This window comes from Pseudorhodoferax sp. LjRoot39, assembly GCF_964253035.1.
GTDB lineage: Bacteria > Pseudomonadota > Gammaproteobacteria > Burkholderiales > Burkholderiaceae_C > Pseudorhodoferax.
Genome location: NZ_CAXUQL020000001.1, coordinates 3222978 through 3279015 on the forward strand (window position 1 = coordinate 3222978; position 56038 = coordinate 3279015).

Annotated in this window: 53 protein-coding genes (2 of these 53 only partly in view); 34 read left to right on the plus strand and 19 right to left on the minus strand. The window is 69.3% G+C overall.

Annotation, left to right across the window (positions count from 1 at the left end; all coding sequences use genetic code 11):
* Window positions 1–352 carry the 5' portion of a hypothetical protein gene (locus tag ACSQ4M_RS15070; RefSeq protein WP_436190264.1) on the minus strand. Its footprint begins 194 nt before the window's first position, so only the first 352 of its 546 coding nucleotides appear in the window; its start codon is at window positions 350–352; its stop codon lies beyond the left edge, outside the window.
* 91 nt (window positions 353–443) lie between these two features.
* Between ACSQ4M_RS15070 and ACSQ4M_RS15075 the strand changes: the two genes are divergently transcribed.
* The 3 genes from ACSQ4M_RS15075 to ACSQ4M_RS15085 all read left to right on the plus strand — a co-directional run bounded on the left by ACSQ4M_RS15075 (window position 444) and on the right by ACSQ4M_RS15085 (window position 4378).
* Window positions 444–1457, plus strand: a complete 1014-nt coding sequence (locus tag ACSQ4M_RS15075) for an IS30 family transposase (protein WP_436194017.1) — start codon at window positions 444–446, stop codon at window positions 1455–1457.
* A 450-nt stretch (window positions 1458–1907) separates the two neighbouring features.
* On the plus strand, window positions 1908–2642 hold the full coding sequence (locus ACSQ4M_RS15080) for a response regulator (protein WP_056660636.1): 735 nt from the start codon (window positions 1908–1910) through the stop codon (window positions 2640–2642).
* Window positions 2643–2884: 242 nt separating this feature from the next.
* Window positions 2885–4378: a sensor histidine kinase gene (locus tag ACSQ4M_RS15085; protein WP_436190265.1), complete on the plus strand. Its 1494-nt coding sequence runs from the start codon at window positions 2885–2887 to the stop codon at window positions 4376–4378.
* Window position 4379: 1 nt separating this feature from the next.
* Here the strand turns inward: ACSQ4M_RS15085 and ACSQ4M_RS15090 are convergent, their stop codons facing one another.
* The 12 genes from ACSQ4M_RS15090 to ACSQ4M_RS15145 all read right to left on the minus strand — a co-directional run bounded on the left by ACSQ4M_RS15090 (window position 4380) and on the right by ACSQ4M_RS15145 (window position 16158).
* A complete protein-coding gene (locus ACSQ4M_RS15090; RefSeq protein ID WP_436190266.1) occupies window positions 4380–5411 on the minus strand; it encodes an ABC transporter substrate-binding protein in 1032 nt (343 codons plus the stop codon).
* An 80-nt stretch (window positions 5412–5491) separates the two neighbouring features.
* Window positions 5492–5866: a nuclear transport factor 2 family protein gene (locus ACSQ4M_RS15095; RefSeq protein WP_436190267.1), complete on the minus strand. Its 375-nt coding sequence runs from the start codon at window positions 5864–5866 to the stop codon at window positions 5492–5494.
* 104 nt (window positions 5867–5970) lie between these two features.
* Window positions 5971–6801 (minus strand): urease accessory protein UreD, encoded by an 831-nt coding sequence (locus tag ACSQ4M_RS15100; RefSeq protein ID WP_436190268.1) that lies wholly within the window; start codon window positions 6799–6801, stop codon window positions 5971–5973.
* Window positions 6802–6805: 4 nt separating this feature from the next.
* Window positions 6806–8398 carry a glucan biosynthesis protein gene (locus tag ACSQ4M_RS15105; RefSeq protein WP_436190269.1) on the minus strand — a complete coding sequence of 531 codons (1593 nt, stop codon included), beginning with the start codon at window positions 8396–8398 and terminating at the stop codon, window positions 6806–6808.
* 86 nt (window positions 8399–8484) lie between these two features.
* The gene (locus ACSQ4M_RS15110) at window positions 8485–9537 is read right to left on the minus strand and encodes a M48 family metalloprotease (protein WP_436190270.1); all 1053 of its coding nucleotides are present in this window, start codon (window positions 9535–9537) and stop codon (window positions 8485–8487) included.
* Between the two features lie 12 nt (window positions 9538–9549).
* Window positions 9550–10143 carry a LemA family protein gene (locus ACSQ4M_RS15115; RefSeq protein ID WP_436190271.1) on the minus strand — a complete coding sequence of 198 codons (594 nt, stop codon included), beginning with the start codon at window positions 10141–10143 and terminating at the stop codon, window positions 9550–9552.
* Between the two features lie 61 nt (window positions 10144–10204).
* A complete protein-coding gene (locus ACSQ4M_RS15120; protein ID WP_436190272.1) occupies window positions 10205–10492 on the minus strand; it encodes a hypothetical protein in 288 nt (95 codons plus the stop codon).
* Between the two features lie 108 nt (window positions 10493–10600).
* Window positions 10601–11077, minus strand: coding sequence for a nucleoside deaminase (locus ACSQ4M_RS15125; RefSeq protein ID WP_436190273.1), 477 nt, complete (start codon window positions 11075–11077; stop codon window positions 10601–10603).
* A complete protein-coding gene (locus ACSQ4M_RS15130; RefSeq protein WP_436190274.1) occupies window positions 11074–11841 on the minus strand; it encodes an ABC transporter permease in 768 nt (255 codons plus the stop codon). The genes ACSQ4M_RS15125 and ACSQ4M_RS15130 overlap by 4 nt, the downstream gene beginning before the upstream one ends.
* A complete protein-coding gene (locus ACSQ4M_RS15135) occupies window positions 11838–12674 on the minus strand; it encodes an ABC transporter ATP-binding protein (RefSeq protein WP_436190275.1) in 837 nt (278 codons plus the stop codon). Before ACSQ4M_RS15135 ends, ACSQ4M_RS15130 begins: the two co-directional genes overlap by 4 nt.
* Window positions 12675–12676: 2 nt before the next feature.
* A complete protein-coding gene (locus tag ACSQ4M_RS15140) occupies window positions 12677–13714 on the minus strand; it encodes an ABC transporter substrate-binding protein (RefSeq protein ID WP_436190276.1) in 1038 nt (345 codons plus the stop codon).
* A gap of 146 nt (window positions 13715–13860) precedes the next feature.
* Entirely contained in the window at window positions 13861–16158 is a 2298-nt protein-coding gene (locus ACSQ4M_RS15145) for an NADP-dependent malic enzyme (protein WP_436190277.1), read from the minus strand.
* 172 nt (window positions 16159–16330) lie between these two features.
* Between ACSQ4M_RS15145 and xdhC the strand changes: the two genes are divergently transcribed.
* Window positions 16331–17209: a xanthine dehydrogenase accessory protein XdhC gene (gene xdhC, locus ACSQ4M_RS15150; RefSeq protein ID WP_436190278.1), complete on the plus strand. Its 879-nt coding sequence runs from the start codon at window positions 16331–16333 to the stop codon at window positions 17207–17209.
* Here xdhC and ACSQ4M_RS15155 read toward each other — a convergent pair.
* Window positions 17188–18123 carry a class I SAM-dependent methyltransferase gene (locus tag ACSQ4M_RS15155; protein WP_436190279.1) on the minus strand — a complete coding sequence of 312 codons (936 nt, stop codon included), beginning with the start codon at window positions 18121–18123 and terminating at the stop codon, window positions 17188–17190. The two genes, xdhC and ACSQ4M_RS15155, sit on opposite strands and share 22 nt — an antisense overlap.
* A gap of 207 nt (window positions 18124–18330) precedes the next feature.
* Here ACSQ4M_RS15155 and xdhA point away from each other — a divergent pair, with 207 nt between their 5' ends.
* The 5 genes from xdhA to guaD are packed head-to-tail and all read left to right on the plus strand — an operon-like array spanning window position 18331 to window position 26013.
* Window positions 18331–19905, plus strand: coding sequence for a xanthine dehydrogenase small subunit (gene xdhA / locus ACSQ4M_RS15160; protein WP_436190280.1), 1575 nt, complete (start codon window positions 18331–18333; stop codon window positions 19903–19905).
* A 19-nt stretch (window positions 19906–19924) separates the two neighbouring features.
* Window positions 19925–22354: a xanthine dehydrogenase molybdopterin binding subunit gene (xdhB, locus tag ACSQ4M_RS15165; RefSeq protein ID WP_436190281.1), complete on the plus strand. Its 2430-nt coding sequence runs from the start codon at window positions 19925–19927 to the stop codon at window positions 22352–22354.
* Between the two features lie 23 nt (window positions 22355–22377).
* Complete coding sequence (locus ACSQ4M_RS15170; RefSeq protein ID WP_436190282.1) at window positions 22378–23382, plus strand: LysR family transcriptional regulator; 1005 nt, start codon at window positions 22378–22380, stop codon at window positions 23380–23382.
* 37 nt (window positions 23383–23419) lie between these two features.
* Window positions 23420–24721 carry an NCS2 family permease gene (locus ACSQ4M_RS15175; protein WP_436190283.1) on the plus strand — a complete coding sequence of 434 codons (1302 nt, stop codon included), beginning with the start codon at window positions 23420–23422 and terminating at the stop codon, window positions 24719–24721.
* 5 nt (window positions 24722–24726) lie between these two features.
* A complete protein-coding gene (guaD, locus tag ACSQ4M_RS15180; protein WP_436190284.1) occupies window positions 24727–26013 on the plus strand; it encodes a guanine deaminase in 1287 nt (428 codons plus the stop codon).
* 19 nt (window positions 26014–26032) lie between these two features.
* Here guaD and ACSQ4M_RS15185 read toward each other — a convergent pair whose 3' ends face one another.
* Together ACSQ4M_RS15185 and ACSQ4M_RS15190 are read right to left on the minus strand one after the other, a co-directional pair.
* Window positions 26033–26707: a GntR family transcriptional regulator gene (locus ACSQ4M_RS15185; RefSeq protein ID WP_436190285.1), complete on the minus strand. Its 675-nt coding sequence runs from the start codon at window positions 26705–26707 to the stop codon at window positions 26033–26035.
* Between the two features lie 63 nt (window positions 26708–26770).
* Entirely contained in the window at window positions 26771–27316 is a 546-nt protein-coding gene (locus ACSQ4M_RS15190; protein ID WP_436190286.1) for a hypothetical protein, read from the minus strand.
* Between the two features lie 277 nt (window positions 27317–27593).
* Here ACSQ4M_RS15190 and ACSQ4M_RS15195 point away from each other — a divergent pair, with 277 nt between their 5' ends.
* The 5 genes from ACSQ4M_RS15195 (at window position 27594) to ACSQ4M_RS15215 (ending at window position 33005) form a co-directional block, all read left to right on the plus strand.
* The gene (locus ACSQ4M_RS15195; protein WP_436190287.1) at window positions 27594–28796 is read left to right on the plus strand and encodes a urate hydroxylase PuuD; all 1203 of its coding nucleotides are present in this window, start codon (window positions 27594–27596) and stop codon (window positions 28794–28796) included.
* A gap of 65 nt (window positions 28797–28861) precedes the next feature.
* On the plus strand, window positions 28862–29368 hold the full coding sequence (locus tag ACSQ4M_RS15200; RefSeq protein WP_436190288.1) for a DUF1993 domain-containing protein: 507 nt from the start codon (window positions 28862–28864) through the stop codon (window positions 29366–29368).
* A 177-nt stretch (window positions 29369–29545) separates the two neighbouring features.
* Window positions 29546–30490, plus strand: a complete 945-nt coding sequence (locus tag ACSQ4M_RS15205) for a LysR substrate-binding domain-containing protein (RefSeq protein WP_436190289.1) — start codon at window positions 29546–29548, stop codon at window positions 30488–30490.
* Between the two features lie 55 nt (window positions 30491–30545).
* Entirely contained in the window at window positions 30546–31871 is a 1326-nt protein-coding gene (locus ACSQ4M_RS15210) for a glycerate kinase type-2 family protein (protein ID WP_436190290.1), read from the plus strand.
* 27 nt (window positions 31872–31898) lie between these two features.
* A complete protein-coding gene (locus tag ACSQ4M_RS15215) occupies window positions 31899–33005 on the plus strand; it encodes a response regulator (protein ID WP_436190291.1) in 1107 nt (368 codons plus the stop codon).
* A gap of 186 nt (window positions 33006–33191) precedes the next feature.
* Here ACSQ4M_RS15215 and ACSQ4M_RS15220 read toward each other — a convergent pair whose 3' ends face one another.
* Together ACSQ4M_RS15220 and ACSQ4M_RS15225 are read right to left on the minus strand one after the other, a co-directional pair.
* Complete coding sequence (locus ACSQ4M_RS15220; protein WP_436190292.1) at window positions 33192–34898, minus strand: EAL domain-containing protein; 1707 nt, start codon at window positions 34896–34898, stop codon at window positions 33192–33194.
* A 77-nt stretch (window positions 34899–34975) separates the two neighbouring features.
* On the minus strand, window positions 34976–35749 hold the full coding sequence (locus ACSQ4M_RS15225) for a PP2C family protein-serine/threonine phosphatase (RefSeq protein WP_436190293.1): 774 nt from the start codon (window positions 35747–35749) through the stop codon (window positions 34976–34978).
* 77 nt (window positions 35750–35826) lie between these two features.
* Here ACSQ4M_RS15225 and ACSQ4M_RS15230 point away from each other — a divergent pair, with 77 nt between their 5' ends.
* Window positions 35827–36030, plus strand: a complete 204-nt coding sequence (locus ACSQ4M_RS15230) for a YdcH family protein (protein ID WP_114465410.1) — start codon at window positions 35827–35829, stop codon at window positions 36028–36030.
* Complete coding sequence (locus tag ACSQ4M_RS15235; RefSeq protein WP_436190294.1) at window positions 36000–38051, plus strand: ATP-dependent DNA helicase; 2052 nt, start codon at window positions 36000–36002, stop codon at window positions 38049–38051. Before ACSQ4M_RS15230 ends, ACSQ4M_RS15235 begins: the two co-directional genes overlap by 31 nt.
* Here the strand turns inward: ACSQ4M_RS15235 and ACSQ4M_RS15240 are convergent.
* Window positions 38014–38781: an outer membrane protein assembly factor BamD gene (locus tag ACSQ4M_RS15240; protein WP_436194018.1), complete on the minus strand. Its 768-nt coding sequence runs from the start codon at window positions 38779–38781 to the stop codon at window positions 38014–38016. The two genes, ACSQ4M_RS15235 and ACSQ4M_RS15240, sit on opposite strands and share 38 nt — an antisense overlap.
* Window positions 38782–38876: 95 nt before the next feature.
* On the opposite strand from ACSQ4M_RS15240, the gene ACSQ4M_RS15245 reads away from it, so the two are divergent.
* The 18 genes from ACSQ4M_RS15245 to ACSQ4M_RS15330 all read left to right on the plus strand — a co-directional run.
* A complete protein-coding gene (locus tag ACSQ4M_RS15245) occupies window positions 38877–39848 on the plus strand; it encodes an RluA family pseudouridine synthase (RefSeq protein WP_436190295.1) in 972 nt (323 codons plus the stop codon).
* 138 nt (window positions 39849–39986) lie between these two features.
* On the plus strand, window positions 39987–40685 hold the full coding sequence (gene scpB / locus ACSQ4M_RS15250; RefSeq protein WP_436190296.1) for an SMC-Scp complex subunit ScpB: 699 nt from the start codon (window positions 39987–39989) through the stop codon (window positions 40683–40685).
* Window positions 40682–42127: a pseudouridine synthase gene (locus ACSQ4M_RS15255; RefSeq protein ID WP_436190297.1), complete on the plus strand. Its 1446-nt coding sequence runs from the start codon at window positions 40682–40684 to the stop codon at window positions 42125–42127. The genes scpB and ACSQ4M_RS15255 overlap by 4 nt, the downstream gene beginning before the upstream one ends.
* A 144-nt stretch (window positions 42128–42271) precedes the next feature.
* Complete coding sequence (gene ndk / locus ACSQ4M_RS15260; protein WP_056667110.1) at window positions 42272–42697, plus strand: nucleoside-diphosphate kinase; 426 nt, start codon at window positions 42272–42274, stop codon at window positions 42695–42697.
* 75 nt (window positions 42698–42772) lie between these two features.
* Window positions 42773–43921 carry a 23S rRNA (adenine(2503)-C(2))-methyltransferase RlmN gene (gene rlmN, locus ACSQ4M_RS15265; protein ID WP_436190298.1) on the plus strand — a complete coding sequence of 383 codons (1149 nt, stop codon included), beginning with the start codon at window positions 42773–42775 and terminating at the stop codon, window positions 43919–43921.
* Between the two features lie 4 nt (window positions 43922–43925).
* The gene (gene pilW / locus ACSQ4M_RS15270) at window positions 43926–44756 is read left to right on the plus strand and encodes a type IV pilus biogenesis/stability protein PilW (RefSeq protein WP_436190299.1); all 831 of its coding nucleotides are present in this window, start codon (window positions 43926–43928) and stop codon (window positions 44754–44756) included.
* A complete protein-coding gene (locus ACSQ4M_RS15275; RefSeq protein ID WP_436190300.1) occupies window positions 44749–45642 on the plus strand; it encodes a helix-turn-helix domain-containing protein in 894 nt (297 codons plus the stop codon). The genes pilW and ACSQ4M_RS15275 overlap by 8 nt, the downstream gene beginning before the upstream one ends.
* A gap of 2 nt (window positions 45643–45644) precedes the next feature.
* Window positions 45645–46934, plus strand: a complete 1290-nt coding sequence (gene ispG / locus ACSQ4M_RS15280; protein WP_436190301.1) for a flavodoxin-dependent (E)-4-hydroxy-3-methylbut-2-enyl-diphosphate synthase — start codon at window positions 45645–45647, stop codon at window positions 46932–46934.
* A 15-nt stretch (window positions 46935–46949) separates the two neighbouring features.
* Window positions 46950–48263 carry a histidine--tRNA ligase gene (gene hisS, locus ACSQ4M_RS15285; RefSeq protein WP_436190302.1) on the plus strand — a complete coding sequence of 438 codons (1314 nt, stop codon included), beginning with the start codon at window positions 46950–46952 and terminating at the stop codon, window positions 48261–48263.
* Between the two features lie 34 nt (window positions 48264–48297).
* Complete coding sequence (locus ACSQ4M_RS15290; RefSeq protein ID WP_436190303.1) at window positions 48298–48969, plus strand: YfgM family protein; 672 nt, start codon at window positions 48298–48300, stop codon at window positions 48967–48969.
* A complete protein-coding gene (bamB, locus tag ACSQ4M_RS15295) occupies window positions 48966–50105 on the plus strand; it encodes an outer membrane protein assembly factor BamB (RefSeq protein ID WP_436190304.1) in 1140 nt (379 codons plus the stop codon). The genes ACSQ4M_RS15290 and bamB overlap by 4 nt, the downstream gene beginning before the upstream one ends.
* 10 nt (window positions 50106–50115) lie before the next feature.
* Entirely contained in the window at window positions 50116–51459 is a 1344-nt protein-coding gene (gene der, locus ACSQ4M_RS15300) for a ribosome biogenesis GTPase Der (protein WP_436190305.1), read from the plus strand.
* A 150-nt stretch (window positions 51460–51609) separates the two neighbouring features.
* Window positions 51610–51861 (plus strand): RNA chaperone Hfq, encoded by a 252-nt coding sequence (hfq, locus tag ACSQ4M_RS15305; RefSeq protein ID WP_056900321.1) that lies wholly within the window; start codon window positions 51610–51612, stop codon window positions 51859–51861.
* A gap of 84 nt (window positions 51862–51945) precedes the next feature.
* Window positions 51946–53130 (plus strand): GTPase HflX, encoded by a 1185-nt coding sequence (gene hflX, locus ACSQ4M_RS15310; protein ID WP_436194019.1) that lies wholly within the window; start codon window positions 51946–51948, stop codon window positions 53128–53130.
* A 19-nt stretch (window positions 53131–53149) separates the two neighbouring features.
* Window positions 53150–54532, plus strand: coding sequence for an FtsH protease activity modulator HflK (gene hflK, locus ACSQ4M_RS15315; protein WP_436190306.1), 1383 nt, complete (start codon window positions 53150–53152; stop codon window positions 54530–54532).
* 12 nt (window positions 54533–54544) lie between these two features.
* A complete protein-coding gene (gene hflC / locus ACSQ4M_RS15320) occupies window positions 54545–55441 on the plus strand; it encodes a protease modulator HflC (RefSeq protein WP_436190307.1) in 897 nt (298 codons plus the stop codon).
* A gap of 16 nt (window positions 55442–55457) precedes the next feature.
* Window positions 55458–55640, plus strand: coding sequence for a DUF2065 domain-containing protein (locus tag ACSQ4M_RS15325; protein WP_436190308.1), 183 nt, complete (start codon window positions 55458–55460; stop codon window positions 55638–55640).
* A gap of 74 nt (window positions 55641–55714) precedes the next feature.
* A protein-coding gene (locus ACSQ4M_RS15330; RefSeq protein ID WP_436190309.1) for an ATP phosphoribosyltransferase regulatory subunit crosses the window boundary here: on the plus strand, window positions 55715–56038 show its start. 825 nt of this gene lie beyond the right edge of the window; the window shows 324 of its 1149 coding nt (coding positions 1–324); the start codon lies at window positions 55715–55717; its stop codon lies off the right edge, out of view.

Here is a 56038-nt window from a genome sequence, read left to right on the forward strand (position 1 = left end):
ACGATGCGACGCTGTCATAGGCGGCCACGCCCGCGTCGGCGACCGCTTCGATGGCGTCCTCGCCTGCGTCCCAGACGGATGCGAGTCCGTCCTGCACCGCCTGGACCACGGAGGTGCCGCCGTCGACCACGCTGGCGGCCGTGCTGGCCACACCGCGCACGGCGCTGGAGGCGGCGGTGCCCGCGTTCTGGACTTCCTTGCCCAGGCGTTCGAGCCCCTGCGCGCTCAGCGACACGACCGTGCTGGCAGCGGCTGCCGCCGGCTTGGCGCTGGCGAGCTGGCTGCCGACGCGCTGCACCGCCTGGGCCGCGGTCGCCAGGCCTGTCGCCGTGGCCGATGTGATGGGATTCATCCGGTACTCCTTGGGTCGGGTGGTTTGAAGTGGCGGCCTCAAATCGGAAGTGCAACACCCCTTGAAGTAAGGTGTTCACATGCAACCCGCGATCCGATATGACCAGCTCCAGCCCGAAGACCGCATGACGATTGCGAGCTTGCTCCAACGCAACTGCGGCGTACGGGCGATAGCCCGCATGCTGGGGCGCGCGCCATCGACCATCAGCCGCGAGTTGGGGCGCAACACGCCTGCCGACACCGCATACGGTTCGCACCACGCCCAGCTGGCTTGCCGGGCGCGCCGACTCCAGGCGCGCCCTGCTGCCAAACTGTCTGCGGACAGCTTGTCCTGGAGCCTGGTGATGACGTTGCTGGACTGGAAGTGGTCGCCCCAGCAGATCGCCGCTACGCTCAAGCGCACGTTCCCCAACGAGCCCGCCCGCCACGTGTCCCACGAAACCATCTACACGGCCATCTACGCGCTGCCCCGGGGCGAGCTGCGCCGCCAGCTCATCGCCTGCCTGCGTCATGGCCGCAGCACGCGGCTGCCGCGCAGCCGTGGTACCGACCGGCGTGGGCAGATCCCCGAGATGGTCAGCATCCACGTGCGTCCGCCCGAGATCGAGGACCGCGTGATGCCCGGCCACTGGGAGGGCGACTTCATCAAAGGCGCAGGCAACAAGTCCTCCGTGGGCGTTCTGGTGGAGCGCTCCAGCCGCCTGGTGCTGCTGGCCAAGATGGACGACGCCACGGCCAGCTCGGCGCTGGCCGGCTTCACGGCCAAGCTCAACGCGATTGCCGACCCGATGCGCAAGAGCTTCACGTACGACCAAGGCAAGGAGATGAGCTACCACCGGCAGCTGGCCGCCGCCACGGGCGTGCGGGTGTACTTCTGCGACCCGCACAGCCCCTGGCAGCGCGGCACCTGCGAGAACACCAACGGACTGCTGCGCCAGTACCTGCCCAAGGGCACCGATCTGAGCGTGCACAGCCAGGACGATCTGGATGCCATCGCCGACAGCTTGAACGGCAGGCCTCGCGCCACCCATGGCTTCAACACGCCGCTGGCGGTGTTCGCGCACTTGCTGGCCATGGCCCAGCAGGCCCCTGTTCTCGCTCAATAACCACGTGTTGCGCTTCGGTCTTGAAACCGCCAGTGGATGAATCCTAGGGGGCGGATCTGATTTTCTTTCTTGAATAAGGAGTGTGAATGCGCGCCAATAGGGGATTATCGTTTGACGTGATATTTCGTCATATTCCGTTGATTTCAATTATTTTGAAGATTATTGATTTAAAAAGACTTAACAATACTTTTCGTGACGCTGAATGACGGAGTCTTTTCGTTGGATCGGGCAGGGATTCAATCCATTGATAATGCGGGTGGCGCTGCTTTGGGTGCGGCAGAATGCGCCGCATTTGATCGCCGCGGGAGATTGGTGACGCCGTGTGATGCGGCGGTGCCGATGGCACGCGGCGTCACACAACGGCGGAGCCGCTTCACCGAGCGGACAAGCGGGGCGGCGAAGATGCGGGCTGCGCTGTCCGCTCGAACAACCACAACCCAGATCCAAGCCATGCCATCCGTGGAGTCCGCCAAGCCCTTCCATGCCTACATCGTCGAAGACGACGACGCGCTGCGCGACATGCTGTGCGCCTACCTGGGCCGCCACGGCCTGGAGGTGACCAGCATGCGCAGCGCCGAAGAGCTGCTGCAGCGCATGCACCGCCAGCGCCCCGACCTGATCGTGCTGGACGTGGGCCTGCCCGGCATGTCGGGCCTGCAGGCCTGCCAGCGCATGCGCGCCGAGGGCGACCGCGTGCCCATCATCCTGCTGACGGCCTTCAGCGAGGAGGTCGACCGCATCATCGGCCTGGAGATGGGCGCCGACGACTACCTGGGCAAGCCCTTCTCGGCGCGCGAGCTGCTCGCGCGCATCAACGCCGTGATGCGGCGCGCCTCGTTCATCCCCGGCGCGCCGATCGAGGCGCGCCGCACCGTGCGCGTGGGTCCCTTCCTGTTCGCGCTGGACTCGCGCAGCCTGCACCGCGGCGAGGAGGTGCGCGTGCTCAACACGGTGGAATACGCGCTGCTGGCCGAGCTCACGGCCAACCCCTCGGTGCCGGTCTCGCGCGAACGCCTGCTGGCCGTCTCGCACAGCCGCGGCGACGAGGTCATGCTGCGCGCAGTGGACGCCGCCATCATGCGGCTGCGCAAGCTGATCGAGCCCGAGCCGGCCTCGCCGCGCTTCATCCAGACCGTGCGCAGCCACGGCTACATGTTCGTGCCCATGGACGCATTGCTGGCCTGAGAAGCTGTGAACGAACCCCTCACGACCACGCGAGGCCTGATGACGGCCTGCCTGCATCGCCATCGTCGCGCCCAGGGCCGCGCCCTTCGGGCCGGGGCGCGCCGAGCCACATGCGCGCGTTGCAGTCCTTGCCCGGGCACCAGCCCGGGCGGCGGCCTGCGCCTTCGCCTGTGGCCCGGCGCACCCCGTCGTGGCCGCGATCGGTTCATTCACAGCTTCTGAACGCCGCGCGTTCGCCTGCCATGCGCCTCGCCTTGCGCCGCCGCCCGTTCTCCATCGTCCGGCGCCTGACCATCCTGGTGGTGGCGGTCAGCCTGGTGATGCTGTGCCTGAACGCCTACCTGTTCCTGCATGCCGTGCAACCTATGGCGGGGCAGCTCGCGAGCACGCTGGCGCGCAGCATCCTCGTTGTCCGCACGGCCCTGCAGCAGGCCCCCACGGCCCAGCGTGACGCCCTGGCCAAGGCCTTGCGCTTCGGCGGCCTGCCTGTGCACCGGGGCACGGCGGCACCGCCGTACACGCAGGCCCCGCCGCCGTTCGACCCGTTGCCCTTGCTGTCGCAACCGCAGCGCGGCATGCCACCCATGTTCGGGCCGCCACCGCGGCCGGGCATGTGGCCCGATGGCATGCGCCTGCCGCCACCGGAGGGCCGGCGCTGGCCCGGCCCGGACGGCGGGCCGGGTCCGTTCCACGAAGGTCCGCCACCCGGGCGCCAGGACTGGGCCGAGCAGTTGCGCAGCCAGCTCGACTTCCCCATCACGATGACCTGGCTGCACCCGGCGCGGCCGGGGCCGGCACTGCTGCGCGTGGGTTTCACCGTCGACCAGGACGCCTGGGTCATCGACCTGGCCGGTGGCGGGCGGCCACCGCTGGCGCCGCTGGTGCTGGCGATGTTGCTGCTGCTGGGCGTGGGCTTCGTCGCAGCCGCGGCCACGGTCGTCGGCGTGCGCTGGATCACGCGCCCGATGGCGCGCCTGGCCGACGAAGTCGTGGAGCGCCAGCGCGAGCTGCGCCCGATCGGCCAGGCCAGGTCCGTGGCGGCCGAACTGCAGCCGCTGGTCGAGGCCTTCAACGGCCTGGTCGGCGCGGTGACGGCCGCCGACGCCACGCGCCAGCAGCTGCTGGCCGGCCTGTCGCACGACCTGCGCACGCCGCTGGCGCGGCTGCGCCTGCGCATGGAGTGCATGTGCCCGGACGACCAGCTGGAAAGCATGGAACACGACTTCCAGGCGCTGGCCCACATCGTCGACCAGTTCCTGGCCTACGCCCAGGGCGAGGCCGACGTGGCGCCCGGCTCGCCCGAGCCGCTGGGCGTGCTGGCCCGGCGCGTCGCGCGCAGCCATGGCGAGGGCAAGGTGCAGGTCGAGATCGAAGACCCGGCGGCCGGCGAACTGCTGGTGCCCGACATCGCGCTGCACCGCGTGCTGAGCAACCTGATCGACAACGCCGCCGCCCACGGCGTGACGCCCATCGTGCTGCGCATCCGCAGCGTGGCGCGCGAGTGCCAGCTGCTGGTGCTCGACAGCGGCCCCGGCATCGGCGCCGAGCGCTTCGAGGAGGCGCAGCAGCCCTTCGTGCGGCTGCAGCCCGGGCGCGTGGGCATCGGCCACTGCGGCCTGGGCCTGGCCATCGTGGCGCAGATCGCGCGGCGCCTGCACGGCCGCGTGTTCCTGCACGCGTTCGACGGGCAGCAGTCCGGCGTGGGCATCGCCCTGCCGTACCCCGCGCACATCTGAACTACTTCGGCAGGGCTTCCACCTCCCTGGTCCAGCGGTCGATCAGCCGCTTGCGCTCGGCCGACTTGCCGTACTTCTCGAAGTCGTACTTGATGAGCTTGACGCTGTCGATGGACGGGATGCGCGGGTCGGGCTTGAACGTGCGGTTGGCGGGGGTCTGGTAGCTGCCCACCGTGGCACCGATGGCCTGGCCGGCCGGGCCCATGAGCCAGTCGTAGTACTTCTGCGCATTGGCCTTGTTGCGCGCGCCCTTCACGAGCGCGATGCCGCCGATCTCGTAGCTCGTGCCTTCGCAGGGCGCGGCCGTCTTCACGGGGTACTTGTCGTGCTTCCACTTCTCGAAGTTGAAGGCGAAGGTCACGCCGATGGCGACCTCGCCCTTGGCCACGTTGGGCGCCTGGGCCTGGCCGCTGCGCGTGTACTGGGTCACGTTGCGGTGCAGCTTCTTGAGGTAGTCGAAGGCGGCGTCCTCGCCCATCTGCTGCACCAGGCCGGCGATCACGGTGTAGGCCGTGCCGCTGGAGGCCGGGTGCGAGATCTCGATCTCGCCCTTGTATTCGGGCTTGACCAGGTCGGCCCAGCACTTGGGCTCGGGCAGGCCCTTCTTCTTGAGCAGCTCGGTGTTGTAGCCGAAGCCGATGGTGCTGGTGTAGAAGCCGCCGACCTGGTTGCCGCTCATGGCGTACTGGCGCACGGCCCATTCGTGCAGGTCGTTCATGTAGGCGGGGCGGTAGGCGTCGAGCAGGCCGGCCTCGGCGGCCTGCAGGAAAGGGTCGCCCGTGCCACCCCACCAGATGTCGGTCTTGGGGTTCTGCGCCTCGGCGCGCAGTTGGGCGCCGATCTCGCCCGTGCCCTTGTGGGCCTGGTTGACCTTGATGCCGGTCTGGCGTGTGAACGCGGCGGCCGCGGCTTCGCACCAGGGGGCGTCGGTGCTGCACAGCGCATTGACCACGCCCTGGGCCTGGGCCTCACCGGTGGTTGCGGCGAGCACGGCGATGGCCAGGGCGGGGAGGGAGCGGGTGAAGAGGGGCATGCGATCTCCTGTTGTTGTGTCGGTGCGGGCCATTGTGGGATGGCCCGGCCGCGCATGCCCTTCGGGTTTTCAGCCAGCCATCAGAGCGCCTGCGGCACCAGGTCGAGGAAGCCGCTGACCTCGGCCAGCCGGCCATCGCCCGCGAGCATCGCGAAGTCCGTGCCCTTGGCCACGGCGGTGGCCGCGTCGGGGCCCAGCGTCCAGCGAAAGCGCAGGCGCTCGCCGTGGCCGTCGGCCTGGCCGTCGAGGTGGAAGCGCAGGCCACCGAACTGCTGCTGCGCGGCGCCGATCATCTGGTCCAGCGCCGCGTGGCCCTGGGCCTGCATGAGCGGGTCGGTGTAGCGCGCATCGGGCGCGAAGGCCTGGGCGATGGCGTGGGCGCGCTCGGCGCCGCTGGCGTTCCAGGCGGCGATGTACTGCTGGGCGATGGCCTGGTAGTCGCGGGCGGTGTTCATGGACAAGTTCTCCTGCGTTGCAGCGCTCCCCCGTGGAACGCATGGCGCAAGAGTAGGCCGCGGCCTTCGCGCGGGCCATGACCTGGCAGGTCATGGCGGCGTGGCTACATCGCCCAGATGCGCGGCGGCGTGGCCGGCAGCTGCCAGCAGGCGCCGCGCCAGGCGGCCCAGATCTGCTGCAGGAGGTCCATGGCCGGCTCGACCACGGGTGCCAGCGCGCGCACCACCACGGCCTGCGTGTTGGGGCTGGTGGCGCCGGCCGTGGCGCGCAGTGCGTGGCCTTCGATGACGGCGCGCGCGGTGTCCAGCACCTGCTCGCGCCGGCCGCGCGCGAGCTTGTCGCCGCAGGCGAAGTACAGCGTGGCCAGGCAGCGCTGGCCGGCCAGGCCGAGCGGGCCGTCGAGCAGCAGCGCGTCGTCGGCCGCGATGCGCGCGCGCTCCAGCCATACGCCGGGCAGCTCCAGATGCTGGCGCAGTTCGCCCTGCGTGAAGGGCTTGCCGGCGTGCGGCAGGCCGAATGCCGTGATGTCCCAGCCGATCATCTCGGCGCCGGGCGCCAGCTGCAGGCTGAGCCGGTTCTCGGCCAGGCACTGGTCGTAGCAAATGGTCTCGGCCGGCAGCCATTCGAGCCGCGCGCCGCCCGCCAGCGCCAGTTGCGTGTGCTGCGCCGCGGTCTCGCCGGCGCTGCGGTAAAAGCGCGCGGCGCCGGGCGTGGTGACGAGGCCGTGCGCGCCTTCGCCCACGTCGACGCGGATGTCCAGCAGGTCGCCGCCCACCAGCCCGCCGGGCGGGTGCACGAGCACGTTGTGGCAGATGCTCTCGCGCTCGGGGTACAGGCTCTGCAGCACGCGCAGCGGGCCCTGGTGGCGGTGGCGCGCAACGCTGCGGCCCGCTTCGAGACGGTAGTCCAGCGCCAGGCTGGCATGCCAGGCCATCGTGCTAGGCGAGCAGTTGGTACAGCCAGGTCTCGGACAGGGTCTGGTCGCCGAGCTTGAGGAACAGGCGCAGGTCCACCGGTCCGTTGCCATCGGGCGTGTAGTCGAACTGGGCGCGCCAGTGGCCCGCCACGTTGTTCGGCACGGCCTCGGTGAACACGTACGAGAAGCTGCCGCGCGAGGCGCTCAGCACGGCCTCGGGCTTCACGCCGAAGGGCACGTTGGCCAGCGGCCCGCCCAGGAACTCGACCATGAACTTGCGCACGCCCTGCGGGCGCGGCTGGCCCGGCACGCCGCCGCGGCCGATGCGCGTGGCCACGCAGCGCGCCAGCGGCGAGGGGAAGGGCTCGCCCGCGACCCAGTGCAGGCGGTAGCGCAGCTCGTGGCTGCTGCCGGCCACGGCCTTGGCCTTGGGCACCCAGAAGGCACCGATGTTGTCGTGGATCTCGTCGTCGGTCGGGATCTCGACGAGCTCGACCGCGCCCTCGCCGAAGTCCGACAGCGGCTCCACCCACAGGCTGGGGCGCTTGTCGTAGTTCACGCCGTCCAGGTAGTGGTCGAAGTTGCGGTCGCGCTGCATCAGGCCGAAGCCCTTGGGCGAGCTGTCGCCGAAGGCCGAGATGCCGGTGGCGGCCGGGTTGTTGAGCGGGCGCCAGATGCGCTCGCCACCGCCGGTCCACAGCGCCAGGCCGTCGGAGTCGTGCACCTCGGGGCGCCAGTCGATGCCGGTGGGTTTGAGCTTGTCGGAGTACCAGTACATCGAGGTCAGCGGCACCAGGCCCAGGCGCGCGACGTCCTGGCGCAGGAACAGCTTGCTGTCGATGTCCATGGTCACGGCCTGGTCGCGCCGCATCTGGAAGCGGTAGACGCCGGCGATGCTGGGGCCTTCGAGCAGCGCATAGACCACGACCGTGTCGCTGCCATCGGCCGGCGGCTCGAACCAGACCTGCGTGAACGCGGGGAACTCCTCGTTCTTGCCGGGGACGGCCACGTCCAGCGCCACCCCGCGCGCCGACAGGCCGTACTGGTACAGGCCGCCGATGGCGCGGAAGTACGAGGCGCCCAGGAAGGCCACCCAGTCGTTGCCCTGCCAGGGCAGCTTGGCCTGGTCGCCGAGCCGGCTTTCCTGGAAGCGAAAGCCTGCGAAGCCTGCGCCGGGGGGCAGGGCCTTGGCCGGGCTGTCGGCCGGCATCTCGAAATAGGCCGGGTCGTAGAGGATCTCGCGGCCGCGTGCGCCGCTGCCGGCCTTGTCCAGCACATGCATGTGCACCGGCGTCTGGAAGTAGCGGCCCATGTGGAAGAAGGTCACCGGGAACGGGCCAGGCCCGTCCTTGAACAGCGCGAAGTCGGTCTTGTACTTGAGCTTGCCGTGGGCGTCGTAGTCGATGCGCTCGAGCACGTCGGCGGGCAGCGGTGGCGGCGGTGCGTAGGGCTTGGCGGCCAGTGCGCGGGCCTGGGCGACGAGGGCGTCGAAGTCGAAGGGCTTGGCCGGTCCGAGCTTGAGGCCGGCTTGCGCCAGCGCCTCTGGAGACAGTCCCAGGGCGGCCAGCGCCGCCACGGTGCCGCTTGCGGTCAGGAGGGTTCTGCGGTGCAACATCGGACCGAATGTACCGGAGCCCAAAGCCCCCGCCGAAGCGCCTGCCGCACTGGGGCCATTGGGCGACAGGCGGTGTCGGCGTCGGCCTACACCAGCGTGAACGGCCCCTGGACAGCGGGGGGCGCGCGGTCCGCCGTGCGGGCTTCGGGGCCGTCGTCGATGGCCGCCAATGGCAGCGCCGGCATGGGCCTGCCGTAGATGCGGCGCACGCGCTCGGCCAGCGGCGGGTGTGCGTCGAACCAGTTGGACCCGCGGCCACCATCGCTGACCAGCAGCAGGTGGTGCAGCGCCGGATGCAGCGGGCGCTGGAGCGCGCGCCGTTCGCGCGCCAGGCGCTGCTCGGTCATGGCCTTGCGCAGCACGCCGCCCAGGCCGTCGCGGCTGCGCGTCCACTGCACGGTGCGCGCGTCGGCCAGGAACTCGCGCTGGCGCGACACGGCCGCCTGCAGCATGCGCCCGGCCAGCCAGCCGAACGAGCCCATCATCCGCACGGGCCAGCCCACCAGCAGCGCGAATCCGCCGCGCTCGCCGAGCGTGATGCCGAAGTCGTGCACCAGCTCCAGCCCGCTGACCATGCCGGCCAGCTGCATGTTCAGGCGCGTGTCGCCCTCGTGGATGTGGCTGCACTCGTGCGCCACCATGCCCTGCAGCTCCTCGCGCGTGAGCTTCTCCAGCGCACCCTGGGTCACGGCGACCACGGCATTGCCCTCGTGCCAGCCCGTGGCGAAGGCGTTGATGCCTTGCACGCGCGGCAGCACCATGGCCTGAGGCCGCGGCATGGCAGCAGCAATCGCGATCTCGTCGACCACGTTGCACAGGCGCTGCTCCGCATGCGAGAGGCCCGGCCGGGCCTCGCGTGCACCGGCGCGGTGTGCCAGGCGCTGGGCTGCGCCGGCGTGCAGGGCCGAGGTTTCGATCCACCAGCCGCCCAGCACCAGCAGCAGCGTGACGCCCACGTTGACGCTGAAAAAGTAAGCCGGGAAGGGCAGGTCGCCGCCCAGCAGCAGGCGCAGCGCGAGCCAGCCCAGCGCCAGCGCGGTGTGCACGCCGGCCACGGTGGCCAGTACCGCGAGCACGAAGCCGGCGACCAGCTTGCGCGTGGCGCGCCGCGCCTGGTCCTGGTGCTCGAAGAAGCGCACGCGCGCAGAGGTTTAGAACGCCACCCTGGGCGCAGCGCGCTCGGCCGCCGACTGGGTGGACTGCAGCATGGCCGCTGGCGTGAAGCCCGCCAGCCGCGCCACCAGCAGGTCCGGAAAGTGCGTGGCCGCGTCGTTGAAGGCCAGTACCTGGTCGTTGTAGGCCTGGCGCGCGAAACCGATGCGGTTCTCGGTGCTGGTCAGTTCCTCGCTGAGCGAGCGCATGCTGGCGTCGGCCTTGAGTTCGGGGTAGTCCTCGGCCACCACGAGCAGCCGGCCCAGGCTGCCGCCCAGGGCCTGCTCGGCAGCCGTCAGCGCACCGATGGCTGCGGCACTGGTGGGCGCGGCGCGGGCCGCGTCGGCGGCGCCCAGCGCCGCGCCACGGGCCTGCGTGACGGCCTGCAGCGTGGCCGCTTCATGGGCCAGGTAGCGCCTGGCCACCTCGACCAGATTGGGCACGAGATCGTGGCGGCGCTTGAGCTGCACGTCGATCTGGCCGAAGGCGTTGGCGATGCGGTTGCGGTGCCGGACCAGCCGGTTGTAGACCCTGGCTGCCCACGCCGCCGCGACCACCAACAGGGCCACCACCACCCATCCTTGCACTGCCATGCATGCCTCCCGCGTTGGGCCGGCCACGCGGCCGGCGCCCGACTATGGCACAGGGGGTGGGTCAGTCGTCCAGGCTGTCGCGCCGGCCGCGCCGCAGTGGGGCCTCGGGCGGTGCCATCGCACCGCGCAAGGCCGACTCGCCGCGTTCGGTGAGGCCGAAGATCACGGCTTCGCCCTCTTCGCCGAAAGCGGTGTTCAAGGGCCCCAGCGGCACCGATGCGGTGATGTACTCGGCGGCCTTGAGCACGCGCACCTTGTCGACATCACTGGCCTTGCGCACCAGCAAAGGGAAGCGTGCCCGTTCGAGCCGGGCGAGATAGTCCAGCGGCATGGGTTCCTCCGTCAGCACGATGTCAGCTGATTGTGGCGAGGCAGTCCCCGCGCTGGGATTATTTTGTGTAACGACCCTGCCGGACACTTGGCTAAACCATGATGCAAATGCCGCAAGGTTCGGCTCTCAGCGCTGCTGCCAGAAACCCTGGTGCGTGGCCACCATCTCGGCCGCGACCTCGGGGACCGGCCCGGTCACCACGACCGGGCGCTGCCCGCGCGCGAAGACGTCGCGGCAGGGCAGGGCCAGCGTGGGGTTCTCGGGATGGTCGCCGGTCAGTGCGAGCAGGTCGGTTTCCTCGGCGCCGTAGACCACGCTGCCGATGCCGGCCCAGTAGACCGTGCCCGCGCACATGGCGCAGGGCTCGAAGGTGGTGACCAGCGTGCACTGCGCGAGGTAGGCGCCGGGGTAGTTGGCCGCCGCGTGCCGCGCGAGCGTGGACTCGGCATGGTTCACGGTGTCGATGTTGCCCTGCTCGGCCAGCACGGTCTCACCGTCGGGCGCGACCAGCAGCGCGCCGAACGGGTGCCGGCCCATGGCCATGGCGCGCCGCGCGACCTGGTCTGCGCGGCGCAGCTGGCGGACCACCTGGTCGTCGTTCATGCGTTCTGGCTGCCGCGGTGCGCCCAGCCCGTCGTGTGCTTCTCGATGGCACTGAAGAGCTCGTACATGAGCATGGCCATCGCGCCCACCACCAGCAGGCCGGCGAAGGCCAGGCCCATCTGCATGGACGAACCGGCCGAGATCAGCAGGTAGCCGATGCCCTCGTTGGCAGCCGTCATCTCCGACACCGTGGTACCGACGAAAGCCAGCGTGATCGCGACCTTGAGCGAGCCGTAGAAGTAAGGCATGGAGCGCGGCAGGCCGACCTTCATGAGCACGTCCCAGCGCTTGGCGCCCAGCACGCGCAGCACGTCTTCGAGCTCCGGCTCCAGCGTGGCCAGGCCCGTGGCGATGTTGACCATGATGGGGAAGAAGCTGATCAGGAAGGCCGTGAGGATGGCCGGGCCCACGCCGATGCCGAACCACACCACCAGGATCGGCACGAACGCCGCCTTGGGCAGCGCGTTGAAGGCCGTCATGAGCGGGTAGACCGCCGCATAGGCCAGCCGCGAGGAACCGATCACGAAGCCCAGCAGCACGCCGACCACGATGGCGATGCCAAAGCCCGCCATCGTCACCCAGAAGGTGCGCCAGGCGTGGCCCGCGATGATGGCCTTGAACTCCCAGAACTGCTCCCAGATCCGCAGCGGGCTCGGGAAGATGAACTCGGACACGTTGAACGCCGCGCACACGATCTGCCATAGCAGAACGACCACCAACAGCAGCAGCCAGGGCGACCAGGCTTCGACGACTTTCTTGTTCATTGCGGCAGTGCGTTCTCGAGGGGTTTGGCGGCGCCGCTGCGGATGGCACCGATGTGGCTGCGCAGTTCGAGCACGATGTCGGTGAACTCCTTGGTGTAGGTCACCTCGAGCTCGCGCGGGCGCGGCAGTTCGATCTCGCGCTTGACGACGAAGCGGCCCGGGCTCTTGCTCATCACGTAGACCGTGTCGGCCAGGAATACCGATTCGCGCAGGTCGTGCGTGACCAGGATCACGTTGAAGCCCTGTTCGGCATGCAGGTCGCGCAGGATGCACCAGAGCTCCTCGCGCGTGAACGCGTCGAGCGCGCCGAAGGGCTCGTCGAGCAGCAGCATCTTGGGCTCGTGGATCAGCGCGCGGCAGATGCTCGCGCGCTGCTGCATGCCGCCCGACAGCTGCCAGGGGAACTTGTCCTCGTAGCCCTTGAGGCCCACCTTTTGCAGCAGCCTGCGGGCGCGCTCTTCGTACTGCTTGCGGTTCTTCTTGAAGGTCGAGCGGTAGGGCTCGACGATCTCCAGCGGCAAGAGCACGTTGTCCACCGTGGTGCGCCAGGGCAGCAGCGAGGAGGCCTGGAAGGCCATGCCCGAGATCTTGAGCGGGCCCGTGACGGGCTGGCCATCGATGAAGATCTTGCCCATGGAGGGCATCTTCAGTCCGGTGGTCAGCTTCATGAAGGTCGACTTGCCGCAGCCCGAGGGCCCGACGATGGCGATGAACTCGCCCTTCTTGACCTTCAGGTCGATGGCTTCGACGGCGAAGTGGTTCTCGCGCAGCAGCTGTTCGTTGTAGGCCAGCCAGACATCTCTGAAGTCAACGAATGGGGTGTCTTCTGCCATCGTCACTTCTTGGCCGGCGGCAGCGCGTTGAGTTCGGCGGCGCTGGGCAGGAAGCTGGCGTTCCACACCGCGTCGGCGTTCACGCGCGTCTTGGTGCCGAAGGCATCCGACACCTGCGAGGCCATCAGCGACAACCGGCCCGGGTTGACCTGGCCGAAGCCCTCGGCGCGCGCGTTGGGGCTGGCGAGCACGGTGTCGATGGCCAGCTGCAGGCGGCGTGTTTCGAGTGCGGTGTTGACGATGCCGTCGCGCGCCTTCACGTACTCGATGGCGGCTGACGGGTTGGCCATGACCTCCTTGGCGCCCTTGGCGAAGGCCGCGAGGAAGGCCTTGATGGCCGCCGGGTTCTCCTTGACCAGCTTGGGCGAGGCGATGACGACGTTGCCATACAGCTTCACGCCGTACTGCGGGTAGGGCAGGACCACCACGTCTTCGGTCTTCACGCCGCGTGCTTCCAGGTTCAGGAGGGATGTAAAGGTGAAGCCCGTGATGGCGTCGATGTCGCCGCGCACCAGCATGGTCTCGCGCAGCGGCGGGTCCATGGCCGTCCACTGCACGTTGCCCACGTTGTTGGCCTTGGCGAAGATCGGGAAGGCGCGGCGGCCGGCGTCGAACACCGGGGCGCCGAGCTTCTTGCCGGTCAGGTCGGCAGGGCTCTTGATGCCGCTCTTCTTGAGCGCCATGACCGAGGCCGGCGTGTCGTTGTAGACCATCATGACCGCGACCGGCTTGTTCGGTGCGTCGGGGTTGTTGGCGTGGAACTCCATGAGCGCGGCCAGATCGGCGAAGCCCATGTCGTAGGCACCCGAGGCCACGCGCGTGACCGTGCCGCCCGAGCCGTTGCCGGCATCGATGGCGACGTCCAGGCCCGCGGCCTTGAAGTAGCCCTTGGCAGCGGGCTGCAGGAACAGCGCAGCCGGTCCTTCGAAACGCCAGTCGAGCTGGAACTTGATCGGCGTGGTCTGCGCATGGGCGGCCGGCAGGCCGAACGCGAGGGCAGAGGCGGCGAAGAAGGACTGGAGCAGGTGGCGCTTGTTCATCGGTGTCTCGGAGTGAAAAGTGCAGGATTTAAGCAAGTTGGGTGCCTGCACGCCATTGGTGCGATTCCCGAGCAATCAACGAAAACGCCCCACCATGGGGTCCCATGGTGGGGCGTGACGCGCGAAAGTGGTGCGTTATGCCGCGGTCATTTGGCGATGTTGGCGTCGGCCACCGCCAGCGCCGTCATGTTGACCACGCGGCGCACCGTGGCGGACGGCGTCAGCACATGGGCCGGCTTGGCGGCGCCCAGCAGGATGGGACCCACCGTCACGCCGTTGGCGCCCGTCATCTTGAGCACGTTGAACAGGATGTTGGCCGCGTCCAGGTTGGGGCAGATCAGGAGGTTGGCCTCGCCGGTCATCGTGCTGCCCGGCAGCGTGCTGCGGCGCACTTCCTCGGACAGGGCCGAGTCGCCGTGCATCTCGCCTTCGGCCTCGATGTCGGGTGCCAGCTTGGCGAAGATCTCGCGTGCCTCGCGCATCTTGCGGGCCGAGGCGCGCTCGGAGGTGCCGAAGTTCGAATGCGACAGGAAGGCCACCTTGGGCGGCAGGCCGAAGCGACGCACCTCCTCGGCCGCCATCAGCGCGATGTGGGCCAGTTGCTCGGCCGTGGGGTCGTCGTGCACGCTGGTGTCCGCCACGAAGAGGGTGTATTTGTCCAGCGTGAGCGCGTTGACGGTGGCAAAGCCCGGGCCGCCCTTCTGCGTGCCCAGCAGCTGGTCGAGGATCTTCAGGTGGCTGTCGAAGCGGCCGACCAGGCCGCACAGCATGGCGTCGGCATCGCCCAGGTGCACCATCAGCGCGGCGATGGTGGTATTGGAGCGGCGCACCATGGCCTTGGCCGCCTCGGGCGTGATGCCGCGCCGGCCCATCAGCTGGTGGTAGGCCTCCCAGTACTGGCGGAAGCGCGGGTCGTTCTCGGGGTCGACCACCTCGGCATCGATGCCGGGGCGCAGGTGCAGGCCGGCCTTCTTGACGCGCGCGGCGATGATGTCCGGGCGGCCGATCAGGATGGGTTGGGCCAGGCCTTCGTCCACGGCCAGCTGGGCGGCCCGCAACACGCGGTCGTCCTCGCCCTCGGCGTAGGCCACACGCTTCTTCGTGGCCAGCTTGGCGGCCGTGAACACCGGGCGCATGAACATGCCCGTGTGGTAGACGAAGCGCTGCAGGTGCTGGGCGTAGGCTTCCAGGTCCTCGATGGGTCGGGTGGCCACGCCGGAAGCGGCAGCGGCCTTGGCTACGGCCGGCGCGATGCGCAGGATCAGGCGCGAGTCGAACGGCGTGGGGATGATGTAGTCCGGGCCGAACGAGAGTTCCTTGCCGGCGTAGGCGGTGGCCACTTCCTCGCTGATGTCGGCCTTGGCCAGCTCGGCGATCTCGCGCACGCAGGCCAGCTTCATCTCCTCGGTGATCTTGGTCGCGCCGCAATCGAGCGCGCCGCGGAAGATGTAGGGGAAGCACAGCACGTTGTTGACCTGGTTCGGGTAGTCCGAACGGCCGGTGGCGATGATCACGTCGGGCCGCACGGCCTTGGCCAGCTCGGGCCGGATTTCGGGCTCGGGGTTGGCCAGCGCCAGGATGATGGGCTTGTCGGCCATGGTCTTGACCATGTCGGGCGTCAGCACTCCGGCGGCAGAGCAGCCCAGGAACACGTCGGCGCCGTTGACGACGTCGGCCAGGGTGCGGGCCGAGGTGTCCTGCGCGTAGGTGGCCTTGGAGGCATCGAAGCCGCCCGGGCGGCCCTGGTAGATCACGCCCTTGGAGTCCACGGCATAGACGTTCTCGCGCTTGACGCCCAGGCCCACCATCACGTCCAGGCAGGCGATGGCGGCGGCGCCGGCGCCCGACACGGCGATCTTGACCTTGCCGATGTCCTTGCCCACCAGCTCCAGGCCGTTGATGAGGGCGGCAGCCGAGATGATGGCCGTGCCGTGCTGGTCGTCGTGGAACACCGGGATGTTCATGCGCTCGCGCAGCTTCTTCTCGATGTAGAAGCACTCGGGCGCCTTGATGTCCTCCAGGTTCACGCCGCCCAGCGTGGGCTCCAGCGCGGCGACGATCTCGACGATCTTGTCGGGGTCGCGCTCGGCCAGCTCGATGTCGAACACGTCGACGCCGGCGAACTTCTTGAACAGACAGCCCTTGCCTTCCATGACCGGCTTGGAGGCCAGCGGGCCGATGTCGCCCAGGCCGAGCACGGCGGTGCCGTTGGTGATCACGCCGACCAGGTTGCCGCGCGAGGTGTACTCGGCCGCCAGTGAGGGATCGGCCTCGATATCCAGGCAGGGGTAGGCCACACCGGGCGAGTAGGCCAGCGAGAGGTCGCGCTGGTTCAGTAGCGGCTTGGTGGGCGTGACCGAGATCTTGCCCTTGCTCGGGAAACGGTGGTAGTCACGCGCGGCGTCGCGCAGGGCCTGCTCGGCAGGGGACAGTTCTTTGCTCACGGGGAACTCCTCGGTATGTAACGCTGGCCGGCGGCGGCAGGCCCTGTGTCCTGCCGCAACGCGGGGCGCTAGCCTACCCCAAGCGCGTGGTGCCTCCGGCGCGGCGTTATAGGGAATTACCAGTTGCCCCTATACGAAATGGATGATGTTGCGGCGTCGGCGTCGGCGCAGAATGGCCCGCATGATGCTGCTCTCCGCGCTCGACGACTGCCTGGACCGCCTCGCCCGCGAGGACGGCGTGCTCGTGCAGGTCGAGGCCACGCAGGGTTCGGCCCCGCGCGAGGCCGGCACCTGGATGGCGGTCTGGTGCAACGCGCTGACCGGCACCATCGGTGGCGGCCAGCTGGAGTACCAGGCCATCGCAGCCGCCCGCGCGCTGCTGCAGGGCCAGGCCGGCTCGGTCGCCCAGAACGCCGTGGTGCGCTATCCGCTCGGGCCCACGCTGGGCCAGTGCTGCGGTGGCGTGGTGTTCCTGCGCTACCGGCGCATCGCCAGGGCCGACGCGCCGGCGCTGCGCAGCACGCTGACCGAGCGGCTGGCGCCGGTGGCGCTGTTTGGCGGCGGACATGTGGGCGGCGCCATCGTGCGCCTGCTCGCGGGGCTGCCCTATGCCGTGCGCTGGATCGACAGCCGCGACGGGGTCTTCCCGCCCGCTCTGCCGACCCAGGTCGAGACCGAGCACAGCGAGCCCGTGCAGGACGCCGTCGCCACGCTGCCCGCCGGGTCGCGCGTGCTGATCATGAGCTTCAGCCACGCCGAGGACCTGGACATCGTGATCGCCTGCCTGCAGCGCCTGCGCACGCGCGGCGACCTGCCGTTCGTGGGCCTGATCGGCAGCAAGACCAAGTGGGCCACGTTCCGACACCGGCTCGAGGCGCGCGGCTTCACGCCCGAGGAGATCGCGCGCATCACCTGCCCGATCGGCGTGCCCGGCATCACGGGCAAGGAGCCCGAGGTGATCGCGGTGGCCGTGGCGGCGCAGCTGCTGCAGCTGGCACCGCCGCAGGCCGTGCCCGCCGCGGCCCCGTTTCAGGCGGCCGGCGCGCGGTAGGCCAGCACCTTGAGGCTGCGCTCTTCGTCGGCATCGGCGAAGGCCGGCGGGTTGGCCACACGCTCCACGAACTGCAGGTCCGGTGCCTGCTCGGCCATGTGGCCGGTCAGGAAGTCCACGCCCAGTTCCGGTGCGTTCAGGCACAGCAATGCATGGCCGCCGGGCATCAGCAGGTCCGGCAGCCGGCGCATCACGCGCGCGTAGTCCTTGGTCGCGACGAAGCTGCCCTTCTGGTAGCTGGGCGGGTCGACCACGATGAGTTCGTAGGCCCCGCCGCGCTTGATCTTGCCCCAGCTGCTGAACACGTCGTGCGCTGCGAAGCTGGCGCCGGCCGCCACGCCGTTGAGCTGGTGGTTCTGTTGGCCGATGGCCAGCGCGGCGCGGCTCATGTCCATGTTGAGCACCTGGCCGGCGCCGGCCAGCCGCGCCACGACCGAGAACGCGCAGGTGTAGGCGAACAGGTTCAGCACGCGCATGCGCTGCGGCTCGGGATGCGCCGCGACGGTGCGGCGCACCCAGGCGCGGCCCGCCGCCATGTCGGGAAACAGGCCGTGGTTCTGCCCGCGCAGCAGGTGCACGCCGTAGCGCGCGCCTTGCTCCGTCACCACATGCGGATCGGGCACGCTGCCGGCCATGAGCCGGGTCTCGGCCGGGCCGCTGGACGGCCGCGTCTGCAGCACCCAGTTGAGCGGCTGCCCGGGCGCGATGGCGCGCCAGCGCTGGGCCAGGGCCTCGCCGATGGCGACCACGTCGGACTCCGGCAGCGGCGCGAAACTGGTCAGCAGCAGCACGGGCGGAAAGGCGTCGAGCACCAGGTGCTCGCAGCCGGGCTGGCGCGCGCCGCGGCCGTGGAAGATGCGCTGCACATCGGTGCAGGGCGCCATCGCTGCGATGGCCTCGAGAAGTGCTTGCATGGTCGTGAAGTGGTGGGCGCCACGCCGGTGTCGGCGGTGGCACAAGTGTTGCTGCGGACGCTTGCGGGTTTACCCGGGGCGTTCATAACGCGCTGCGCATATGCACTATGGTGATGTTGGTATGCCACAAAGCGTATGAACCGTGACCATCCAGTACCGGGCGAGACCAGCGAGGATCGCCGCAGAAACCATCCCACGAACATGCACATGAACAGCCCCCACAGCGCGCAGGAAGCCGCCAGCCAGCCGATCCGCTTCTACCACCGCGGCGAGGTCGTCGCGGTCGAGGGCGTGCGCACCACGCGCTCGGTGCTGGACTGGCTGCGCGAGGACGCGCACTGTACAGGCACCAAGGAGGGCTGCAACGAGGGCGACTGCGGCGCCTGCACGGTGGTCGTCGGCGAACTCGATGCACAGGGCGTGCTGCAGCTGGAAAGCCGCAACGCCTGCATCCAGTTCCTGCCCACGCTGGACGGCAAGGCGCTGTTCACGGTGGAAGACCTGCAGCCCCAGTGTGCAGGGGCCTGCGCCGCGCCGGCACACGGCGAGGCCGAGCCGCTGCACCCCGTGCAGCAGGCCATGGTGGAGTGCCATGGCTCGCAGTGCGGCTTCTGCACGCCAGGCTTCGTGATGTCGCTGTGGCAAAGCTACGAGTTGCACCAGCAGGCCGGCACCCGGCCTTCGCGCCAGCAGCTGGCCGACGATCTCTCGGGCAACCTGTGCCGCTGCACCGGCTACCGGCCGATCCTGGACGCCGGCCAGCGCATGTTCGACCTGCCGGCCGTGCGGCTGGACCGCGCGGCCGTGGTGCAGGCGCTGCAGGGCCTGCGCCGTGACCAGGGCCTCACCTACACCGCGCCGCTGGCGCTGCCCGAGGGCCAGCGGCTGGACCAGTTTCATGCGCCCACCACGCTGGACGCCCTCGCGGCGCTGCGCGAGGCGAAGCCGCAGGCGCGCCTGCTGGCCGGCTCCACCGACATCGGGCTGTGGGTCAACAAGCAGTTCCGTGATGTCGGCGAATTGATCTACCTGGGCAACGTGGCCGAACTCCAGTGCGTGGAGCAGCGCGGCGACATGCTCTACATCGGCGCCGGCGCGTCGCTGGAGTCGGCCTGGCGCGCCCTTGTGCAGCGTGCGCCGACCTTGGCCGATGTCTGGCTGCGCTTCGCCTCGCCACCGATCCGCAACGCCGGCACCATGGGCGGCAACGTGGCCAACGGCTCGCCGATCGGCGATGCGCCGCCGATCCTGATGGCGCTGGACGCCGAGATCGAGCTGCGCCGTGGAGCCCGCGTGCGCCGCATGCCGCTCACCGACTTCTACCTCGACTACATGAAGAGCGCGCTGGAGCCTGGCGAATTCGTCCAGGGCCTGGCCGTGCCGCTGGCCGCCTTCGCGCGCCAGGTGCGTGGCTACAAGATCAGCAAGCGTTTCGACTGCGACATCTCGGCCTTGTGTGCCGGCATGGCCATCGCCCTGGACGGCGACACCGTGGCCAGCGTGCGCCTGGCGTACGGCGGCATGGCCGCCACCGTCAAGCGTGCCGCCCAGGCCGAGGCCGCGCTGCTGGGCAAGCCCTGGACCCAGGCCTCCGTGCGGGCTGCGCAGGCGGCGCTGGCGCTGGACTTCAAGCCGCTGTCGGACATGCGCGCGAGCGCGGCCTTCCGCCTGCAGGTCGCCCAGAACCTGCTGCAGCGCCTGTGGCTGGAAACCCGGCCCGGCGACCCGCTGCCGGCCAGTGCCACCAGCGTCTTCAGCGTGCTGCCGCACGCCATGGCTTGAGCGCGACCAGGAGTCCACGATGAACAAACCCATTGCCGAGCATCTGCTGGGACCGGCCACGGCCTTCGCCAGCTACCAGGACAACACCGCCGCGCGCATCGATCCGCAGGCCGAGGCGCGCGCGCAGGACGCCGGCGCCCGCGTGGGCATCAGCCGCGCGCACGAATCGGCTGCGCTGCATGTGGCGGGTGCCGCCACCTACATCGACGACATCCCCGAACTGGCCGGCACCTTGCACTGCGCGCTGGGCCTGTCGCCCGTGGCGGCCGGCCGGCTGCTGGGCATCGACCTGGCGGCCGTGCAGGCCATGCCGGGGGTGGTGCGCGTGCTGGTGGCGGCCGACATTCCGGGCACGAACGACTGCGGCTCCATCGTGCACGACGACCCCATCCTGTGCGATGGCGAGATCCGCTACCTGGGCCAGCCCGTGTTCGCCGTGGTGGCCAGCACGCGTGACGCCGCACGCCGTGCCGCGGCATTGGCCAAGAAGGTGCTGCAGGTCGAGCTGGCCAAGCCGGTGCTGACGCCGCGCGACGCCCATGCCGGCGGCCACTACGTGGTGCCGCCCATGCACCTGGTGCGCAGCACGAGCGGCCGCGATGCCGAGGGCATCCGCGCCGCCATCGCGGCCGCGCCGCACCGTCTCACCGACAGCCTGGACGTGGGCGGCCAGGAGCAGTTCTACCTGGAAGGCCAGATCAGCTACGCGATCCCGAAGGAGGGCGGGGCCGTGCACGTGCACTGCTCCACCCAGCACCCGAGCGAGATGCAGCACCTGGTGGCGCATGCGCTGCACCTGCCGGCCCATGCCGTGCACGTGGAGTGCCGGCGCATGGGCGGCGGCTTCGGCGGCAAGGAATCGCAGTCGGGGCTGTTCGCCTGCGTTGCGGCGGTGGCGGCGCGCGCGCTGCGCAAGCCGGTCAAGCTGCGGCTGGACCGCGACGACGACTTCATGGTCACGGGCCGGCGCCACTGCTTCTGGTACGAGTACGACATCGGCTACGACGACGAAGGCCGCATCCTGGGCGCGGAGATCAGCATGGTCTCGCGCGCCGGCCATTCGGCCGACCTGTCGGCGCCGGTGATGACGCGCGCGCTGTGCCACTTCGACAACGCCTACTGGCTGCCCGAGGTGGCCATGCACGGCTACTCGGGCCGCACCAACACGCAGAGCAACACGGCCTTCCGTGGCTTCGGCGGGCCACAGGGCGCCATCGCCGTCGAGAACATCCTGGACAGCATCGCGCGCCGGCTCGGCCGCGACCCGCTGGCCGTGCGCCGCGCCAACTTCTACGGCGTCAAGGAGCGCAATGTCACGCCCTACCAGCAGACCGTGCAGGACAACATCCTGGAGCCGCTGGTCGGCGAACTCGAGGCCAGCAGCGACTACGCCGCGCGCCGCGCCGCCGTGGCGGCCTTCAACGCCACGAGCCCGGTGCTCAAGCGCGGGCTGGCACTCACGCCGCTCAAATTCGGCATCAGCTTCAACGTCAAGCACTTCAACCAGGCCGGTGCGCTGGTCCATGTCTATACCGACGGCTCCATCCTCGTGAACCATGGCGGCACCGAGATGGGACAGGGGCTGAACACCAAGGTCTGCCAGGTCGTCGCGCACGAGCTGGGCGTGGCCTTCGACCGCGTGCGCGCCACCGCCACCGACACCACCAAGGTGGCCAACACCTCGGCCACCGCGGCATCGACCGGTGCCGACCTGAACGGCAAGGCTGCGCAGGACGCGGCGCGCCAGATCCGCGAGCGCCTGGCCGCCTGCGCCGCCGGGCGCCATGGCGGCACGGCCGAGCAAGTGCGCTTTGCCAACGACAAGGTCTTCGTCAACGGCCGCGAGCTCGGCTTCGACGTGGTGGTGGGCGAGGCCTACCTGGACCGCGTGCAGCTGTGGTCCGACGGCTTCTACGCCACGCCCGGACTGTCCTGGGACCGCGAGACCATGACCGGCCGGCCGTTCTACTACTTCGCCTACGGCGCGGCCGTCAGCGAGGTCGTCATCGACACGCTCACCGGCGAGTGGAAGCTGCTGCGCGCCGACATCCTGCAGGACGCCGGCAAGTCGCTGAACCCGGCCGTGGACATCGGCCAGGTCGAGGGCGCCTTCATCCAGGGCATGGGCTGGCTCACGACCGAGGAGCTGGTCTGGCACCCCGAGAGTGGCAAGCTGACCACGCACGCGCCCAGCACCTACAAGATCCCCACGGCCAACGACTGCCCGCCGGTGTTCAACGTGCGGCTGTTCGACCGCGCCAATGTGGAAGATTCCATCCACCGCAGCAAGGCCGTGGGCGAGCCGCCGCTGCTGCTGCCGTTCTCGGTGTTCTTCGCGATCCGCGACGCGGTGTCGGCCGCCGGTGGCCACCGCACAGATCCGCCTTTGAGCGCGCCCGCGACGGGCGAGTCCATCCTGCGCGCGCTCGGCGCCGTGCAGGCCGCCTGACGCGTGAGCCACCGGAGCAGGCCATGGCCAATGTCGTCCCGATCCAGAGGACTTCCGTCTCCCGCGCTGCGGCCAAAAGCGCGTCGACACCTGGCCAGGCGCTGTTCGACCGCATCGACCTGCACCTGATCCGGGTGCTGCATGTGGTGCTGACCGAGCGCAGCGTGTCGCGCGCGGCGATCCGCCTGGGCATGCACCAGCCCGCCGTGTCGGCGTCGCTCAAGCGGCTGCGCGCGTTGTCAGGCGACCCGCTGCTGGTGCGCACCGGCGGGCGCATGGTGCCCACCGATGCCGCGCTGCGCATGGTGGAGCCTGCGGCCAGCATCCTGCGCGCGGCCGAGATGCTGTTCGCCGACGCGCGCAGCTTCGACCCGCAGACCGCCACTGACACCTTCCGCATCGCTGCCAGCGACTACCTGGACCCGCTGTTCCTGCCCACGCTGGTGGCCGACATCAAGCGCCAGGCGCCCGGCGTGCAGATCGAGATCCACCCGCTGTCGGCCGACTCCGACTACCAGGCGCATCTGGCGCAAGGTCACGTCGACCTGGTGATCGGCAACTGGATGGAGCCGCCCGAGGACCTGCACATGGCCCGGCTGTTCGGCGACGAGGTGGTGTCCATGGTCAGCCAGGACCATCCGGCGGCGCGGCGCGGCTGGGACCTGGACACCTGGCTGGCGGCCGAGCACATTGCGCCCATGCCCACGCACCCGGGCGCGCGCGGGATCATCGACCAGATGCTGGACCGCCAGGGGCATCGGCGCAACGTGGTGGCACGCTGCGCCTATTTCGGCCTGATCCCCGACATGGTGGCCAACAGCCTGTTGGTGCTGACCACCGGCCGCCAGTACTGCGAGCGCGTGGCCGAGCGGCTGCCGCTGACCATCCTCGAATGTCCGGCCGCCCTGCCGCGCCTGCTGTACTACCAGCTGTGGCATGCGCGCAGCCACAGTTCGATCGCCGCGCGCTGGCTGCGCGAACGTACCAAGGACGTTGCCGCCGCGTTGCGCACGTCCAGCGACCGCTGAATTCCCAACACAACATTTCCAACGGAGCGGAGACCCCATGAACTGGACAGAACGCGTGTTCAAGCTGAAAGAACACGAAACCACGGTGCGCACCGAGCTGATGGCCGGGCTCACCACCTTCCTGACGATGGCCTACATCATCTTCGTCAACCCCTCGATCCTGGGCGATGCCGGCATGCCCAAGGACGCGGTGTTCGTCGCCACCTGCCTGATCGCGGCACTGGGCACCACCATCATGGGCCTGTACGCCAACTACCCGATCGCGCTGGCACCGGGCATGGGGCTGAACGCCTACTTCGCCTACGTCGTGGTACTCAAGATGGGCTTCACCTGGCAGGCGGCGCTGGGCGCGGTGTTCGTCTCGGGCTGCCTGTTCCTGCTGGTCACACTGTTCGGCCTGCGCGGGCTCATCATCCGCGGCATCCCGCTGTCGCTGCGCTATGCGATCACGGTGGGCATCGGGCTGTTCCTGGCGCTGATCGCGCTCAAGAGCGCGGGCATCGTGGCGGCTTCGCCGGCCACCTTCGTGACGCTGGGCGACCTGCACACGGCACCCGTGGTGCTGGCCGTGCTGGGTTTCGTGCTGATCGTGGTGCTGGACAAGCTCAAGGTGCCCGGCGCCATCCTGATCGGCATCGTGGCCGTGACCATCGCCTCGTTCTTCTTCGGCGGCAACCAGTTCCGCGGCATCTTCTCGGCGCCGCCCTCGATCGCGCCGACCTTCCTGCAGCTGGACATCAAGGGCGCGCTGACGGGTGGCCTGCTCAACGTGGTGATGGTGTTCTTCCTGGTCGAGCTGTTCGACGCCACCGGCACGCTGATGGGCGTGGCCAAGCGCGCCGGCCTCTTGGTGCCGGGCAAGATGGACCGCCTCAACAAGTCGCTGTTGGCCGACAGCGGCGCCATCTTCGCGGGCTCGCTGCTGGGCACCTCCAGCACCACAGCCTATGTGGAGAGCGCGGCCGGCGTGCAAGCAGGCGGCCGCACCGGCCTCACGGCGCTCACCGTGGCCGTGCTGTTCCTGGCCTGCTTGTTCATCGCGCCGCTGGCCGGCGTGGTGCCGGCCTACGCCACGGCGCCAGCGCTGTTCTTCGTCGCCTGCCTGATGCTGCGCGACCTCACCGAACTCGACTGGGACGACACCACCGAGGTGATCCCGGCCGCCGTGACGGCGCTGACCATGCCCTTCACCTATTCCATCGCCAACGGCCTGGCCTTCGGCTTCATCACCTATGCGGTGCTCAAGCTGTTCACGGGCAAGGCGCGCGAGGTGCACTGGATGGTCTGGGTCATCGGCGCCGTGTTCCTGTTCAAGTTCATCTACATCGGAGGCCACTGAGCCACATGACTGCGTCCACGAAAGCCTACCGCGCGCGCCTGCTGCGCTTCTCGCCCGAGGGCGAAGCCCTGTTCGAGGAGGACGGCCTGCTGGTCGTCGGCCTGGATGCCGACGGCGTGCAGCGCGTGCGCGATGCCGGCCCGTACCGCGAGCTCATCGCGCGCCATGCGCAGGTGCCGCTCACGTACTGGCCCGACCGCATCATCGCGCCCGGCTTTCTGGACATGCATGTGCACTTTCCGCAGACCGACATCATCGGCGCGCCGGCCGAGGGTCTGTTGCCCTGGCTGGAGAACTACACCTTCCCGGCCGAGACGCGCTTTGCCGATGCTGCGCATGCAGGCGAGGTCGCGGGCTTCTTCTTCGACGAGCTGCAGCGCAACGGCGTGACCACGGCGCTGACCTTCTGCACCTCGCACCCTACCTCCGTCGACGCCTTCTTCGGCGAGGCACAGCGCCGCGGCCTGCGCATGATGGGCGGCAAGGTGTTGCAGGACCGGCACTCGCCCGACGGCGTGCGCGACGAGACGGAGCAAAGCCTCGTCGACACCGAGGCGCTGATCCGCCGATGGCACAACAAGGGGCGGCTGGGCTATGCGATCACGCCGCGCTTTGCGCCGACCAGCACCGACGCCCAGCTGCGCGGTGCCGGCGAGCTGGCCGCCAGGTATCCGGACACCTGGATCCATTCGCACGTGGCCGAGAACAAGGACGAGGTGCAGTGGGCGCGCGAACTGTTTCCCAAGGCGCGCTCGTACCTGGACGTCTACACCGGCTTCGGCCTGATGCGCGAGCGCGCGGTCTATGCGCACTGCATCCACTTCGACGACGCCGACCGCGCGCTGATGCGCGAGACCGGGACGGCTGCGGCCGTGAGCCCCACCAGCAACCTGTTCCTGGGCAGCGGCTTCTTCGACTACCAGGGCGCGGACCGCATCGGCATGCGCCATGGCCTGGCCAGCGACGTCGGTGGCGGCACCAGCTTCAGCCCCTTCCACACCATGCTGGCGGCCTACTACGTGGGGCGCGAGGGCCAGACCAAGCCTGGCCTGAGCCTGGCGCCCTCGCGGCTGTGGTGGAACCACACTGGCGGCGCGGCGCAGGCCTTGGGGCTGCAGGGCGTGGTGGGCACGTTGCAGGTCGGCACCGAAGCGGATTTCGTGGTGCTCCATCCCGCGGCCACGCCACTGATGGCACGCAAGACCGCGCTGGCCGACAGCCTGGAGGAGTTGCTGTTCGCGCTGATCGTGCTGGGTGACGACCGGCTGGTGGAGCATGTCGTCACCGCCTGAGAGGCGGCCCCTCGGGCCGTCAGGCCAGCGCCATCGAGATGTCGTTGCTGGGGATCTTGCGGTCGAAGGTCAGCGAGGACTCCAGCCGCTGCAGGTGCTGGTCCATCAGCTGCACGGCACGGTCTTCCTCGCGTGCGGAGATCGCGTCGAGCAGCGCCTCGTGCTCGTCGTCGGCGAACTCCGGGCCGGTGTCCTTCTGGTACATCAGCGTGATCAGCGAGCAGCGCGACAGCAGCTCCACCATCATCTGCACCAGCACCTCGTTGTCGAGCAGGCGCGCCATCTGCAAATGGAAGTCGCCGGCCAGTTCGATGCGCTGCGCGGCATCCTTGCTGTCCTTGATCACGGCCTTCTGACGGGCCAGGTGCTCGCGCAGCGACTTGATGCGGGACGGCGTGGCCTCGCGCACGAAGGCGCGCGTCATCTCCGCCTCCAGCATGCGGCGCACCGCGAAGACCTGGCGCGCCTCGTTCACCGAGGGCGCGGCGACGAAGGCACCGCGCGCGGGCTCGAGCCGGATCAGTCGGTTCTGCGACAGCTGAAACAGCGCTTGGCGCACCAGCGTGCGCGAGACGCCGAAGTGGTCCGCCAGCTTCTGCTCCGCCAGCTTGGTGCCGGGATGCAGTCGGTGTTCGACGATGGCCTTGGTGAGCGCATCGACGATGGTGGTGGTGTTGGTGCCGGTATTGTCCATCCCGCGATCATAGCTGCATTCGTATTCGTATACACGAATGTTTCATTTGTAAGCGGGCTGCGGTCAATCCTGCCCTTCCGACAAGGTGTCGAGTTGAAAGCGGCCGCTGCGGTGCCACAGCCAGGTGTCCACATAGCGCACGCGGCCCATCCGGGACGGCAGCGGAAACGGCGCGGCGGCGCGCACGGTGCGCTCGATCTCGCGCACCACCTCGGGCGCATGGTTGGGCGCGCGCATCCAGTGCAGGCGTTGCACCTGTCCCTGACGGTCCAGTTCGACCTCCAGCACGCCGATGGCGTACAGGTTGGGTGGCAAGCGGCCGGCGTAGATGCGCTCGGCATTGGCCGCGTACAGGTGCGTGGCCGCGTCCTGGCGGTACTCGCGCGGCGTGCCGGCGCTGGACACACGCGGCGCGGCAGGCCGGCTGGCGGGGCCGGGCGCGCTGCCCGATGGGTCGGGGCGGCTGCCATCGGGCGCACCGGGCAACGCGGTCGGCGATGGCGCTGCACCCGGCGACTGCCCCAGCGGCGCGCAGCCGATCAACAGGGCGGCCGAACCGCCGACGAGGGCGCTCGTCCACAAACGGCGCTGCAGGGTGGACAAGGGCATAGGGGCTCGCGAAGCTGGAAACAGCGGCGGAGTCTACCGAAGCCCCCACCCGCCATTGCGGTGGCAGCGCCGCTGCTGTTTTCCGGGCGCGTGGCCACGCGACCACAACCACAAGAAAGCCATGACATGTTCGATTCTTTTTGCCTAAAATTCCGCCCGGTCGCAGCGGCGCGGTGCCCGGTTCACGGACACCTCAGCGCGGCCCCCCGCTTGCTCAGAGCGCCCGCAGTGGTGAGCAGCTTTCCCCACGGTGCCATCGCGCACCCCGAGGTTTGAGATGGAAAGCTACTACCTGGACTGGGCCAACCTGCTGCTGCGTTGGCTGCACGTCATCACCGCGATCGCCTGGATCGGCGCATCGTTCTACTTCGTGATGCTGGACAGCAGCCTCGAAAAACCCAAGGACCAGGAATCGCTGGACAAGGGCGTGGGCGGCGAACAGTGGGCCGTGCACGGCGGCGGCTTCTACAACGCGCAGAAGTACACGGTCTCGCCCAAGAAGCTGCCCGACCACCTGCATTGGTCGTACTGGGAAAGCTACTCCACCTGGCTCAGCGGCTTCGCGCTGTTCTCGGTCTCCTATCTCTGGAACGCCAGCACCTATTTGATCGACAAGTCCAAGATGGACTGGTCGCCGGGCGCTGCCATCGGCGTGGCGCTGGCCTTCTTCGTGGTGTTCTGGATGGTCTACGACACCATCTGCCAGGTGTTCGGCAAGCGCAAGAACGGTGACGGCATCGTCGGCTTCCTGCTGTTCGTGTTCATCTGCTTCGCGGCCTGGCTGGCCTGCCACTGGTTCGCCGGCCGTGCCGCGTTCCTGCTGGTCGGCGCCATGCTGGCCACCACGATGAGCGCCAACGTGTTCTTCTGGATCATCCCGGGCCAGCGCAAGAACGTCGCCAACCTGCGCGCCGGGCTGCCGGTCGACCCGGTCCATGGCATCCGCGGCAAGCAGCGCAGCGTGCACAACACCTACTTCACGCTGCCGGTGCTGTTCGCGATGCTGAGCGGGCACTACAGCTTCACCTACACGCATCCGCAGAACTGGCTGGTGCTGGTCGCGATCATGCTGGGCGGTGCGCTGATCCGCCAGTTCTTCGTCATGCGCCACCACTGGAAGCTGGGCCGGGCCTCGCATCCGCTGCCGTATGCGCTGGTCGGCGTGGCGATCCTGGTCGGTGTCATCGTGCTGCTCAAGCCGCAACCGGCCGCGCCCGTCGAGGCCGCCGCCGCGCCGGCCGTGAGCTTCGCGCAGGTGCAGCCGCTGGTGCAGCAGCACTGCCTGGCCTGCCATGGCGCGCAGGTGCAGATGAAGAACGTGCGGCTGGATTCGCCCGAGCTGATCGCCAAGAACGCCCAGGCGATCTACCAGCAGGTCACGGTGACCAAGATCATGCCCATGGGCAATGCGACCGGCATGACCGAGGCCGACCGCGCGTTGATCGGCCGCTGGTTCCAGGAAGGTGCCAAGACCCACTGAGCCGCCAGCGCGCTGGCGGGCTTTGGCGTATCGTCGCGCTCCCCCAATCCGGAGCGAGACGTCCCATGACTCTTTCGATGTACCAGGCCTCGGTCCCGGTGTTCCAGCGCCAGCTCGGCGTGCTGTCGCAGTTGCTGCACAAGGGCCTGGCCCATGTGCAGGCCCAGGGCGCCGACCCGGCCACGCTGGTGCAGGCGCGGCTGGCGCCCGACATGTACACGCTGGCCGGCCAGGTGCAGGGCGCCAGCGATGCGGCCAAGTTCGGCGCCGCACGGCTCGCCGGCATCGCGCCGCCGCGCTTCGAGGACAACGAGGCCACGTTCGAAGAACTGCAGGCCCGCATTGCCAGGACGCTGGAGTTCCTGGCCACGGTGCAACCCGCGCAGATCGATGGCAGCGAGGGCAGGTCCATCGTGCTCAAGGTCGGCGGCCGTGAAATGCCGTTCGAAGGCCAGCCCTATCTGCTGGGCTTCGTGCTGCCCAACTTCTTCTTCCATGTGACCACGGCCTACGCCATCCTGCGCCACCAGGGCGTGGAGATCGGCAAACGGGACTTTTTGGGCCAGGTCTGAAGCGGGGGAGCCGGTGGCGGCGTGGGCAGGGCGTCCGGCCGCCGACGCAGCGATAGCCCGGGCTGGCTCGCCAGGCTTCGGCAAGCGATGAGATTTTCTACAATTCCTTGGTTCAGCATGGGCTGGAATGCTAGGGAGACACCGCTTGCCTGACCATCGAGCTTTCTTGCCGAAACCATGAGTTCATCTCATGCATCGACGACACCGCGGCGGCTGCCGTCGCTGAACATGCTGCGTGCGTTCGAGGCCGCCGCCCGGCTGGCCAGCGTGACGCGCGCCGCTGACGAACTGCATGTCACGCAGAGCGCCGTGAGCCACCAGATCAAGCAGCTGGAGGCCTGGCTCGGCGTGCCCCTGGTCACGCGCGACGGCCGGCGGCTGGCACTCACGGCGCAGGGCGCGGCCTACCTGCCCAGCCTGAGCACGGCGTTCGACCTGCTCGCACAGGCCACCGCCGGCCTCGAGCGCCAGGCCCACCGCGCGCGCTTGACGGTGAACGCACTGCCGACGCTGACGGCGCAGTGGCTGATTCCGCGGCTGCCGCGCTTTTGCGCCCAGGTGCCGGCGGTCGACGTGCAACTCGTCACCACGGCGGGCGTGCTCGATTTCGACCCGGCCGCCTTCGATGTCTCGCTGCGCTGCCTTTCCGCCGCCGAACTCGCCGCGCTGCAGGCCCGGCCGGGCTGGCGCGGCGTGGCGGTCGGCCGCTTCCTCCCGGATGCCGTGACCCCGGTCTGCAGTGCGGACTGGCTGGCCCGTGCCGGCGCGCTGGCCAAGCCGGCGGACCTGCGCCGGCACACGCTGCTGCACAGCCGGTCGACGCCGCAGCTGTGGCGCCAGTGGCTGGCGCTGGCCGGTGCGGGCCGCATGCGGCCTGCGGGCGAGCTGGTGTTCGACCACGCCCACCTGGCCGTCCAGGCGGCCGCGCAGGGCCTGGGCGTGGCCTTGGGCAGCCCGCAACTGGTGGCCGATGTGCTGGCCAGCGGACTGCTGGTGGCGCCGTTTGCGGACCTGCTGTTGCACGACAAGGACTTCTACTGGATCCGGCCCGAGCGCGTGGCCGACGACGCTGCAGCCCTGGCCTTTTGTGCGTGGCTGGGCGACGGTGGCACCACGGCCTGAGCATGCGGCATGCCTGCCCGGGGGCGGCACAATGGGCGCCGGAGATTCATTGCCCATGACCGCCAGCACCCCCCCCGATCCTGCGCAGGCGCCGCGCGACTTCCTGCTGTACCTGTACCGTGCGGCGGTGGAGCGCGCCCTGCCGCTGCACAACATGGCTGCGCACCTGCCTGCGCCGCCGCGTGGCCGCACGCTGGTGCTGGGCGCCGGCAAGGCCGGCGGGGCCATGGCACAGGCGCTCGAGGCGCTGTGGCCGGCCGATGCACCGCTCGAGGGCCTGGTCGTCACGCGCTACCACCACATTCCGCCGCGGCCCGCGGGCCTGGCCCGGCGCATCGAGGTGGTGGAGGCCGCGCATCCCGTGCCGGATGCGGCAGGTCTCGCGGCCGCGCAACGCATGCTGGCGTTGACCGAAGGCCTCACGGCCGACGACCTCGTGCTGTGCCTGATGTCGGGCGGCGCCTCGGCGCTGCTGACCCTGCCGGCCGACGGGCTGACGCTGCAAGACAAGCAGCGCATCAACCGCGAACTGCTGGCCTCGGGCGCCGGCATCCACGAGATGAACTGCGTGCGCAAGCATCTCTCGCGCATCAAGGGCGGTCGGCTGGCTGCTGCCTGCGCACCGGCCCAGGTGCTCACGCTCACGATCAGCGATGTGCCGGGCGACGATCCTTCGGTCATCGGCAGCGGCCCGACGGTGCCCGACGCGACGACCTGTGCCGATGCGCTGGCGATCCTCGCGCGCTACGGCATCGCGGTGCCGGCGGTGATCGACGCAGCGCTGCGCTCTGGTGCACTGGAGACCCCCAAATCCGGCGACACGCGCTTCGAGGGCCACGCCGTGCGCATGATCGCCACGCCGCAGCAGTCGCTGGAGGCTGCGGCCGCAGCCGCGCGCGCGGCCGGCATCACACCGCACATCCTGTCCGACGAGATCGAGGGCGAGTCGCGCGAGGTCGGCAAGGTGCACGCGGCGCTGGCGCGCGCCGTGGCCCAGCGCGGCCAGCCGTTTGCGCGGCCCTGCGTGATCCTGTCGGGCGGCGAGACCACGGTCACCGTGCGGCGCCAGCCGGAGGGCACGCCGCGCGGCCGGGGCGGGCGCGCCGGCGAGTTCTGCCTGGGCCTGGCCCAGGCCTTGCAGGGGCAACCGGGGGTGTTCGCACTGGCGGCCGACACCGACGGCATCGACGGCGTGGAAGACAACGCCGGTGCCAGCGTGCAACCGGACACCTTGGCGCGCGCCGAGGCTGCCGGCCTCAAGGTGGCGGCTTACCTCGACCGCAACGACGCCTATGGCTACTTCGACGCGCTGGGTGACCTGGTCGTGACCGGGCCCACGCACACCAATGTCAACGACTTCCGCGCCTTGCTGGTTCTGTAGGCTCTGCAGGCGCTTTCTGGACGATCCATGGATGCTGCTTCCCCCGGGCTGACCAAGCCCACCGTGCTGGTGGTGGACGACACGCCGGACAACCTCTCGCTCATGAGCGCGCTGCTCAAGGACCTGTACAAGGTCAAGGTGGCCAACCACGGCGAGCGCGGCCTGCGCATCGCCAACGCCGACCCGCCGCCGGACCTGATCCTGTTGGACATCATGATGCCGGACATCGATGGCTACGAGGTCTGCGCCCGGCTCAAGGCCGAGCCGCGCACGCGCGACATTCCGGTGATCTTCCTGACCGCGCGCTCGGAGGTGGAGGACGAGACGCGCGGGCTGGAACTGGGCGCGGCCGACTACATCACCAAGCCCATCAGCCCGCCCATCGTGCTGGCGCGTGTGCATGCGCACCTGACGCTGAAGGCGCACGCGGACTTCCTGCGCGACAAGAGCGCCTACCTGCAGGCCGAGGTGGCCAAGCGCACGGCCGAGGTGCAGGCGATCCAGGACGTGACCATCATGGCCATGGCCTCGCTGGCGGAGACGCGCGACAACGAGACCGGCGCGCACATCCGGCGCACCCAGCTCTATGTGCGCCGGCTGGCCGAGCAGCTGAAGACGCACCCGCGCTTCTCCAACTACCTGACCGAGCGCACGATCGAGCTGCTGTACAAGTCCGCGCCGCTGCACGACATCGGCAAGGTCGGTATTCCCGATGAGATCCTGCTCAAGCCGGGCAAGCTCACGCCCGACGAGTTCGAAGTCATGAAGACCCACACCACGCTGGGCCATGCCGCGATCTCGGAGGCCGAGCAGCGCCTCGGCATGAAGGTGGACTTCCTGTCGCTGGCCAAGGAGATCGCGCTGTCGCACCAGGAGAAGTGGGATGGCTCGGGCTACCCGCAGGCACTGGCGGGCGATGCGATTGCGCTGTCGGCGCGGCTCATGGCGTTGGCCGACGTGTACGACGCGCTGATCAGCAAGCGCGTGTACAAGCCGGCCTTCCCGCACGAGGAAGCCGTGCGCATCGTGGTGGAAGGCCGTGGCAAGCATTTCGACCCCGATGTGGTCGACGCCTTCCTGGCCGTGGCCGAGGATTTCCGCCAGATCGCCGCGACGCACCGCGACGACGACTGACGGGGAGGGCGGAGCTTGGAGCGGCCGACAAAACGGTTCAAGACGACCGAACCGGATGTTTCGTGAAAGCCGTGCTGGTGCCGCTGCAGGGCGCGCACGGCGTGTGAAGCGCGTCGATGTGGGTGTACCGGCGATGTCTCGGCCGTACCAAGCCCAGCACCCAGATGCACAAGAAGACGCGCGGGATCAGGGCTGCTGCAGGTCGCGCACGAAGGCTTCGAGTTGTGCGGCCGACAGCGGCCGGCTGAACAGGTAGCCCTGGGCCTCGTCGCAGCCCTGCTGGCGCAGAAAGCGCAGCTGGGCTTCGGTCTCCACGCCTTCCGCGATGGTCTGCAGGCCCAGGCTGCTGGCCATGTGGATGATGGCGGCGACGATGGCGCGGTCGTCCGCGTCGACGCTGATGTCGCGCACGAAGGACTGGTCGATCTTGAGCTTGTAGGCGCGAAAGCGCTTGAGGTAACTCAGCGAGGAATGGCCGGTGCCGAAGTCGTCGATCGACACGCGCAGGCCGCGCTCGTGCAGCGCCTGCAGCACGGCGATGGCATGCTGCGGGTCCTGCATGGCGGCGCCTTCGGTCAGCTCCAGCTCCAGATCGGACGGTGCGAGGCCGGCCTCGCGCAGCACGTCGTCGATCAGCGCAGGCAGCTGTGTCTGCTGCAATTGCATGGCCGACAGGTTGACTGCCATGGTCAGGCCCGGCAGGCCGCGGTCGCGCCAGGCCTTGAGCTGGAAGGCGGCGTTGCGCAGCGCCCACTCGCCGAGCGTGTCGATGAGGCCGCAGGCCTCGGCCAGTGGAATGAATTCGGCCGGGGAGACATTGCCCAGTTCCGGATGGCGCCAGCGCAGCAGTGCCTCGACACCGGCCACATGGCCACTGCGCAGATCCACCATGGGCTGGAAGACCAGTGCGAACTGCTGGCGTTCCAGCGCGCGGCGCAGTGCATTCTCCATGGCCAGTGCGCGCGCCGCCTCGCTCTGCATGGCGGGCGTGAAGAAGCGGTAGGCGCTGCCGCCGCTGCGCTTGGCCTGGTGCACGGCCGCATCGGCGCGCTGCGTGAGCGTGTCGAAGTCCTCGCCGTCCTGCGGGTACATCGCGATGCCGATGGAGGAGGAGATGCTCAGTTCGCGTTGCGCGATGTCGTAGACGGGTGCGGTGCGCGCCATGAGCTTGTCGGCCACATGGGCTGCGCCATGCACATCGGTATCGGGCAGCACGAGCATGAATTCGTCGCCGCCCAGGCGGGCGACCAGGTCGCGTTCACGCACGGCCGAGCGCAGACGCGTTGCCAGCGCGGCCAGCAGTTGATCGCCGATGCGGTGCCCCAGCGAATCGTTGACGTACTTGAAGCGGTCCAGGTCCAGGTACAGCACGGCCAGCGGCTTGGTGCCCGCATGCGCCTGCGCGATCGCCTGCGTGGCAGCGCGCGCCAGCAGGGTGCGGTTGGGCAGGTTGGTCAGTTCATCGATGTCGGCCTGGCGCCAGGCGCGCGAAGCACTCTCCGCGTACTGCGCAACCTGCTCCTGCAGCAGCTGCACCTGGCGTTGCAATGCGTCGGCCGGGTCCGCGGCCAGGCCGGCATCCGTCAACAGCCAGACCGTGCCGGCTTCCGGCCGGCCGGCGTGCTGCGCCTGCACGCGCGCATGGCAGCGCAGCGCGCTGCCGTCCTGACGCTGCAACGTCAGCACCGTGCTGAACACCTGGCCGGCCTTCAGCGCGGCGGCGCAGCGGCGCTCCACCTCCACCCACTGCGCATCGTCCGCATGCCAGGCGCGCGAGGTCAGGCCCACAAGGTCCTGTGCAGCATGGCCCAGCATGTCGGCGAGCGGAGCGTTGCAGTACTGGATGCGCAGATCGCGCAGCCAGGCCACGCCGGCGGGCAGGGCGTCCAGCACAGTGCGCAGTCCGTCGGAGGGCGTGAGGAGCGATGGAGAGTCGTGTGACGCGTGCAGCGGGCCGGCCATTGGGAGGATCAGTCTTGCAGGGGCGAGATGCCGACCACCACCAGGGACAGGTTGTCGCCGCCGCCGCGCGCGCGCGAGCGGGCTTTGTCCACCAGCAGTTCGGCGGCATCGCGCGGCGACACCGCCGCCAGCAGAGCACCGAGCTCGGCGTCGTTGAAGTAGTGCCACACGCCGTCGCTGCAGGCCAGCAGCACGTCGCCGGGCGCGAGCTGCGCGATGCGGTGCTCGCCCAGCGGCGGCTCGGCCTCGCTGCCCAGGCAGCCGATCAGGATGTTGGAGTCGGGATGGACGCGTGCCTGCTCTTCGCTCAGTTCACCACGGTCCACCAGCGACTGCACATACGAATGGTCGCGCGTGCGGTGGATGAGCCGACCCTTGTGGAAGTGGTAGATGCGCGAGTCGCCCACATGGGCCCACTGGCAGTCGCCCCTGGGCAGCACCAGGAAGGCCGCGATCGTGCTGTGCGGTTCCTGCTCGGCCGAGATGGCCGTCAGCTTGATCACCATGTGCGCCTGTGCGACCACGCTGCGCAGCAATGCCACGCTGTCGTCGCCGACCGGGTCGAAGCGCTCGAACAGCTGGCGCGCCGTCAGCTGCACCTGGTCGGCGGCTTCGCGCCCGCCACTGCGCCCGCCCATGCCGTCGGCCACCACGCCGAGCAGGCAGCCCTTGGTGCGCGGATGCTGCAGCAGCGCCACCTGGTCCTGCTGGTACTGCCGATCACCCTTGTGGATGCCGGTCGCGGCGCTGATCCGGAATCCTTGGGGCGGCGGCAGGGGCATCGTCGGTGTTGGGCTTTTGTAACGAGCGCGTATTATCAAACGATCCAGCGCATGTCCTGTGCGCGCCGACGCCCATCTTGTCCGCCAATCTCCACTCTCCCGAACGCCAGCTGATCGAGCTGCGCATCGAGCATGCCGACCTCGACGCCCTGGTGGACCGCATGGTCCACGCCACCCCGGTCGACGAGTTGCTGGTGCAACGCCTGAAGAAGCGCCGCCTGGCGCTGCGCGACCGCATCGCGCGGCTGGAATGGCAGCTCGAACCCAAGGAGCCCGCGTGAACGCAGACGCTGGCGCCGCGGTGCCGGCGCTGGTGCAGCAGGTGCGCGCGGCCTTCGCCGAGGGCGGCGTGCTGGCCCGGGCCGACGAGCACTACCGTCCGCGCCAGGGCCAGATCGACATGGCCGAGGCCGTGGCCCGCACCATTGCGCAGGGCGGTGCCCTGGTCGTGGAGGCGGGCACCGGTGTCGGCAAGACCTTTTCCTACCTCGTGCCGGCCTTGCTGAGCGGCGAGCGCGTGCTGGTCTCCACCGCCACCAAGACCTTGCAGGACCAGCTGTTCGGGCGCGACCTGCCGCGCCTGCGCGACGCGCTGGGCCTGGCCCTGCGCGCGGCTCTGCTCAAGGGGCGCAGCAGCTACCTGTGCCTGCACCGCATGCGGCAGGCCGGCCAGACGCTGGCCCGCGAGGAGACCGCGGCCTGGCGCACGCTGACGGCGGTCCAGCATTGGGCGGTGGCCACGCGCACGGGCGACCTGGCCGAGTTGGCCGGTCTGGACGAGCGCTCGCCCGTCACGCCGCTGGTCAGCTCCACGCGCGAGAACTGCCTGGGCGGCGACTGCCCCGATTTCCAGGCCTGCCATGTCTACCGCGCGCGGCGCGAGGCCATGGCGGCCGATGTGGTGGTGGTCAACCACCACCTGTTCTTCGCCGACCTCGCGGTGCGCGAATCGGGCATGGCCGAACTGCTGCCCACGGTGCGCGTGGCGATCTTCGACGAGGCGCACCAGCTCAACGAGACCGGCGTGCAGTTCCTGGGCCGGCAGTTGGGCACCGGCCAGTTGCTGGATTTCGTGCGCGACGCGCTGGCCACCGTGCGGCCGCTGGCGGGTGGCCTGGTCGACTGGCAGGCCCAACTGGAGCCCGTGGAACGCAACGCGCGCGACCTGCGCATGCTGGCCGGGCCGGCGGCGCCCGGCACGCGCCTGCGCTGGCTGGGTGCGGCCCCCGAGGGGATCGATGCGACCGAGTGGGCCGAAGCCCTGCAGGCGCTGGCGGCGGCGCTGCAGCGCCTGTGCGGCTGGCTGGAGGGCGTGGCGGCCATGTCGCCCGATCTCGCGCGCCTGCACGCGCGGGCGCTGGTGCTGGCCGAGCGTGTCGCGCAGTTCGCGGCCGTGGGCGCCGAGGGTGTGGTGCGCTGGGTCGACGTGGGCCTGCAGCTGCGGCTGATCGAGGCACCGCTGTCCATTGGTGCCACCGTGCAGGCCCAGCTGCTGCAGCAGCCCGGCCGGGCCTATGTGTTAACCTCGGCCACGCTCGGCGACGACCCGGGCCTGCGCTGGTTCACCGAGCCCTGCGGGCTGGAGCAGGCCGAGATCCTGCGCGTGGACAGCCCGTTCGACTACGCGCGCCAGGCCGCCTTGTATGTACCGCGCAAGCTGCCCAAGCCGGGCGATGCCGACCACGGTCCGGCCGTGGCCGCGCTCGTCGCCGATGCCGCTGTGCGCTTGGGTGGCCGAACGCTGGTGCTGACCACCACCTTGCGCGCGCTGCGCGGCATCGGCCAGGTCCTACAGGCGCAGCTGCAAGGGCAGCTCGAGGTGCTGGTGCAAGGCCAGATGGCGCGCCAGCGCATCCTGGACCGCTTCCGCGAAGGCGGGCAGGGCGGCGCGGCAGGCTGCGTGCTCGTGGCCTCGGCCTCGTTCTGGGAGGGAGTGGACGTGCCGGGCGATGCGCTGCAGCTGGTGGTCATCGACAAGCTGCCGTTCCCGCCGCCGAACGATCCGCTGGTCGAGGCACGGGCCCAGCAAATCGAGCTGGCCGGGGGCAGCGCCTTCAAGGAGTACTTCCTGGCCGAGGCCGCGGTGGCGCTCAAGCAAGGGGCCGGGCGGCTGATCCGCCGCGAGAGTGACTGCGGGGTGCTCGTCGTGGGGGATGCCCGGCTGGTGCAGATGGGCTATGGCAAGCGGCTGCGGGCGGCGCTGCCGCCCATGCGTCAGCTGCAGGACGAAGCCGAATTCCTGCAGGTGCTGGACGCGCTGGCGGCTACCAGACCTTCCACCACGGATCGTCCTTGGGCTTGAAGCCGCCGCGCTGCACGAAGGCGCTCTGCGGGTAGTTGGTCTCCAGCACGCGGCGGGCATCGTCGCGCAGCTGGGTCATGCCCAGGGCTTCGTAGCTCTTGTAGATGATGTACAGCGCCTCTTCCAGGGCCGGCACTTCGCGGTAGTCGGCCAGCGCGATCTGGGCGCGGTTGATCGCAGCCACGTAGGCGCCGCGCGTGTAGTAGTAGCGCGCCACATGCACTTCGTACTGTGCCAGCGAGTTGACGATGTAGTTCATGCGCTGGCGCGCATCGGGTGCGTAGCGCGAGTCCGGGAAACGGGTCACCAGCTCCTTGAAGGCCTCGAACGAGTCCTTGGCGGCCTTCTGGTCGCGCTCGGACAGGTCCTGCCGGCTGATGAACGCGAACATGCCCATGTTCTCGTTGAAGTTGACGATGCCCTTCAGGTACAGCGCATAGTCCAGCGCCGGGCTGGCCGGGTGCAGCTTGATGAAGCGGTCCAGCGTGGCGATGGCCTGCGCCTGCTCGTTCGACTTGTGGTAGGCGTAGGCTTTTTCCAGCTGGGCCTGCTGGGCCAGCGGCGTGCCGGCGGCGCGGCCTTCGAGCTTCTCGAACAGCGTGATGGCGCGCTCGTAGCCGCCCGAGCTGAGCTCTTCCTTGGCCTCGCTGTAGATGCGGTTGGGGCTCCAGTTCGCGGTCTCGTCCACCGACTTGGTTGCGCAGCCCACCAAGGCCGCAGCCAGCAGCAGTGGCGCGAGCGCCGATAATTTGGAACGATGGAACACGGGCAGATCCCTTGAAAGAAGCGGCGGCAATTATATCGACCACCCCCCCTGGCGACCCGATGGCGGAAGGCCCCGAGGACGAGCAGGGCTTGGTCGCCGAGGTGGAGCTGCGCCAGGTCGTGGTCGATGCTGGCCTGCACGGCCAGCGGCTCGACCGGGCGCTGGCGACGCTGGTGTCGGAGTTCTCGCGCAGCTACCTGCAGCAGCTGATCGAGGCCGATGCCGTGCAGTTGAACGGCCGGCCGGCGCGCAAGAGCGCGGCGCGCGTGCATGTGGGCGATGCGCTGCAGGTGGAGTTGCGGCCGACGCAGCAGAGCCAGGCCTTCGTCGCCCAGGACATGGCGCTGGACACCGTGTACGAGGACGTCCACCTGCGCGTGCTGCACAAACCCGCGGGTTTGGTCGTGCATCCGGCGCCGGGCAACTGGAGCGGCACCCTGCTCAACGGCCTGCTGGCGCTGGATCCGGCCGCGGCCACGCTGCCGCGCGCCGGCATCGTGCACCGGCTCGACAAGGACACCAGCGGCCTGATGGTCGTGGCGCGCACGCGGGCCTGCATGGACGCGCTGGTGGCCCTGATCGCGCAGCGCGCCGTGAGCCGCCAGTACCTGGCACTCGCGCACCGGCCCTGGAGCGGCCCGGCGCACCGCACGGTGGATGCAGCCATCGGCCGCGATCCACGCAACCGCCTGCGCATGGCCGTGGTGGATCTCGCGCGCGAGGCAGGCAAGACCGCCCGCACGGACTTCGACTGCCTGGACCGGGCGGAGCAGGGCTGCTGGCTGCGCTGCACGCTGCACACCGGCCGCACCCACCAGATCCGTGTGCACGCGGCTGCGCTGGGCCACCCGCTGGTGGCCGACGCGTTGTATGGCGGCGCGCCGGCCGCGGGCCTGGCGCGCCAGGCCCTGCACGCCTTCCGGCTCGCGTTCGTGCACCCGATGACGGGCCAGGCCCTCGAGCTGTTCGCGCCCCTGCCTGGAGACATGCGCCAGGCGCTGGACGCCTGGGGGCTGCGTTACAATCCTTGACCAGCGCGCCTGGCCTGACCCAAGGTCGGCAGCGCGAATGCCAGATACGCCCGATGCGTTCGCCGAGGCGGCAACCAGTCCACCCAGACGCATCCGTGCCCGCACCGCCCTGGTGCTTTTCCCGGAACCGTAGCAGCCATGAATTCGGCAGAGGCCAAGCATGTCCTCGAGGCGGCCTTGATGTGTTCGCCGCAGCCCTTGCCTGTGCGCGAGCTGCGCGTGCTGTTCGACGACGTGCTCGGCGCCGACACCATCAAGACCCTGCTGGCCGAACTGCAACTGGAGTGGGCCCAGCGGGGGCTGGAGCTGGTCAGCGTGTCCTCGGGCTGGCGTTTCCAGAGCCGGCCCGCGATGCGCGCCTACCTGGACCGCCTGCACCCCGAGAAGCCGCCGCGCTACACGCGCGCGGCGCTGGAGACGCTGGCCATCATCGCCTACCGCCAGCCCGCGACGCGCGGCGACATGGAGGACATCCGTGGCGTCAGCATCAACGCCCAGGTGCTCAAGCAGCTCGAAGACCGCGGCTGGGTCGAGGTGATCGGCCACCGCGAGACCGTCGGCCGTCCGGCCCTGTTCGCGACCACGCGCCAGTTCCTGGACGACCTGGGACTGGAGTCGCTGGACCAACTGCCCGTGGCCGACGATCCGGCCCAGCGTGCGCAGTTGATGGCGGCATTGGCCTCGGCCGATCCGGCCCAGGTGGCTTTGCCCATCGACGAGGTGGAGCCGGCCATGGATGCCGACGAGCCACCCACTTCCCCCGAACCTTCCCCCGAAACGAACCCCGACGACGGCGCATCCCGCGCAGCGTCCGAACCAGCGGATCCCAGCCCATGAACGACATTCCCGGCACCGCGCCCGAAGGCGAAGACAACGGCGCACACGCGGCGGCGGCGCCGCCCGCCGAACAGGCCGAACCGGTTGCAGAACAGGCCGGGTCGGCGTCCGCACCCGAAGCGGCAGCCGGCCAGCCCGAGGTCGCGCCGGTCGAGAGCCGCTTTGCCGACGTGGTGTCCGGTCGCTTCGACGAGGACGAGGAAGCCGCTGACCTGGCTCCACCCAAGCGCGTGCTGGCGCCGCAGCCCGAGACGCCCAAGCTGCACAAGATCCTGGCCCAGGCCGGCCTCGGTTCGCGGCTGGAGATGGAGCAGCTCATCACCGAGGGCCGCATCTCCGTCAACAACGAGCCGGCCCACATCGGCCAGCGCATCCAGTACGGCGACCAGATCAAGGTCAACGGCAAGCCCATCCGCGTGCGCATCGACGCGCCGCCGCCGCGTGTGATCGCCTACCACAAGCCGACCGGGGAAGTCGTGACGCACGACGACCCGCAGAACCGGCCGACGGTGTTCCGCAAGCTGCCCAAGCTGTTCCAGGGCAAGTGGCAGTCGGTCGGGCGGCTGGACCTCAACACCGAAGGCCTGCTGCTGTTCACCAACTCGGGGGAGCTGGCCAACAAGCTCATGCACCCGCGCTTCGGTCTGGAGCGCGAGTACGCCGTGCGCGTGCTGGGTGCGCTCAGCAACGAAGAGAAGCAGCGCCTGCTCGACGGCGTGCGCCTGGACGATGGCCAGGCGCAGTTCGGCAGCATCGAGGACGGCGGCGGCGAGGGTTCCAACTGCTGGTACCGGGTCACGATCTCCGAAGGGCGCAACCGTGAAGTGAGGCGCATGTTCGAAGCCGTTGGCCATGCCGTCAGCCGGCTGATCCGCATCCGCTACGGTGCGATGCAGCTGCCGCGCGGGCTCAAGCGCGGCGCTTCGCTCGAACTGGACACGCGCGACATCCAGGCGCTGATGCATGCAGCGGGGGCGCAGGCGCCCCAGCCCCGTGCTGAGCGTGCGGCCGGTGGGCGCAACCAGGCGCCCGACCGCCGTGGTGGTGGCCGCAATGCACGCGGCGGCCAGGGCCCGCGCCAGGGCGCAGGCGGCGAAGGCGGCATGCCTGCGCAAGCGCGCGGCAATGGCGGTGGTCGCGGCAAGCGCGGCGGCCCCAATCCGGGCGGTGCTGGCAACGCCGGTGCGCGCCGCGACGCGGGCGGCCATTCCGAGGGCGCCATCCCCAATCCGCTGACGGTCAGCACCCCGGGCGGCCAGCGCCGCGCTCCGCGTGATGGTGGGGGCGGGGGCAACGGTGGCCAGCCCGACCCGATGAAGACGTCTTTCGGCTACATCGGTGCCGACAGCTTCACGCGCCAGCGCCAGGGCCAGCAACGCCGTGGCGGCGGAGGCGGCGGTGGCGGTGGCGGATCGCAGCGGCGCGGTGGCCGCGGCCGCTGAAGACCGGCATTTCCCTGGCGCGTGCGCAGCTTTCGAATACGGACATCTGCACGGGCTAAAATCACGGGCTTTGCGCGCTCTGGCGCATTCCCCGTTTCTCAAACGATCCAAGGCCTCGCGGCCCAACCCAAGGACACTCCAAAAATGGCACTCGAACGCACCCTCTCCATCATCAAGCCCGACGCCGTCGCCAAGAACGTCATCGGCCAGATCTACGCCCGCTTCGAAGCCGCCGGCCTGAAGATCGCCGCAGCCCGCCTGGTGCAGCTGTCGCGCGCCGAAGCCGAGCAGTTCTACGGCGTGCACAAGGAGCGCCCCTTCTTCAAGGACCTGGTCGAGTTCATGATCTCCGGCCCCGTCATGGTCCAGGTGCTGGAAGGCGAGAACGCCATCCTGAAGAACCGCGACCTGATGGGCGCCACGGACCCGAAGAAGGCCGCCGCCGGCACCATCCGCGCCGACTTCGCCGACAGCATCGACGCCAACGCCGTGCACGGCTCGGACGCTGCCGAAACCGCCCAGGTCGAAGTCGCCTTCTTCTTCCCGGGCCTCAACATCTACGCACGCTGAGATGCTGCATTCCGCGCCTTGCCACCCCGCCCGGGGTCGTCGCCGGCGCGGGCTGAGCGTGGCGGGGGCTCGTCCATGACCGCCGCCCCCGTCAACCTCCTGGAGTTCGACCTCGACGGCCTCGCGGCTTTCTGCGAGCGCCTGGGCGAAAAGCGCTTCCGCGCGACCCAGCTGTTCCGCTGGATCCACCAGCGCGGTGCCAGCGATTTCAGTCAGATGAGCGACCTGGCCAAGTCGCTGCGCGGCAAGCTCGAAGGCGCTGCGCAGATCACGGCGCTGCCCGTCATCACCCAGAACATCTCGCAGGACGGCACCGTCAAGTGGCTGTTCGACGTGGGTGCGGGCGATGCGGTCGAGGCTGTGTTCATCCCCGAGGACGACCGCGGCACGCTGTGCATCTCTTCGCAGGCGGGCTGCGCCGTCGGCTGCCGCTTCTGCTCCACCGGCCACCAGGGCTTTTCGCGCAACCTCACGACGGGCGAGATCCTCGCCCAGCTGTGGTTTGCCGAGCACTTCCTGCGCAAGCACCTGGGCGTGGCCGAGCGCGTCATCTCCAACGTGGTGATGATGGGTATGGGCGAGCCGCTGCAAAACTACTCGGCTCTGGTCCCGGCGCTGCGCGTGATGTTGGACGACCATGGCTATGGCATGTCGCGCCGGCGCGTGACGGTGTCGACCTCGGGCGTGGTGCCCATGATGGACCGGCTCGGCCAGGACTGTCCGGTGGCGCTGGCCGTCTCGCTGCACGCGCCCAACGACGCGCTGCGCGACAAGCTGGTGCCGCTGAACCGCAAGTACCCGCTCGACGAATTGATGGGCGCCTGCCAGCGTTATCTGGCGCATGCGCCGCGCGACTTCATCACCTTCGAATACTGCATGCTCGATGGCGTGAACGACCAGCCCGAGCATGCGCGCGAGCTCATCGCGCTCATCGAGCGCTACCGCACCGACGGCGTCTGGTGCAAGCTCAACCTCATTCCGTTCAACCCGTTCCCGGCCTCGGGTCTCAAGCGCTCGCCGGCACCGCAGGTCAGCGCCTTCGCCAAGCTGCTGCTCGACGCCGGCCTGGTCACCACCGTGCGCAAGACCCGCGGTGACGACATCGACGCCGCCTGTGGCCAGTTGGCCGGCGACGTGAAGGACCGCACGCGGGTGACCCAGCGCATCGCGCTGCAACGCCAGGTGCCGCTGCAGGTCGTCGCGGCACCGCCCGATGGGAGCTGACACGATGCGCATGACGACGCGCCTGCCCGGCCGCACCGTGGCCTTGTGCCTCGCCGGTCTGGCCCTGTTCGGCGCGGCGCTGCTGTCTGGCTGCGCGGTGCCCGCTGGTGGCGCGCGCGGCACGGATCCTTCGGGCGTCGTGATCCCCTCCGAGGAGACGGATGCGCGCAAGCGGGCGCGCGTGCGGCTCGAACTGGCGTCGCGCTACTTCGACCAGGGCCAGACCAATGTGGCGCTGGAAGAAGTCAAGCTGGCGCTGGCGACCGATCCCGGCTTCGCCGAGGCCTTCAATCTGCGAGCATTGGTCTACATGCGGCTCAACGACCTGGCGCTGGCCGAGGAGAGTTTCCGCCAGGCCCAGCGGCTGAGCCCGCGCGATCCAGGCACGGCCCACAACTACGGCTGGTTCCTGTGCCAGCAGAGCCGTTACGACCAGGCCGTGGCGCAGTTCGCCGTCGCACTGGAGCACCTGACCTATACCGACAAGGCCAAGACCTGGCTGGCGCAGGGCATGTGCCAGCAGCGGGCCGGTCAGGTGGCCGAGGCCGAGCGTAGCCTGATGCATTCGTACGAGCTCGATCCGGCCAACCCTATCACCGGCTACAACCTGGCGCAGTCGCTGTTCAAGCGCGGCGACCAGCAGCGCGCGCAGTTCTACATCCGCCGCATCAACAACAGCGAATTTGCCAACGCCGAGTCCCTGTGGCTGGGCATCAAGGTCGAGCGCAGCCTGGGCAACCGCCAGGCTGCCGAGCAACTGGGCACGCAATTGCGCAACCGTTTCGTGCAGTCCCGCGAGTACATGGCTCTGGAGCGCCAAGCTTTCGATGAGTGACAAGAACCTTTCCCCCGACGTGGCACCGCCGCCTTCCGATCAGGCTAGCAGCGGCGCACAGCGCGCCGGTGCCATGCTGCGCCAGGCACGCGAGGACGCAGGCCTGCATGTGGAGGCCTTGGCCGTTGCCCTGAAGGTGACGGTCAAGAAGCTGGAGGCCCTGGAGGCCGGCCGCATCGATCTGTTGCCTGATCCGACTTTCGCGCGCGGCCTGGCGGCCAGCATCTGCCGCGGTCTCAAGCTTGATCCGAAGCCCGTTCTCGATCTGATGCCGGGCATTGCAGGCGAGCGCAGGGCCGTCTCGCCGCCGGCCATCAACGCGCGTTTCGAACCCGGCGCTGCGGCGTCCGGCAGCGCCGTGCTGCGCGGCAGCCCGAGTCCAGCGATGTGGATCGTGGCCGTGCTGCTGCTGGGTGCGCTGGCCATCTACCTGTGGCCGGGCATGGGCAACAGACCGGCCGATGCAGACAACGGGTCGGCCGCCACGCCCATGGGCGCGCCGAGCGCCGTGACGGAAAGCGTGACGGTAGAGCCTGTGCCGGCCGCGGCTCCGGCCGTGACCGAGCCGGCACCCGCCGCCAGCGCTGCGTCGGCGCCGGCCGCGGTGGCCGCGGTGGCCGCGCCGGCCGCGCCGGCCGCGGTGGCTGCGCCCGCGCTACTGCAGTTCGTCGCCAAGAGCGAGACCTGGGTGCAGGTGACCGATGCCACCGGCGCCACGCCGCTGCGCCGCAGCCTCGTGGCCGGCGAGACCGTGACCGCCACCGGCACGCCGCCCTTGGCCGTGGTGGTGGGCCGCATCGATGCGGTCGAGGTGCAGGTGCGCGGCGAGCCACGCGACCTGCGCGCCATCGCCAAGAACAACGTCGCACGTTTCGAGGTGAAGTGACCATGCCCGACGCCGTCGATCCCAGCATCCCCTGCGCCATCGAGCCTGTGGCCCCGGCCGCGCGCCGCACCCTGCAGGCCGAGGTCCGCTGGAAGGACCATCTGCTCACGCTGGGCGGCGATGCGCCCGTGCGTGTGCAGTCCATGACCAATACCGACACGGCCGACGCCATCGGCACCGCGATCCAGGTCAAGGAACTCGCGCTGGCAGGCTCGGAGATGGTCCGCATCACGGTCAACACGCCCGAGGCGGCCGAGGCCGTGCCGCACATCCGCGAGCAGCTGGACCGCATGGGCATCCATGTACCGCTGATCGGCGACTTTCACTACAACGGCCATCGGCTGCTGACCGACTTCCCGGCCTGCGCCGAGGCCCTGTCCAAGTACCGCATCAACCCCGGCAACGTGGGCAAGGGCGACAAGCACGACAGGCAGTTCGGCCAGATGATCGAGGCCGCCATGCGCTGGAACAAGCCGGTGCGCATCGGCGTGAACTGGGGCAGTCTGGACCAGGAACTGCTCGCCAGCCTGATGGATGCGAACAGCGCGCGCGCCCAGCCGCTGGACGCCAAGCAGATCATGTACGAGGCGCTGATCACCTCGGCCATCTCCTCGGCCCAGTTGGCCGAAGGCATGGGCATGGCGGCGCAGCAGATCATCCTGTCGTGCAAGGTCAGCGGCGTGCAGGACCTGATCACGGTCTACGGTGAACTCGCGCGCCGCTGCCGCTACCCGCTGCACCTGGGCCTGACCGAGGCCGGCATGGGCACCAAGGGCACGGTGGCCTCGTCGGCCGCGCTGGCGGTGCTGCTGCAGCAGGGCATCGGCGACACCATCCGCGTGTCGCTCACGCCGCAGCCGGGCGAGGCCCGCACGCAGGAAGTGGTGGTGGCCTCCGAGATCCTGCAGGCCCTGGGCATGCGCAGCTTCGTGCCCAGCGTGACGGCCTGCCCGGGCTGCGGCCGCACCACCAGCACCACCTTCCAGGAACTGACCAAGCAGATCGACGACTTCCTGCGCCTGCAGATGCCGGTCTGGCGCAACCGCTATCCCGGCGTGGAGAAGCTCAAGGTCGCCGTGATGGGCTGCATCGTCAACGGCCCGGGCGAGAGCAGGCATGCCGACATCGGCATCAGCCTGCCCGGCACTGGCGAGGCCCCGGCCGCGCCCGTCTTCATCGACGGCGAGAAGGCCATGACGCTGCGCGGCGAAGGCATCGCGCAGGAGTTCCAGCAGGTCGTCGAGAACTACATCGAAAAGCGTTTCGGCCAAGGCTCTGCGGCCGTCGCCTGAACAAACCGGATTCCCATGGCTGACAAGATCAATGCCGTCAAAGGCATGAACGACATATTGCCGGCGAGCGTGCCGCGCACCGACAAGCTGCCCGATTCGGCGTTGTGGCACTGGTTCGACAGCACCGTGCGCGAGGTGATGGCGCGCTACGGCTACCAGTACATCGTGACGCCCGTGGTCGAGCCCACGGCGCTGTTCGTGCGCGGCCTGGGCGAGGTGACCGACATCGTCGAGAAGGAGATGTACTCCTTCACCGATTCCATGAACGGCGACAAGCTCACGCTGCGGCCCGAGGCCACGGCCGGCATCGTGCGCGCGATGGTCGAGCACAACGCGCTGTACAACGGCCCGCTGCGGCTGTGGACGGCGGGCCCGATGTTCCGCCATGAGCGGCCGCAGAAGGGCCGCTACCGCCAGTTCCACCAGCTCGACGTCGAGGCCCTGGGCTTCGCCGGCCCCGACGTGGACGCTGAACTGATCCTGCTGGTGCGCGCGCTGTGGAAGCAGCTCGGCCTCATCGAAGGCCGGCATGTACGGCTCGAGCTCAACAGCCTGGGCCAGCCCGCCGAGCGCCAGGCGCACCGCGATGCGTTGGTGCGCCACTTCGAGGCCCATGCTGAGCTGCTGGACGAGGACGCCAAACGCCGCCTGCACAGCAATCCGCTGCGCATCCTGGACACCAAGAACCCGGCCATGCAGGCCATGGTCGAGGCCGCGCCGCAGCTCATGGACTTCCTGGGCGAAGAGTCGCGCGCGCATTTCGACGCCGTGCGCGCCGTGCTCGACGCCGCCGGCCTGGCGTACCGCGTGAACCCGCGCCTGGTGCGCGGCATGGACTACTACAACCTCACGGTGTTCGAGTGGGTGACCGACCAACTGGGCTCGCAGGGCACGGTCTGCGGCGGTGGCCGCTACGACGGCCTGATCGCGCAGATGGGCGGCAAGAGCGCGCCGGCTGTGGGCTTCGGCCTGGGTATCGAGCGCCTGCTGCTGCTGATCCAGGGCCTGGGCCTGGCGGTACCCGACGCGGCGCCCGCGGCCTATGCCATCGTCACCGCGCCCGAGCTGTTGCCGCGGGCCATGGTCGTGCTGGAGCAGTTGCGCGAGACCGGCCTCAAGGTTGTGCTGCATGCCGGCGGCGGCAGCATGAAGTCGCAGTTCAAGAAGGCCGATGCCAGCGGCGCGCAGCACGCGCTGATCTTTGGCGCCGACGAAGCGGCTGCCGGCGAACTGACCATCAAGGCGCTGCGCGACGGGCAGGGTGCCCAGCAACGCCGCTCCCTTTCCGATGTAGCCGAATGGGCCGCATCCCTACAATCGCGCGCTTGATTTCGTGCGCTGACCGCGCCTTTCGCTCTTCCTCATGGCAAAACATCTCGATCTCGAAGAACAGGAACAGCTCGACCAGGTCAAGCACCTGTGGCAGCGCTACGGCAATGCCATCACCTGGCTGCTGATTCTGGTCCTCGCCGGTTTTGCCGGCTGGAACGGCTGGCAGTACTGGCAACGCAACCAGGCGGCCAAGGCCGCCGCGCTGTACGACGAAGTGGACCGCGCGGCCAGGGCCGGCGACACCGCCAGGCTGGAGCGGGCCTTCGGCGACATCCGCGACGGCTACGGCAGCACGACTTACGCGCAGCAGGCTGGCCTGCTGGCCGGCAAGGTGCTGCATGAGAAGGGCAATTCCGACGCCGCGAAGGCGGCGCTGGGCTGGGTGGCCGAGAAGTCTTCGGACCCGGCCTACCAGGCGCTCGCGAAGCTGCGTCTGGCCGGCCTGCTGTTCGATGCCAAGGCCTATGACGACGCGTTGAAGCAGCTCGGCGGCAATTTCGCCGGCGAGTTCGCCGCGCTGGCGGCCGACCGCCGGGGCGACATCCTGGCCGCGCAGGACAAGAAGGCGGAGGCACTGGCGGAGTACCGCAAGGCCTATGCCGGCCTGGATGCCCGCTCGGGCTACCGCCGCATGGTCGAAGTCAAGCTCAACGCGATGGGTGTCGACCCCACAACCACTGCCACCACCGGAGCCGCCAAATGATGGCGCGTCGCCTCACCCGCCGCCTGGCGTCCACCGCGACGCTGCTGGGCCTGACGGCCGCCCTGCTGGCCGGCTGCGGCAGCAGCGGCAAGCCCAAGCCGACCGAGCTCGGCCCCAATCCCGGCCTGCTCGGCGTGCGCCAGGTCTGGACCGCCAAGGTCGGCGAGATCGGCTACCCGCTGGACGTGCAGGTCACGGGCCAGCAGGTGGCGCTGGCCAGCAGCGACGGCACGGTGCTGGCGCTGGACGCGCGCACCGGCCGCGAACTGTGGCGCGCGGCCACCAAGGCCAAGCTGTCGGCCGGTGTCGGCAGCGACGGCCAGCGCACGGCCGTGGCCACGCAGAACAACGAGATCGTGGCCTTCGAGGCCGGGCGTGAACTGTGGCGCCAGAAGCTGGCGGCCCAGGTCGCCACGGCGCCTTTCGTGGCCGGTGGCCGCGTGTTCGTGCTGTCGGCCGACCGTTCGATCACGGCGCTGGACGGCGCCAGCGGCCGCCGCCTGTGGACCCAGCAACGCCCGGGTGATCCGCTGGTGCTGCGCCAGAGTGGCGTGATCCTGGCCGTCGGCGACACGCTGGTCGTCGGGCTGTCCGGCCGCCTGGTCGGCCTGAACCCGCTGAACGGCCAGGTGCGCTGGGATGTGCCCGTGGCCACGCCGCGCGGCACCAACGATGTGGAGCGCCTGGTCGACCTGGTCGGCCGCGTGAGCCGCGTTGGCGACTCCGTTTGCGTGCGTGCCTTCCAGATCGGCGTGGGCTGTGTGGATGCAGCCCGCGGCAACCTGGTCTGGACCAAGCCTTCGTCGGGCTATGTGGGCGTGCATGGCGACGACCGCATGGTCTATGGCCCCGAAAGCGACGGCAAGCTCGTGGCCTGGAACCGCAGCAACGGCGCGCAGGCCTGGGTGTCCGAACGCCTGCGCTACCGGCAGCTGACGGCCCCTCTGGCGCTGGGACGTTCGGTCATCGTCGGCGACGAGACTGGTCTCGTGCATTTCCTGTCGCGCGAGGACGGCTCGCCGCTCACACGCGTGAGCACCGATGGCTCGCCCATCGTGGCCGCCCCGGTCGTGGCTGGCGACACCCTGGTGGTCGTCACGCGCAACGGCAACGTGTACGGCTACGCGCCCGAGTGAACTGGACAAGATGAAACCCGTCATCGCCCTGGTGGGCCGGCCCAATGTCGGCAAGTCCACGCTGTTCAACCGGCTGACGCGCTCGCGCGACGCCATCGTGGCGGACTTCGCCGGCCTCACGCGCGACCGCCACTACGGCAACGGCAAGCAGGGCAAGCACGAGTACATCGTCATCGACACCGGCGGCTTCGAGCCCACAGCCGAGAGCGGCATCTACAAGGAGATGGCCAAGCAGACGCGCCAGGCCGTGGCCGAGGCGGATGTGGTGATCTTCGTGCTCGATGCGCGCGGTGGCCTGTCGGCCCAGGACCACGATATCGGCAACTACCTGCGCCGCCTGGGCAAGCCCTGCGTGCTGGCGGCCAACAAGGCCGAAGGCATGCACGACGGCCAGCAGTTGGTGGAGTTCTTCGAGCTCGGCCTGGGCGAGGTGCATGCGGTGTCTGCTGCGCACGGCCAGGGCGTGCGCACGCTGGTCGAGCTGGCGCTGGCGCCGCTGGGCCTGCCGGAGGATCCCGAGGAGGCCGCGGACAACGAGCCCGGCGTGATCCGCCTGGCCGTGGCTGGCCGGCCCAACGTCGGCAAGTCCACGCTGATCAACACCTGGCTGGGTGAAGAACGCCTGGTGGCCTTCGACATGCCGGGCACCACGCGCGACGCCATCAGTGTGCCGTTCGAGCGCCATGGTCAGCGCTTCGAACTCATCGACACGGCCGGCCTGCGCCGGCGCGGCAAGGTGTTCGAAGCGATCGAGAAGTTTTCTGTCGTCAAGACGCTGCAGGCCATCGAGGGCGCCAACGTGGTGCTGCTGCTGCTCGATGCCACGCAGGGCGTGACCGACCAGGACGCCCACATCGCGGGCTACATCCTGGAGAGCGGCCGCGCCGTGGTGGTGGCCGTCAACAAGTGGGACGCCGTGGATGCCTACCAGCGCGAGCTCGTGCAGCGCTCCATCGAGACCCGGCTGCCCTTCCTCAAGTTCGCCGCAATGCACTTCATCTCGGCCAGGAAGCGCCAGGGCATCGGGCCGCTGTGGGGGGCCATCGCGCAGGCGCACAAGGCCGCCATGTGCAAGATGTCCACGCCGGTGCTCACGCGCCTGCTGCTGGAGGCTGTGCAGTTTCAGTCGCCGCAGCGCAGCGGCATGTTCCGACCCAAGATGCGCTATGCGCACCAGGGCGGAATGAACCCGCCCATCATCGTGATCCATGGCAACTCGCTGGAGCACGTGACCGAGGCCTACAAGCGTTTCCTGGAAGGGCGGTTCCGCAAGGAATTCGACCTGACCGGCACGCCGCTGCGCATCGAGATGCGCACCTCGGCCAACCCCTTCGCCGACAAGACCGACCGCTGATGCGGCGAGCCTGGTGCACCGCGGAGGTGCATGCGGCGGGCCTGTCTCAACACGCAATCTAAGGACATCAGTGTTTCTACGGAGGGTGCCCACCCTCTGTGGTATGGTCCCCTTCTTCCAAATAACAACGGTTTGAACACGGAGGATATCGTGAGCAACAAAGGTCAACTTTTGCAGGATCCTTTCCTGAATACGCTGCGCCGCGAACATGTGCCGGTGTCGATCTACCTGGTCAACGGCATCAAGCTGCAAGGCCAGATCGAGTCGTTCGACCAGTACGTCGTCTTGCTGCGCAACACGGTGACCCAGATGGTCTACAAGCACGCCATCTCCACCATCGTTCCGGGTCGCGCCGTGAACTTCCAACCGGCACAGGACGACAACGCGGACGCAGCGTCCTAAAAGTCCTGCCGCCGGCACTTGTGTGTCGGCCACCCGCGCACCACCCAGGTGGTGCGCCCTCTCGGTTCTCTCCGATTGACTGAAATTCCTGTTGCGGACGCTGCGACGGCCTCGGCCATTCTGGTCGGGGTCGATTTCGGCCTTCCCCATTTCGACGCTGAACTCGAAGAGCTCGGCCTGCTGGCCCAAACCGCCGGCCTGCAGCCCGTGGCCCGCGTCACCTGCAAACGCAAGGCGCCCGATGCCGCGCTGTTCATCGGCAGCGGCAAGGCCGAAGAGATCAAGCTGCTGGCGCGCATGCACAAGGCGACCGAGGTGTTGTTCGACCAGGCCCTGAGCCCGGCCCAGCAGCGCAACCTCGAACGTGCGCTGGAGCTGCCGGTCAACGACCGGACCATGCTGATCCTGACGATCTTCTCGCAGCGTGCGCGCAGCCACGAAGGCAAGTTGCAGGTGGAGCTGGCGCGGCTGCAGTACCTGTCGACGCGGCTGGTGCGACGCTGGTCCCACCTGGAGCGCCAGCGCGGCGGCATCGGCACACGTGGCGGCCCGGGCGAACGCCAGATCGAACTGGACCGCCGCATGATCGGCGAGTCCATCAAGCGCACGCGCGAGCGCCTGTCCAAGGTCGTGCGCCAGCGCGGCACGCAAAGGCGCCAGCGCGAGCGGCGCGACGCGTTCACGATCTCGCTGGTGGGCTACACCAATGCCGGCAAGTCCAGCCTGTTCAATGCGATGGTCAAGGCGCGCGCCTATGCCGCCGACCAGCTGTTCGCCACGCTGGACACGACCACGCGCCAGCTGTACCTCGGCGAGGCCGGGCGGTCCGTGTCGCTGTCCGACACCGTGGGTTTCATCCGCGACCTGCCGCACGGCCTGGTCGATGCGTTCCGCGCGACATTGCAGGAGGCGGCCGACGCCGACCTGCTGCTGCATGTGGTTGACGCGTCCAACCCGCACCATCCGGAGCAGATGGAAGAAGTGCGCCAGGTGCTGGCCGACATCGGTGCCGACGACGTGCCGATGCTGCTGGTGTTCAACAAGCTCGATGCGCTGACGCCCGAGCAGCGGCCGCTGCAATTGGCCGACACCGTGGAGGTCGATGGCCGGCAGATCGGGCGGGTCTTCGTCAGTGCGCGGACGGGCGAAGGCATGCCTGCGCTGCGTGCGGAACTTGCGCGTCGCGCAGAGCAGATCGCGCCCGCGCAGGCCCTTGATTCCCCTGGGTATGATGAGGCCGATCCCCGTTTCGGCACAATCGTCCGTTGACCAAAAGAGACCAGAGCGCATGAACCTTTCTTCTCGGCCGTCGGCTTGGGCAGGCCTTCCCGGCCGCATCCGCGGCATGTTCAATCTGAACGATCCGCGCTGGGGCCGTGGAGACGACAAGGCGAGTGATTCGGACGAGAAGCCCGACACGCGCCGTCCTGACAGCAACGAGCGTCCCTACGAGCCTCAGCGCCCCACGCCCAACCGCGGTGGCAACCAGGGTCCGCCGGATCTGGACGAACTCTGGCGCGACTTCAACCGCAAGCTCGGCGGCCTGTTCGGCGGTGGCCGCAACGGTGGCCGCGGCAACATGGGCTCGGGCAACGGCGGAGGCTTCCAGCCCGACATGAAGGGTGCCGGCATCGGCATCGGCTTGATCGGCGCAGTCGCCGTGCTGATCTGGCTGGGCACCGGCTTCTTCATCGTGCAGGAAGGCCAGCAGGCCGTCATCACGCAGTTCGGCCGCTACCACTCGACCGTGGGCGCTGGTTTCAACTGGCGGCTGCCGTACCCGATCCAGCGCCACGAGCTGGTGTTCGTGACGCAGATCCGCTCCATCGACATCGGCCGCGACGTGATCATCAAGGCCACCGGCCTGCGCGATTCGGCCATGCTGACCGAAGACGAGAACATCGTCGAGATCCGCTTCGCCGTGCAGTACCGCCTGAACGATGCGCGCGCCTTCCTGTTCGAGAGCAAGGACCCGACCGCCGCCGTGGTGCAGGCGGCCGAGACGGCCGTGCGCGAGGTGGTCGGCAAGATGCGCATGGACTCGGCGCTGGCCGAGGAGCGCGACCAGATCGGCCCGCGCGTGCGCACGCTGATGCAGACCATCCTGGACCGCTACAAGGTCGGCATCGAGATCGTCGGCATCAACCTGCAGCAAAGCGGTGTGCGGCCACCCGAGCAGGTGCAGGCCGCGTTCGACGATGTGCTCAAGGCCGGCCAGGAGCGCGAGCGCGCCAAGAACGAAGCCCAGGCCTACGCCAACGACGTGATCCCGCGTGCCACCGGTACGGCGTCGCGCCTCATGGAAGAGGCGCAGGCGTACAAGTCGCGCATCACGGCCCAGGCCGACGGTGACGCGCAGCGCTTCCGCTCGGTGCTGACCGAGTACCAGAAGGCGCCGCAGGTCACGCGCGATCGCCTGTACACCGAGACCATGCAACAGGTCTACAGCAACGTCAGCAAGGTGATGGTGGACTCGCGCCAGGGTTCCAACCTGCTGTATTTGCCGCTGGACAAGCTCATGCAGGCCTCCGGCCAATCGGTGGGCGCCGTTGGCGATCCGACCCTGTCGGGCAGCGGCCAGACCACATCGACCGCACCATCGGTGCCGCCTCTGGCGAGCGGTGACATGCGCGCCCGCGACGGGCGCACCCGCGAACGTGATTTGCGCTAGGAGACGCGCCAAGTGAACAGAATCGGATTCATCGCATCCTCGCTGCTGGTGCTGCTGGCACTGGCGAGCTCCATGCTGTTCGTGGTGGACCAGCGCCAGTACGGCGTGGTCTACGCGCTCGGGCAGATCAAGAAGGTCATCACCGAGCCCGGCCTCAACTTCAAGATGCCGCCGCCGTTCCAGAACGTGCGCTACCTCGACAAGCGCCTGCTGACGCTGGAGAGCAGCGACTCCGAGCCCATGCTGACGGCCGAGAAGCAGCGCGTGGTGATCGACTGGTACATCCGCTGGCGCGTGACCGACCCGTCGGAGTACATCCGCAACGTGGGCCTGGACGAAAGCGCCGGTGCCAACCAGCTGAACCGCGTGGTGCGCAACGCGTTCCAGGAAGAGATCAACCGCCGCACCGTGCGCGACCTGCTGTCCACGCGGCGCGAGGAACTCATGGCCGACGTCAAGCGCGAAGTGCTGGAAGTCGTGCGCGGAGGCCGCGCCTGGGGCATCGACGTGGTGGACGTGCGCATCACGCGCGTCGACTATGTGGAGTCCATCACCGAGTCCGTCTACCGCCGCATGGAAGCGGAGCGCAAGCGCGTGGCCAACGAGCTGCGCTCCACCGGCGCGGCCGAGGGCGAGAAGATCCGCGCCGAGGCCGACCGCCAGCGCGAGGTGACCATCGCCAACGCCTACCGCGACGCCCAGAAGGCCAAGGGCGAGGGCGATGCCCAGGCCGCTTCGCTGTACAGCGAAGCCTTCGGCCGCGACCCGCAGTTCGCACAGTTCTACCGCAGCCTGGAAGCCTACCGCGCGAGCTTCAGCAAGAAGAGCGACGTGATGGTGGTCGATCCCTCGTCCGACTTCTTCCGGGCCATGCGCGGGGCGAATTCCGCCGCACCAGCCGGCCGCTGAGCCGCGGCCACGCCCCGTGGACACCCTCTGGGCGGCACTGGCCCTTGTGTTGGTGATCGAAGGCCTGCTGCCGTTTCTGTCGCCGGGCGGCTGGCGCCGCATGTTCATGCAGGTGCTGCAGCTGTCCGACGGGCAGATCCGCTTCTTCGGCCTGTGCAGCGTGCTGCTGGGCCTGGTGCTGCTGGCTCTGTTGTCCTGAGTCTTCGCCGCACGGACTACCGGGCCCCGATCCGAGGCCGGTAGAATGCCTTTTTTAACAGCGCACTGATTTCCATGTCTGCCTGGGTCCTGCCGGATCACATCGCCGATGTATTGCCTTCCGAGGCCCGGCACATCGAAGAACTCCGCCGCGAACTGCTGGACACCGCCCGTGGCTATGGCTACGAGCTGGTGATGCCGCCGCTGCTGGAGCACCTGGAATCGCTGCTCACCGGCACCGGCGAGGCGCTGGACCTGCTCACCTTCAAGCTGGTCGACCAGCTGTCCGGCCGCATGCTGGGCCTGCGCGCCGACACCACGCCGCAGGTGGCGCGCATCGACGCCCACCTGCTCAACCGCCAGGGCGTGGCCCGGTTGTGCTATTGCGGCCCCGTTGCC

Excerpts from the sequence above, each read along its gene's own strand:
- ACSQ4M_RS15245 (WP_436190295.1), top strand. The coding sequence starts at position 38,877 with ATGGCGGAAGGCCCCGAGGACGAGCAGGGCTTGGTCGCCGAGGTGGAG.
- ACSQ4M_RS15205 (WP_436190289.1), top strand. The coding sequence starts at position 29,546 with ATGAGTTCATCTCATGCATCGACGACACCGCGGCGGCTGCCGTCGCTG.
- ACSQ4M_RS15135 (WP_436190275.1), bottom strand. The coding sequence starts at position 12,674 with ATGGCAGAAGACACCCCATTCGTTGACTTCAGAGATGTCTGGCTGGCC.
- ACSQ4M_RS15255 (WP_436190297.1), top strand. The coding sequence starts at position 40,682 with ATGAACGACATTCCCGGCACCGCGCCCGAAGGCGAAGACAACGGCGCA.
- guaD (WP_436190284.1), top strand. The coding sequence starts at position 24,727 with ATGACTGCGTCCACGAAAGCCTACCGCGCGCGCCTGCTGCGCTTCTCG.
- ACSQ4M_RS15170 (WP_436190282.1), top strand. The coding sequence starts at position 22,378 with ATGGCCAATGTCGTCCCGATCCAGAGGACTTCCGTCTCCCGCGCTGCG.
- hflK (WP_436190306.1), top strand. The coding sequence starts at position 53,150 with ATGAACCTTTCTTCTCGGCCGTCGGCTTGGGCAGGCCTTCCCGGCCGC.
- rlmN (WP_436190298.1), top strand. The coding sequence starts at position 42,773 with ATGACCGCCGCCCCCGTCAACCTCCTGGAGTTCGACCTCGACGGCCTC.
- ACSQ4M_RS15290 (WP_436190303.1), top strand. The coding sequence starts at position 48,298 with ATGGCAAAACATCTCGATCTCGAAGAACAGGAACAGCTCGACCAGGTC.
- ACSQ4M_RS15235 (WP_436190294.1), top strand. The coding sequence starts at position 36,000 with ATGGCAGCTCGAACCCAAGGAGCCCGCGTGAACGCAGACGCTGGCGCC.
- ispG (WP_436190301.1), top strand. The coding sequence starts at position 45,645 with ATGCCCGACGCCGTCGATCCCAGCATCCCCTGCGCCATCGAGCCTGTG.
- scpB (WP_436190296.1), top strand. The coding sequence starts at position 39,987 with ATGAATTCGGCAGAGGCCAAGCATGTCCTCGAGGCGGCCTTGATGTGT.
- ACSQ4M_RS15185 (WP_436190285.1), bottom strand. The coding sequence starts at position 26,707 with ATGGACAATACCGGCACCAACACCACCACCATCGTCGATGCGCTCACC.
- ACSQ4M_RS15140 (WP_436190276.1), bottom strand. The coding sequence starts at position 13,714 with ATGAACAAGCGCCACCTGCTCCAGTCCTTCTTCGCCGCCTCTGCCCTC.
- ACSQ4M_RS15130 (WP_436190274.1), bottom strand. The coding sequence starts at position 11,841 with ATGAACAAGAAAGTCGTCGAAGCCTGGTCGCCCTGGCTGCTGCTGTTG.
- ndk (WP_056667110.1), top strand. The coding sequence starts at position 42,272 with ATGGCACTCGAACGCACCCTCTCCATCATCAAGCCCGACGCCGTCGCC.
- ACSQ4M_RS15090 (WP_436190266.1), bottom strand. The coding sequence starts at position 5,411 with ATGCCCCTCTTCACCCGCTCCCTCCCCGCCCTGGCCATCGCCGTGCTC.
- ACSQ4M_RS15095 (WP_436190267.1), bottom strand. The coding sequence starts at position 5,866 with ATGAACACCGCCCGCGACTACCAGGCCATCGCCCAGCAGTACATCGCC.
- xdhB (WP_436190281.1), top strand. The coding sequence starts at position 19,925 with ATGAACAAACCCATTGCCGAGCATCTGCTGGGACCGGCCACGGCCTTC.
- ACSQ4M_RS15215 (WP_436190291.1), top strand. The coding sequence starts at position 31,899 with ATGGATGCTGCTTCCCCCGGGCTGACCAAGCCCACCGTGCTGGTGGTG.
- ACSQ4M_RS15275 (WP_436190300.1), top strand. The coding sequence starts at position 44,749 with ATGAGTGACAAGAACCTTTCCCCCGACGTGGCACCGCCGCCTTCCGAT.
- ACSQ4M_RS15080 (WP_056660636.1), top strand. The coding sequence starts at position 1,908 with ATGCCATCCGTGGAGTCCGCCAAGCCCTTCCATGCCTACATCGTCGAA.
- ACSQ4M_RS15225 (WP_436190293.1), bottom strand. The coding sequence starts at position 35,749 with ATGCCCCTGCCGCCGCCCCAAGGATTCCGGATCAGCGCCGCGACCGGC.
- ACSQ4M_RS15200 (WP_436190288.1), top strand. The coding sequence starts at position 28,862 with ATGACTCTTTCGATGTACCAGGCCTCGGTCCCGGTGTTCCAGCGCCAG.
- ACSQ4M_RS15105 (WP_436190269.1), bottom strand. The coding sequence starts at position 8,398 with ATGTTGCACCGCAGAACCCTCCTGACCGCAAGCGGCACCGTGGCGGCG.
- ACSQ4M_RS15195 (WP_436190287.1), top strand. The coding sequence starts at position 27,594 with ATGGAAAGCTACTACCTGGACTGGGCCAACCTGCTGCTGCGTTGGCTG.
- ACSQ4M_RS15085 (WP_436190265.1), top strand. The coding sequence starts at position 2,885 with ATGCGCCTCGCCTTGCGCCGCCGCCCGTTCTCCATCGTCCGGCGCCTG.
- ACSQ4M_RS15210 (WP_436190290.1), top strand. The coding sequence starts at position 30,546 with ATGACCGCCAGCACCCCCCCCGATCCTGCGCAGGCGCCGCGCGACTTC.
- ACSQ4M_RS15190 (WP_436190286.1), bottom strand. The coding sequence starts at position 27,316 with ATGCCCTTGTCCACCCTGCAGCGCCGTTTGTGGACGAGCGCCCTCGTC.
- xdhA (WP_436190280.1), top strand. The coding sequence starts at position 18,331 with ATGAACAGCCCCCACAGCGCGCAGGAAGCCGCCAGCCAGCCGATCCGC.
- ACSQ4M_RS15125 (WP_436190273.1), bottom strand. The coding sequence starts at position 11,077 with ATGAACGACGACCAGGTGGTCCGCCAGCTGCGCCGCGCAGACCAGGTC.
- xdhC (WP_436190278.1), top strand. The coding sequence starts at position 16,331 with ATGGCCCGCATGATGCTGCTCTCCGCGCTCGACGACTGCCTGGACCGC.
- ACSQ4M_RS15100 (WP_436190268.1), bottom strand. The coding sequence starts at position 6,801 with ATGGCCTGGCATGCCAGCCTGGCGCTGGACTACCGTCTCGAAGCGGGC.
- bamB (WP_436190304.1), top strand. The coding sequence starts at position 48,966 with ATGATGGCGCGTCGCCTCACCCGCCGCCTGGCGTCCACCGCGACGCTG.
- ACSQ4M_RS15175 (WP_436190283.1), top strand. The coding sequence starts at position 23,420 with ATGAACTGGACAGAACGCGTGTTCAAGCTGAAAGAACACGAAACCACG.
- der (WP_436190305.1), top strand. The coding sequence starts at position 50,116 with ATGAAACCCGTCATCGCCCTGGTGGGCCGGCCCAATGTCGGCAAGTCC.
- ACSQ4M_RS15155 (WP_436190279.1), bottom strand. The coding sequence starts at position 18,123 with ATGCAAGCACTTCTCGAGGCCATCGCAGCGATGGCGCCCTGCACCGAT.
- ACSQ4M_RS15115 (WP_436190271.1), bottom strand. The coding sequence starts at position 10,143 with ATGGCAGTGCAAGGATGGGTGGTGGTGGCCCTGTTGGTGGTCGCGGCG.
- hisS (WP_436190302.1), top strand. The coding sequence starts at position 46,950 with ATGGCTGACAAGATCAATGCCGTCAAAGGCATGAACGACATATTGCCG.
- pilW (WP_436190299.1), top strand. The coding sequence starts at position 43,926 with ATGCGCATGACGACGCGCCTGCCCGGCCGCACCGTGGCCTTGTGCCTC.